The following is a 56,681-nucleotide window of genomic DNA, read 5'->3' on the forward strand; positions in this document are numbered from 1 at the left end:
CACTTAACTTTAGCGTCCAGCATGTCCAGGGTAGGAATGCCTTCGGTGATGCAGACGATCAGCTTGATGCCGCCGAAAGCGGCTTCCAGGATCGAATCCTTGCAGAAAGGAGCCGGAACGTAGATCACGCTGGCGGTAGCGCCAGTGGCAGCTACAGCGTCTTTCACGGTGTTGAACACTGGCAGGCCCAGGTGCTCGGTGCCGCCTTTGCCTGGAGTTACGCCGCCAACCATCTTGGTGCCGTATTCGATGGCTTGCTGGGTGTGGAAACTACCTTGCGAACCGGTAATACCCTGGCAGATAACTTTGGTGTCTTTATTGATCAGGACGCTCATTATTTGCCCTCCGCAGCTTTAACGACTTGTTGAGCAGCGTCGGTCAGGCTGGTAGCAGCGATGATGTTCAAACCGCTTTCTGCCAGTACTTTAGCGCCCAGCTCAGCGTTGTTGCCTTCAAGGCGAACAACAACCGGGATTTTCACGCCGACTTCTTTCACAGCGCCGATGATGCCTTCGGCAATCATGTCGCAACGAACGATGCCGCCGAAGATGTTGACCAATACTGCAGCGACGTTAGTGTCGGACAGGATGATCTTGAACGCTTCGGTAACGCGTTCTTTGGTAGCACCGCCGCCCACGTCGAGGAAGTTGGCTGGTTTGCCGCCATGCAGGTTGACGATGTCCATGGTACCCATGGCCAGGCCAGCACCGTTGACCATGCAACCGATGTTGCCTTCCAGCGCTACGTAGTTCAGTTCGAACTTGGCAGCGTGCGCTTCGCGCGGATCGTCTTGCGACGGATCGTGGAAAGTCTTCAGCTTAGGCTGACGGTACATGGCGTTGGCGTCGATGTTGATCTTGGCGTCGAGGCAATGCAGATCGCCGTCAGCCTTGATCACCAGCGGGTTCACTTCCAGCAGAGCCAGGTCGTGATCCTTGAACAGCTTGGCCAGACCTACGAAGATCTTGGCGAACTGAGCAACTTGCTTGCCTTCCAGACCCAGCTGGAATGCCAGCTCGCGACCCTGGAATGGCTGGGCGCCAACCAGTGGATCGATCGTGGCTTTCAGAATTTTTTCTGGAGTGTCGTGAGCGATTTTCTCGATGTCCACGCCACCTTCGGTGGAAGCCATGAACACGATGCGACGGCTCGAACGGTCAACGACAGCGCCCAGGTACAGCTCTTTAGCGATATCAGTGCACGATTCAACCAGGATCTTGGTGACTGGCTGGCCATTGGCGTCAGTCTGGTAAGTCACCAGGCGCTTGCCCAGCCACTGCTGTGCGAATGCCTTGGCGTCTTCTTTGCTGCGAACCAGCTTTACGCCGCCCGCTTTACCGCGACCACCAGCGTGGACCTGGGCTTTGACAACCCACTCGGTGCCGCCGATTTTGTCGCAAGCTTCTGCTGCTGCTTCCGGGGTGTCTACTGCGAAACCCTGGGATACTGGCAGGCCGTACTCAGCGAACAGCTGCTTACCCTGATACTCGTGAAGATTCATGCTTATTACCGTCTTCGTTAGGTACTGCGCATTCGGTGCTGCACTTGTTCAAGTGCCGCACCACCTGTGACTGCTGCTTGCGTAGCCTTTCCGGACAACCGGTGCAGCTACGCAAGACTGCGTCCAGCGGATATTCCGCGGTGAGTCTTGCATGCAAGGCTCACGACGGGCCATACCGCCGTGGTTTCTTATTGTCTTAACGCTTCTTGCGGTTGGCGATGTGGATGGCGCCGCCATTCACAGCCAGAGCAGCTTCGTGCAAGGCTTCAGACAGGGTCGGATGGGAGAAAACCATCATGCCCAGGTCTTCAGCGCTGGTGCCGAACTCCATGCCGATCGCGCCCTGCTGAACCAGTTCTGCAGCGCTCGGGCCAATCACGTGGACGCCCAATACGCGGTCAGTCTTGGCATCAGCAATGACTTTCACGAAACCGCCGGTGTCGTTGGCTGCCATGGCACGGCCACTGGCTGCGAACGGGAAGGTGCCAACGTTAACTTCAACGCCTTCAGCCTTCAATACCTGCTCGGTCTTGCCGACCCACGCGATTTCCGGGTGAGTATAAATAACAGACGGGATCAGGTCATAGTTGATTTGGGCTTTGTGGCCCTTGATGCGCTCAACCACCATGATGCCTTCTTCGGACGCCTTGTGCGCCAGCATCATGCCGCGAACCACGTCACCGATCGCGTAAACGCCCGGTACGCTGGTGGTGCACTGGTCGTCAACGAATACGAAACCGCGCTCGTCGATGTTCACACCGCTGTCGGCAGCCAACAGTTCGGTGGTCACTGGACGGCGACCAACGGCAACGATCAGCTTGTCGAAGGTGATGTTCTGTTCGCCGTTGGCATCGGTGTAGTTCACCACGACTTCGTCGCCGTTCACTTTGGAACCGGTAACGCGAGCGCCCAGCTTGATGTCCAGACCTTGTTTGGTCAGGGTCTTGAAGGCTTCTTTGGAAACGGCTTCGTCAGCGGCTGGCAGGAACTTTTCCAGCGCTTCCAGGACAACCACTTGCGAACCCAGACGCGACCAGACAGAACCCAGTTCCAGACCGATGACGCCAGCGCCGATTACGCCCAGACGCTTGGGAACGGATTGGAATTCCAGCGCGCCGGTCGAATCGACGATGACGTTCTGGTCAACCGGAGCCGGTGGAATGTCGATCGGACGCGAGCCCGAAGCCAGAATCACGTTCTCGGCTTCGATGATTTCAACGGTGCCGTCTGGCTTGGTCAGCTCGACTTTCTTGCCAGCCAGCAGCTTGCCGTGGCCTTGCAGGGAAGTGACGCCGTTCGCCTTGAACAGGGTGGCAACGCCAGAGGTCAGGCCTTTGACGATGTTGGCTTTACGGCCAACCATTGCCGCCACGTCCATGGTTACGCCAGCGTGATTGATGCCGTGGATCGCGAAGCCTTCTTTGGCTTCCTTGTACTTCCAGGAGCTGTCCAGCAGCGCCTTGGATGGAATGCAGCCGACGTTCAGGCAAGTACCGCCGAGGGCCAGTTTGCCTTCCTTGTCGGTGTATTTCTCGATGCAGGCAGTGGAGAGGCCCAGCTGCGCTGCTTTAATGGCAGCCACGTAGCCGCCAGGGCCCGCGCCAATCACTACCACGTCGAATTTCTGAGTCATAAAAAAGGTTCCCTTTTAGCAGCAAGCTTCAAGCCGCGAGCTGCAAGTTGAAGCCCATTCGCATGTTTTGCGCTTGAGGCTTGCAGCTTGCAGCTTGCAGCTGCTTTTTAGATATCCAGCAGCAAACGAGCCGGGTCTTCCAGCAGGTTCTTGATGGTAACCAGGAAGGTCACAGCTTCTTTGCCATCGATCAGACGGTGATCGTAGGACAGAGCGAGGTACATCATCGGACGGATCACGACCTGACCGTTGATCGCCATAGGACGCTGCAGAATGTTGTGCATGCCCAGGATGGCCGCTTGCGGCGGGTTGACGATCGGAGTCGACATCATCGAACCGAAGGTACCACCGTTGGTGATGGTGAACGTACCGCCGGTCATTTCGTCCATCGACAGTTTGCCGTCGCGAGCCTTCTTGCCGAAGGTGGCGATGCCGCCTTCGATTTCAGCCAGGCTCATCAGTTCGGCGTTACGCAGAACCGGTACAACCAGGCCGCGGTCGCTGGAAACAGCCACGCCGACGTCGGCATAACCGTGGTAAACGATGTCGGCACCGTCGATCGACGCGTTGACAGCCGGGAAGCGTTTCAGCGCTTCGGTGGCAGCCTTGACGAAGAACGACATGAAGCCCAGGCGCACACCGTTGTGGGACTTCTCGAACAGGTCTTTGTACTTCGAACGCAGGGCCATGACTTCAGTCATGTCGACTTCGTTGAAGGTGGTCAGCATCGCCATGTTCGACTGGGCTTCTACCAGGCGCTTGGCCACGGTAGCGCGAACGCGGGTCATCGGAACGCGCTTCTCGATGCGGTCGCCAGCGGCGAACACAGGAGCAGCGGCAGCCGGAGCAGCAGCCTTGGCAGGCGCGGCAGCCGGAGCAGCTTTCTTGGCAGCAACGGCTGCAACCACGTCTTCCTTGGTCACACGACCGCCTTTGCCAGTGCCGGCAACGGAAGCGATGTTGATGCCGTTTTCTTCAGCCAGCTTGCGAGCAGCCGGTGCAGCAACAGGATCGTCTTCGCCTTCGGCGGCTGGCGCAGCAGCTTGTGCAGCAGCCGGAGCCGCGGCAGCAGCTGGAGCGGCAGCAGCGCCGCCCGCTTCGATGGAGCCCAGCACTTCGTCGGACAGAACGGTGTCGCCTTCGTTCTTGACGATAGCGCCCAGCACGCCGTCAGCGGTAGCCAACACTTCCAGCACAACCTTGTCGGTTTCGATGTCGACGATCAGGTCGTCACGCTTTACAGCGTCGCCCGGTTTTTTGTGCCAGGTGGCAACGGTGCCATCGGCAACCGATTCCGGGAAAGTGGGGGCTTTGATTTCGATAGCCATTATCTGTGGGTCCTTAAATTCGGTTTCAGGTGCGCGAAGGCGTTAAACAGTAAAGGCGTCTTGCAGCAGTTTTTCCTGCTGCTCAGCGTGCATCGATGCATAACCACAAGCAGGTGCAGCAGAAGCATCACGGCCGGCGTACTCGAGAACGAGTGCCTTGTTGTGATTGCCCACGATGCGGCGCATGTGGTGCTGGCTGCAGTACCAGGCACCCTGGTTCATCGGCTCTTCCTGACACCAAACGATATGTTTGAGGTTGGTGTACGGAGCCAGGACTTCATTCAAGTCGTCCTCAGGGAACGGGTACAGCTGCTCGATACGCACGATGGCGATGTCATCACGACCTTCGGCACGGCGTTTTTCCAGCAGGTCGTAGTAGACCTTGCCGCTACACAGAACAATGCGCTCGACCTTTTTCGGGTCTTGAACATCGATTTCCGGGATCACGGTCTGGAACGAACCTTCGGCCAGATCTTCCAGGGTCGATATGGCCAGTTTGTGACGCAGCAGCGACTTCGGAGTCAGAACGATCAATGGCTTGCGCAGCGGGCGAATCACCTGACGACGCAGCAAGTGGTAGATCTGGGCCGGCGTGGTCGGTACGGCTACCTGAATGTTGTGCTCGGCGCACAGTTGCAGGTAACGCTCCAGACGCGCCGACGAGTGCTCCGGCCCCTGACCTTCATAACCGTGCGGCAGCAGCATGGTCAGACCGCAAAGACGGCCCCACTTGTGCTCGCCGCTGGTGATGAACTGGTCGATAACCACCTGGGCACCGTTGGCGAAGTCGCCGAACTGGGCTTCCCAGATCACCAGCGCCTCAGGCGTGGTGGTCGAGTAACCGTATTCGAACGCCAGCACGGCTTCTTCGGACAGGAACGAATCGTACAGGTCGAAACGTGGCTGGCCCTTGTACAGGTTTTGCAGCGGGACGTAGGTCCCCGCGTCTTTCTGGTTGTGCAAGACAGCGTGACGGTGCGAGAACGTGCCGCGACCGATGTCCTGACCCGTCATGCGAATCGGGTGACCTTCGAACGCCAGGGTCGCGTACGCCATGGTTTCGGCGTAACCCCAGTTGATCGGCAGGCCGCCGGCTTGCATCTTCTGACGGTCTTCGTAGATTTTCGAGACCTGGCGCTGAACCACGAAGCCTTCCGGGATTTCCAGCAGCTTGGCGGACAGTTCCTGCAAGGTTTTCAGATCGAAACGCGTGTCGTGACGCGCGGTCCAGGCGTGGCCCAGATACGGACGCCAGTCCACGAACAACTCTTTGTTCGGCTCTTTGACCAGGCTTTTTACAACATGCAGGCCGTTGTCCAGCGCGTTGCGGTATTCGTCGACTTTCGCCTGAACACGCTCTGCGTCGAGTACACCGCCCTGGGTCAGACGATCGGCGTACAGCTCACGGGTGGTGCGCTGCTTGGTGATCTGCTGATACATGATCGGCTGGGTGCCACTTGGCTCGTCGGCCTCGTTGTGGCCACGACGACGGTAGCAGACCAGGTCGATTACCACGTCACGCTTGAACTGCATGCGGTAGTCGATGGCCAACTGGGTCACGAACAATACGGCTTCCGGATCATCACCATTCACATGGAGGATCGGCGCCTGGATCATTTTCGCAACGTCGGTCGCGTACTCGGTGGAACGCGAGTCCAGCGGGTTGCTGATGGTGAAACCGACCTGGTTGTTGATCACGATGTGCACGGTGCCGCCGGTCTTGAAACCGCGGGTCTGCGACATCTGGAAGGTTTCCATCACCACGCCCTGACCGGCGAATGCCGCGTCACCGTGGATGGAGATCGGCAGTACCTTCTCGCCGGTAGGGTCGTTACGACGATCCTGACGGGCGCGAACCGAACCCTCGACCACTGGAGATACGATTTCCAGGTGGGACGGGTTGAAGGCCATCGCCAGGTGAACTTCACCGCCGGTGGTCATGACGTTGGACGAGAAGCCCTGGTGATACTTAACGTCACCGGAACCCAGCTCGACCTTCTTCTTGCCTTCGAACTCGTCGAACAGCTCGCGCGGGTTCTTGCCGAAGGTGTTGACCAGCACGTTCAGACGGCCACGGTGGGCCATGCCGATAACGATTTCCTTGGTGCCGTAGGAACCGGAACGCTGGATCAACTCGTCGAGCATCGGAATCAGGCTCTCGCCGCCTTCCAGGCCGAAACGCTTGGTACCCGGGTATTTGGTGCCCAGGTATTTTTCCAGGCCTTCGCCGGCGGTGACGCGCTCGAGCAGGTGGCTCTTGATGTCGGCGGAGTACGTCGGACGACCACGCACGCTTTCCAGACGCTGCTGGAACCACTGGCGCTGCTCGGAATCGGTGATATGCGTAAATTCAGCGCCGATGGTGCGGCAATATGTCTGCTGCAACGCTTCGTGAATTTCGCGTAGGCTCGCCTCCTCTTTGCCGATGAACAGGTCGCCGGCACGGAAGGTCGTATCAAGATCGGCATTGGTCAAGCCGTAATGATTGATCGACAGGTCTGCAGGTGCAGGACGCTGCCACAGCCCCAGCGGGTCAAGCTGGGCTGCCTGGTGGCCACGCATACGGTAGGCCTGGATCAATCGCAGCACTTCAACTTGCTTCTTCTCGTGCTCACTGCTCACGCTGCCGGCGGAAACCGGTTGGGCGCGGCGCTGGTTCTTTGCCAGCAAGACGAAATGATCGCGAATTGTGGAGTGCGAAACATCGGTGGCAGAGCTGCCGTCAATAGGCAGCTTCTGAAAGTAGGTGCGCCACTCTTCTGGCACAGCGTTAGGGTCGTGCAGGTAGAGCTCATAAAGCTCTTCCACATAGGCAGCGTTTCCACCTGAAAGGTAGGCGCTGTTCCACATGCGCTGCATCACGCTTTCTTGCATGCTTGGTCACCCTCGGTTAGGGGAACACCACCGGCGTCGACACCGAGCAAACTTGCAGAAGTCCGAATGCAGCGACCAAAACAAGCCACTTAGGATCACGCTGATAGTCCGGGTACCAGCCCGGATGCCCCTGCTTGTCTCATTTCTTCAAAATAAGAGCCGCAGCCTTGTAAGCTGCTGCCCAGGTTAAAACTACGGCGCCGGTTGAAGCCTGCGCCGTAGCATCTACGGGTACAGCGGTCTTGCAATTACAGCTGAATCACACGCCGCTTTGCAGCAGCATGTTACGCACGTGACCGATGGCCTTAGTCGGGTTCAGGCCTTTCGGACAGACGTTGACGCAGTTCATGATCCCGCGGCAGCGGAATACGCTGAACGGGTCATCCAGCGAAGCCAGACGCTCGGCAGTCTTGGTGTCGCGGCTGTCTGCCAGGAAGCGGTACGCTTGCAGCAGTGCAGCCGGGCCCAGGAACTTGTCCGGGTTCCACCAGAAGGACGGGCAAGAGGTCGAGCAGCAAGCGCACAGGATGCACTCGTACAGACCGTCAAGCTTTTCACGCTCTTCCGGGGTCTGCAGACGTTCGATGGCCGGAGCCGGCGTGTCGTTCTGCAGGTATGGCTTAACCTTCTCGTATTGCTTGTAGAAGATGCTCATATCGACGACCAGGTCACGGATAACCGGCAAACCTGGCAGCGGACGAACAATCAGCTTGTTACCTTTTACGACAGAAGACAGCGGCGTGACGCAGGCCAGGCCGTTTTTGCCGTTGATGTTCATGCCGTCGGAACCGCAAACACCTTCACGGCAAGAGCGACGATAGGAGAAACCTTCGTCCTGCTCTTTGATCAGGGCCAGCACGTCCAGCACCATCAGGTCTTTACCACCGGTGTCGACCTGGAATTCCTGCATGAACGGCGCAGCGTCCTGATCAGGGTTGTAGCGATAAACACTGACTTGCAACATGGCGGCCACCCTTAATAAGTCCGAATCTTAGGTTCAAAAGTCGGAACAGTTTTCGGCGAGAAGTTCACGGCACGCTTGGTCACGCGCTTGTCACCCGGGAAGTACAGGGTGTGGCACAGCCAGTTTTCGTCGTCGCGATCTTCGTAGTCTTCACGGGCGTGAGCGCCGCGGGACTCTTTGCGGATCTCTGCAGCGATGGCGGTGGCTTCGGCCACTTCCAGCAGGTTTTGCAGTTCCAGGGCTTCGATTCGAGCGGTGTTGAACGCCTGGCTCTTGTCGTTGATCTTGACGTTGGCGATACGGCCACGCAGGTCAGCCAGCTGGGCAATACCCTTCTGCATGTATTCACCGGTACGGAATACACCGAAGTAGTTCTGCATGCAGCTTTGCAGTTCTTTACGCAGAGTGGCGACGTCTTCGCCTTCTGTACGCGAGTTCAGGCCATCGAGACGAGCCAGGGCTGCGTCGATGTCGGACTGGCGAGGACGAGCGTAATCAACGCCTTCTTTCAGGGTCTGCTCCAGGAACAGACCGGCCGCACGGCCGAATACCACCAGGTCGAGCAGCGAGTTGCCACCCAGACGGTTGGCACCGTGAACCGATACGCAGGCCACTTCGCCCACTGCGAACAGACCAGGAATGATCTGGTCGACGCCGTCGGCGTCCTGGGTGATTGCCTGGCCATGAATGTTGGTGGCAACGCCGCCCATCATATAGTGGCAGGTTGGAACGACCGGAATCGGCGCCACGGCTGGATCGACGTGGGCGAAAGTCTTGGACAGTTCCATGATGCCTGGCAGACGACTGTGCAGAACTTCTTCACCGAGGTGATCGAGTTTCAGCATTACGTGGTCGCCATCCGGACCGCAACCGTTGCCGGCGATGATTTCTTTAACCATCGAACGGGCAACAACGTCACGACCTGCAAGGTCTTTGGCGTTCGGAGCATAACGCTCCATGAAACGCTCGCCGTGCTTGTTGATCAGGTAACCGCCTTCACCGCGGCAACCTTCAGTCACCAACACACCGGCGCCGGCGATTCCGGTCGGGTGGAACTGCCACATTTCAATGTCTTGTACCGGCACGCCAGCACGCAGAGCCATGCCGACGCCGTCACCGGTGTTGATCAGGGCATTGGTGGTGGACGAGTAGATACGACCTGCACCGCCAGTCGCCAATACGGTGGCGTTAGCGCGTACGTAGGAAGTTTCGCCGGTTTCGATGCAGATGACGATCATGCCGACAAAGGCACCGTCTTCGTTCTTCACCAGATCCACACCGTAGTATTCGTTGAGGAATACGGTGCCAGCCTTGAGGTTGGCCTGGTACAGGGTGTGCAGCAGTGCGTGACCAGTACGGTCGGCAGCGGCGCATGTACGTGCAGCCTGGCCACCTTTACCGAAGTCTTTCGACTGACCGCCGAACGGACGCTGATAGATGCGGCCCTGTTCGGTACGGGAGAACGGCAAACCCATGTGCTCGAGTTCGAAAACGGCTTCCGGGCCTACGGAACACATGTACTCGATAGCGTCCTGGTCACCGATGTAGTCGGAACCCTTGACGGTATCGTACATGTGCCAGCGCCAGTCATCGTTCGGATCTGCCGAGGCGATGGCGCAGGTGATGCCACCCTGGGCGGATACGGTGTGCGAACGAGTCGGGAAAACCTTGGTAACTACGGCAGTCTTGTGACCACCTTGTGCCAGTTGCAGCGCAGCGCGCATGCCAGCACCGCCGCCGCCAATGATGATGGCGTCGAACGAAAGCGTATTAACTGTAGTAGACATGAATCAGATACCCCAGAGAATCTGCACACCCCAGACGAAGTAAGCGAACATCGCAACGCCGCATACCGCCTGAAAAAGGAAACGTATTGCAGTTGCGGACTTGCCGAACGCCATTGGCGTCAGGTAGTCGGTCGCGATGGTCCACATGCCGACCCAGGCGTGAGCGCCGAGGGCAACGAGGGCCAGGAGACTGAAAATACGCATCCAGTTGCTTGCGAACAGTTCATGCCATTGGGCGTAGCCGATGCCAGGGTTGGCGACGACGTATCCGATCAGGAAAATGAAATAAGCCGCGAGAACGACCGCAGACACACGTTGTGCCATCCAGTCATAGAGGCCCGAACGGGACAGGTTCGTGACGTTAGTTACCATATCCAAACTCCTGCCAGAACGATTACCACCACGGAAACGGCGATAACGATTTTCGAGCCCAGTTTGCCGCCTTCAAGCGACTCGCCGATGCCCATGTCCATGATCAAATGGCGCACACCGGCAACCAGGTGATACAGCAAGGCGGACAGGATGCCCCAAATCACTAGCTTGGCTAGCGGACTGGTCAGACACGCTTTCACCTGACCGAAGCCTTCTTCCGAGTCGAGCGACTTGTCCAATGCATAAAGCATGATGGCCAGGCTGACAAAGAGGATGATTCCGGAGATTCGGTGAAGAATGGACGTGTAAGCAGTGACTGGGAGTTTGATGGTCCTTAGGTCTAGGTTTACAGGTCGTTGGCTATTCACGGCTTTTTTTCACACTGAAGAGCCCCTAACAATCAGGGCAAAGTTGTTGGGGAGTGCACTGGTCAGGTACCCACCACCCAGGGAGTGCGACCCCCAGTAAAGCAGGCCCAAAAGCCCCTGGCGGTCGGAGGCCGAGTATAGACAGTTAGGCTACTAATGACAACGCGTTCACCTTCCCCTAATAGCTCATTGCACAAGTTGGATAAAAGGCGTAAATGGCAGTCAATTTCGAGGAAAAAGTCCGGTTAAAGCCTTCTGGAGCAAGACTTTAGGCAAATTGACATTCGAATTTATCTCACTATAGTGGTGCGGGCCCTGCGTGGGGGGTCTGTCTGATGATTTCAAGCATAAATAGGAGGCCACATGGCTGACAAAAAAGCGCAGTTGATCATCGAGGGCGCAGCCCCCGTCGAGCTGCCCATTTTAACCGGCACCGTTGGTCCCGATGTAATCGACGTTCGGGGCCTGACGGCCACGGGCCGTTTCACCTTTGACCCTGGTTTCATGTCGACAGCTTCCTGCGAGTCGAAGATCACCTATATCGACGGCGACAACGGCATTCTGCTGCACCGCGGTTACCCGATCGAACAGCTCGCTGAAAAATCGGACTACCTGGAAACCTGCTATCTGCTGCTCAACGGCGAATTGCCGACCGCAGAACAGAAGGCCCAGTTCGTCAGCACCGTGAAGAACCACACCATGGTTCACGAGCAGCTGAAGACCTTCTTCAACGGCTTCCGTCGCGACGCTCACCCAATGGCCGTCATGTGCGGCGTAGTTGGCGCCCTCTCGGCCTTCTATCACGACTCCCTCGACATCAATAACCCGCAGCATCGCGAAATTTCCGCGATCCGCCTGGTTGCCAAGATGCCGACCCTGGCAGCGATGGTTTACAAGTACTCCATGGGCCAACCCATGATGTACCCGCGCAACGACCTGACGTACGCGGAAAACTTCCTGCACATGATGTTCAACACCCCGTGCGAGATCAAACCGATCAGCCCGGTACTCGCCAAGGCCATGGACCGGATCTTCATCCTCCATGCCGACCACGAGCAGAACGCATCGACTTCCACTGTACGCCTGGCCGGTTCTTCGGGTGCCAACCCGTTCGCCTGTATCGCCGCCGGCATCGCTGCACTGTGGGGCCCTGCCCACGGCGGCGCGAACGAAGCTGTTCTGACCATGCTCGATGAAATTGGCGATGTGTCGAACATCGACAAGTACATTGCCAAGGCCAAGGACAAGAACGATCCGTTCAAACTGATGGGCTTCGGTCACCGGGTTTACAAAAACCGCGACCCACGCGCTACCGTCATGAAGCAGACTTGCGACGAAGTGCTGAAGGAACTGGGTATCAAGCACGACAAGCAACTCGAACTGGCCATGCGCCTGGAAGAGATCGCGCTGACCGACCCGTACTTCATCGAACGCTCGCTGTACCCGAACGTCGACTTCTACTCGGGGATCATCCTCAAGGCGATCGGCATTCCAACCAGCATGTTCACCGTGATCTTCGCCCTGGCGCGGACCGTCGGCTGGATCTCCCACTGGAAAGAAATGCTCTCCAGCCCGTACAAGATTGGCCGTCCTCGCCAGCTGTACACCGGCTATGAGTCGCGTGACATTACCAAGCTGGAAGACCGCAAATAAGACCTGTCTTGCGATAACGTCTTAAGTTGTACCGGGAACGGCCTCTATTTATATAGAGGCCGTTTTTGTTTGTGCGGTCTCAGCGGCCTTGGGGCCGACTGGGTTTTTGGTTGTGTACATATCCGTTTCTGCGGTAACGGCTACTTATGGTTTCGCTCATACCGCGAGTCCCTTTTTCAAACGCCAAAAGGGAACCAAAAGGCTTCGCCCCGACGTACGGCGCCTCGCTGAGGCTCCGCGATCCCTCGCTACGGCGTCCATCAGGGGGCATCGCCTAAGGTCTGCCGAAGGGGCGAGAGATCAAGATCAACGTCAAAAGCCAAAGCCAAAGCCAAAGCCAAAGCCAAAAGGATCACTGCCTTTCGAAAACTTGCGTACATCCGCAAGAACAGGTCGGCTGTCAGGCTGCCTTCGCGGGCAAGCCTCGCTCCTACAAGGGGTTCGCTGTACACGCTTCGCTCTTCACCACTCATCAGGCCGAGCGTTAGCTCGCCTGCAGCTTGGCCGTCATCGCTGGCAGGCCAGCTCCCACAGGGTCAGGTGTTCACCTGCAAGTCATTGGTCGGCTGTCAGGCCGCCTTCGCGGGCAAGCCTCGCTCCTACAAGGGGTTCGGTGTAAACGCTTCGCTCTTCACCACTCATCAGGCCGAGCGTTAGCTCGCCTGCAGCTCTTGATCTTGAACTACCCGCCCCTTTCGGGAGGCTGAGTGGAGGTGTTCATCCGGGGAGTGGCGCGCAGCGCCGTTCGACGCAGTCGAACACGCTGCATGTAGGTCGTCGCGAAGCAGACCGGAGGGCAGTGTCCCCGGATGGATACCGGAGCGAAGGTACGCCGAGCCTTAGCGAGGGGCCGGACGCTTGGGGCGAGACTTTTTGGTTCCTTTTGTGGCGTTTGACAAAAGGGACTCGCCGTAAGGGCGAAACCATAAGTGGCCGTTACCGCAGGAATGGATATGTACACCCGAGAGAGACAGGCCGCCTTCGCGGGCAAGCCTCGCTCCTACACCAAATACCATCGCCAACAAAAAAAATGCCCCGATCTCTCGACCAGGGCATTTTTCGTTTAACGCAATTTACACAGACAAACCCGAAGACTTAGTGAGAAACCGCCCCACTCGCCCCCAAACCGGTCTGCGAACGAACAAACTGCGGGAAGAACAGCGCACGCTCATTAACGCCAGCCGCCGACTTGTCAGTGATCGAGAAGAACCAGATCCCGATAAACGCAATGGCCATCGAGAACAGCGCCGGGTACTCATACGGGAAGATAGCCTTCTCGTGATGCAGGATCTGCACCCAGATGGTTGGACCCAGCACCATCAAACCAACCGCACTCACCAGACCCAACCAGCCGCCGATCATTGCACCGCGAGTGGTCAGCTTCTTCCAGTACATGGAAAGCAACAGCACCGGGAAGTTACAGCTCGCTGCGATGGAGAACGCCAGGCCCACCATGAACGCGATGTTCTGGCTTTCGAACAGGATGCCCAAGCCGATCGCCAGCACTGCCAAAGCGATGGTGGTGATTTTCGAGACACGGATCTCGTCCTTCTCGTTGGCCTTGCCTTTCTTGATCACGCTGGCATACAGGTCGTGAGACACCGCCGAAGCACCGGCCAGGGTCAAACCGGCAACCACCGCCAGAATGGTCGCAAACGCTACCGCCGAGATAAAGCCGAGGAAAATACTGCCACCCACCGCGTTGGCCAAGTGCACCGCCGCCATGTTGTTGCCGCCCAACAGCGCGCCAGCAGCATCTTTAAAGGCCGGGTTGGTGCTGACCAGCAGGATCGCGCCGAAGCCGATGATGAAAGTCAGGATGTAGAAGTAGCCAATGAAGCCGGTTGCATACAGCACGCTCTTGCGAGCTTCTTTTGCGTCACTCACGGTGAAGAAGCGCATCAGGATGTGCGGCAGGCCAGCGGTACCGAACATCAATGCCAGGCCAAGGGAGAACGCCGAGACCGGGTCTTTCACCAGGCCGCCGGGGCTCATGATCGCTTCGCCTTTGGCGTGAACCTTGATCGCCTCGGAGAACAGTGTGCTGAAGTCAAAGTTGACGTGCTTCATCACCATCAGCGCCATGAACGAGGCACCGGACAGCAACAGCACAGCCTTGATGATCTGCACCCAAGTGGTCGCCAGCATGCCGCCGAACAGCACGTACATGCACATCAGGACGCCGACCAGGATCACTGCTACGTGGTAATCCAGTCCGAACAGCAACTGGATCAGCTTGCCGGCACCGACCATTTGCGCGATCAGGTAGAACGCCACCACCACCAGCGAACCGCAAGCGGACAGCGAGCGAATCTGGGTTTGCCCAAGGCGGTAGGACGCCACATCGGCAAAGGTGTACTTGCCCAGGTTACGCAGGCGCTCGGCGATCAGAAACAGAATGATCGGCCAACCCACCAGGAAGCCGATCGAGTAGATCAGGCCATCGTAGCCGGAAGTGAACACCAGGGCGGAAATACCCAGGAAGGACGCCGCCGACATGTAGTCACCGGCAATCGCCAGACCATTCTGGAAACCGGTGATCTTGCCGCCGGCCGCATAGTAGTCGGCCGCCGAGTTATTTTTCTTGGAGGCCCAGTAGGTGATATACAAAGTCGCGCCGACGAACGCCACGAACATCAGGATCGCGGGGACGTTCAGCGGTTGTTTCTGAACCGCGCCGGTCAGGGCTTCAGCCGCCCAGGCACCCGGTGCGAATGCTGCAACGCTCAATAGAGCCAATAGACGCCGGATCATTGCTGAGCCTCCTTGAGAATCAGATTGTTCAGGTCGTCGAATTCGCCATTGGCGCGTCGAACATAGATTGCTGTCAGGATAAAGGCCGAGAGAATCAGCCCGACACCAATCGGTATCCCCCAGGTAATCGAAGAATCGGGGCTGATTTTCGCTCCCAGAATATGCGGCCCGTAAGCAATCAAAAGGATGAATCCGGAGTAAAGCCCAAGCATGATCGCCGAAAGAATCCAGGCGAACCTTTCTCGCTTACTAACCAGCTCCTTGAAGCGCGGGCTGTTTTGAATCGAGAGGTAAATGCTGTCGTTCATTGTTTTTATCCTCGCAGCACAGATTAAAGTTGGAACGTTATCCACTCTATGCGGCTGCGGGGCAGGTTCCAGACGACCTTAGTATTAGAACGACATGACAGAATCGCCATTTTCTGGTGTGACGCAACTTTTGTAGGAGCCAGGCTTGCCGGCGAAGGCGTCCTCACGATCGCTTTCGCCGGCAAGCCTGGCTCCTACAAAAAAAACAAAAGGCCCGTTGGCAATATGCCAAGGGGCCTTGAGAGGTGCTGACTAGAGCCGTCAGCTCAAATCACTTGATCCAGTCTGCAACGCGTTCAGGGTGTTTTGCCACCCAATCTTTCGCCGCGGCGTCAGGCTTGGCGCCGTCTTGAATCGCCAACATGACTTCGCCGATTTCGTCTTTCGAGGCCCACTGGAAGTTCTTCAGGAACTTGGCAACTTCCGGCGCCTTGGTGGCCAGTTCTTTGCTGCCGATGTTGTTCACGGTTTCAGCCGCGCCATAAACGCCTTTCGGGTCGTCCAGGAAGCGCAGTTTCCACTTGGCGAACATCCAGTGCGGTACCCAACCGGTCACAGCGATGGATTCGTTTTTCTTCTCGGCACGGGTCAGCTCGGCAATCATGCCGGCGCCGGAACTGGCCTTGAGTTGATACCCGGTCAGATCGTAATCCTTGATCGCCTGCTCGGTTTTAAGCATCACGCCCGAACCGGCGTCGATGCCGACGATGCGTTTTTTGAAGGTGTCGTCAGTTTTCAGGTCATCGATGGTTTTAGCCTTGACGTACTCCGGCACGATCAAGCCGATTTTTGCATCCTTGAAGTTCGGACCGTAATCGACGACTTGATCCTTGTTCTTGGTCCAGTATTCGCCGTGAGTCACCGGCAGCCAGGCGGACAACATGGCGTCGAGTTTGCCGGTGGCCACACCCTGCCACATGATCCCGGTGGCGACGGCTTGCAGTTTCACGTCATAACCCAGCTTTTGCTTGATCACTTCGGCGGCCACATGCGTGGTCGCGACGCTGTCGGACCAACCGTCAACGTAACCGATGCTCAGGGTTTTGCTCTCGGCATTGGCCATTGTGGAGCCAATCGCGAGCACCAGAGCGGCACCTGCGCCTAAAAGTCGTCGCATCTTCATCGTTACTTCCCCGAAAGTGCTGCGCTCGACGGGTGCCGAGTCGCGTCAACGTATTGTTATGGTGCACAGCGCCCCCATCACGCCCACCGCAAACTCGTTCGAACATCAGCGTGATTTTCCATGGGAGCACTGATGCCTCGATAATCAACCTGACGACAACCGGAACCTGTGCTGTCAGCGACCTCAAGGCATCGAGAAACGACATCAGAACGCCATTAATCACGACCGCCTGGAGTGCGCCGACCAATCCGCCCGAACTTTGCATGTCAAAATCATGCAAGCCCCCTAGCGCGGGGCAAATGAAGGTAACATGCGCGGCTTTGCTCCCAGACGGCCTGACCATGCCCGCGACCTCCCGCTTTCCTTTTCTGGCTTATCTCTTCGCTTGCCTGCTGGGGCTGTTTGCCCTTGGCGGCTTTTGGTACGGCCTTGGCAAACCGGTGATTCTGCCGGACGTGGCCAGCGCGACGCACAAGCTGCAATGCGCCTCCTACACCCCGTTCGACAAGGACCAGTCGCCGTTCGACGTGCCGTTCAAGTTGCGCCCCGAGCGCATGGACGCCGACCTCGCGCTGCTGGCCAAAAGCTTCGAGTGCATCCGCACCTATTCCATGACCGGCCTCGAGGCGTTGCCCGACCTGGCGCGCAAGCATGGTCTGAAACTGATGATTGGCGCCTGGGTCAACAGCAACCCGGTGGACACCGAGAAAGAAGTCGACCTGCTGATCGCCTCGGCCAACGCCAACGCGGACGTGGTGACCTCGGTGATCGTCGGCAACGAAACCCTGCTGCGCAAGGAAGTCACGGGTGCGCAGCTGGCAAAGCTGATCAATAAAGTCAAAAGCCAGGTCAAGCAACCGGTGACTTACGCCGATGTCTGGGAGTTTTGGCTCAAGCACCCGGAAATCGCCCCGGCAGTGGATTTCCTGACCATCCATTTGCTGCCGTACTGGGAAGATGATCCCTCGAACATCGACGCCGCGCTGCAGCATGTGGCCGAAGTGCGTCAGGTGTTCGGCAACAAATTCGCGCCCAAGGAAGTGGTGATTGGCGAAACCGGCTGGCCGAGCGAAGGCCGTCAGCGCGAAACCGCCCTGCCGAGCCGGGTTAACGAAGCCAAGTTCATTCGCGGTTTTGTCATCATGGCCGAGCAGCAAGGCTGGCATTACAACCTGATCGAAGCTTTCGACCAGCCCTGGAAGCGCGCCAGCGAAGGTGCGGTCGGTGGTTACTGGGGACTGTTCGATGCCGATCGCCAGGACAAGGGCGTGCTGGCCGGTCCCGTGTCGAACGTGCCGTACTGGTCGCAGTGGCTGGCTGTTGGCGGCTTGATTTTTCTTGGCACGCTGATCCTTGGCGGGCGTGTACGCACCACCCGCGCTGCACTGGTGCTGCCGCTGCTCGGCGCACTGGCGGCGTGCTCGATTGGCGCCTGGGGTGATCTGGCGCGGGTCACGACGCGCTTTGCCAGTGAATGGTTGTGGGTGGCGTTGCTGACGGGGTTGAATCTGTTGGTGCTGGCGCATGCCGCATTGACGCTGAGCGCTCGTACCGGTTGGCGTGAGCGGGCGTTCAATGCACTGGAGCGTCGAGCAGGCTGGCTGGTCGCCGGAGCAGGTTTTGCGGCGGCGGTGATGATGCTTGAACTGGTGATCGACCCGCGTTATCGCAGCTTTCCAAGTGTCGCCTTCATACTGCCGGCGCTGGTTTACCTGTGCCGCCCAGTGAGCGCGGCGCGCCGTGAAATCGCCCTGCTGACCTTCATCATTGGCGCCGGCATTGCACCGCAGCTGTTCCGTGAAGGGTTGCAGAACCAGCAAGCCTGGGGTTGGGCGCTGGTGAGTGTTTTGATGGTGGCGATGTTGTGGCGCTGTTTGCGGGTTCGCAAGGCGTAATCTTCAGCGCAGCTGGTGGCCTCTTCGCGCGCAAGCCACGCTCCCACAGGTTCGGCGAATACAGATGTTGTGTACGACGAAGATCCTGCAGGAGCGAGGCTTGCCCGCGAAGACGGACTATCAGGCGCTACGGGAGGCCCGGACCAGCCGCAACCCGGCAATCACTACCGCAAAAACGGCCAAGGTCGTGTTGTACAACGCCAGCGCCGGAAACCCGAACACCAGCGCCAGCACTGCCAGCCACCACCCTGCCCGGCCCGGCACCACAAACCCGATGATCGCAGCGGCCAGTGCAGCAAAGCCCAACACCTTGAAGTGAATCATCAAGCCCAGGTTCGAACGAATCTGGCATTCCCAGCGGCTCGCCTCGTCCACGCAGATGCCAACCCACTGCACATCCTCCATAAAGCCATAACGCGCGCCATAACTGGCGGCCAGCCATAATGGCAGCAGAACGAGTAGCAGAATCACGGGCAGACGGCGGGACATGAAGCACTCCAATAAACGAAAACGGCGGCCAGCTTAATCCTCCGGCAGCGCTAAGCAAACGCGCGTAACAGATAATTAGTCACGAAATAGCTGCAAAGTGTATCGTCCAGCTACTATTGATCCGAAATTCGCCCAGATTGGTGCCGCAGCATGGCACTTTGGCGCAAACCCCGTGGTCATAGCCTGCGAACTTCATTCGGCACCTTCCTCTAAGGGATCTAGTCATGCTCCGTTCCTTGCGCTTCGCCGCCCTGTTTGGCGGCCTTATTTTGAGTGCGTCCGCACTGGCGGTCGATATCGACGCCGCCAGTTATGGCTACCCCTTGACCAACCCGTTCGAGGCGACCATTGCCACGACTCCGCCGGACCTTCGCCCGGAGTTACCGCTGGACGACGACATCGATCAGCAGACTCGCAGCGTGACTCTGCGCCCGGAGCGTGCATTCGAACTGCCAGACAATTTTTGGCCGGTCAAAAAGCTGACCTATCGTATTGCCACCCAGGACAAGGCTGCGCCGCTGATCTTCCTGATCGCCGGCACCGGTGCGCGTTATGACAGCAGCCTCAATGAATACCTGAAAAAGCTCTACTACAAGGCCGGTTATCACGTGGTGCAACTGTCGTCGCCCACCAGTTTCGACTTTATGAGCGCGGCCTCACGCTTTGCCACACCGGGTATCACCAAGGAAGACGCCGAAGACATGTACCGGGTGATGCAGGCCGTGCGGGCGCAAAACCCGCACGTCGCCGTCACCGATTACTACCTGACCGGTTACAGCCTGGGCGCGCTGGACGCGGCCTTCGTCGCGCACCTGGACGAAACCCGTCGCAGCTTCAACTTCAAGAAAGTCTTGCTGCTCAACCCGCCGGTCAACCTCTACACCTCGATCACCAACCTGGACAAGCTGGTCCAGACCGAGGTCAAGGGCATCAACAACAGCACCACGTTTTATGAACTGGTGCTGAACAAACTGACTCGCTACTTCCAGCAAAAAGGCTACATCGACCTCAACGATGCCCTGCTCTACGACTTCCAGCAGTCCAAGCAGCACCTGACCAACGAGCAGATGGCCATGCTGATCGGCACTTCGTTCCGCTTTTCGGCGGCCGACATTGCCTTCACCTCGGACCTGATCAACCGTCGCGGCCTGATCACCCCGCCGAAATACCCGATCACCGAAGGCACCAGCCTCACGCCGTTCCTCAAGCGTGCGCTGCAATGCGACTTCGACTGCTACATCACCGAGCAAGTGATCCCGATGTGGCGCGCCCGCACCGACGGCGGCAGCCTGCTGCAACTGATCGACCAGGTCAGCCTGTATGCCCTCAAGGATTACCTGCACGACAGCCCGAAAATCGCCGTCATGCACAACGCCGACGACGTGATCCTCGGCCCTGGCGACCTCGGTTTCCTGCGCAAGACCTTTGGCGACCGCTTGACCGTTTATCCACTGGGCGGCCATTGCGGCAACCTAAATTACCGCGTCAACAGCGACGCTATGCTGGAGTTCTTCCGTGGCTAAATACCTCCTGCTTATCGCTGCGTTACTCTGTGCAAGCGTCGCCAATGCCGACAACAGCAAAGCCAACGCACCTGTCGTGGTCGACAGTGACGGTTTCAAGGAACCGCTGAGCAAACTCAAGTTCAACCCGGGGCTGGATCAGCGCGAGTTCGAACGTTCCACGCTCAATGCGCTGAACGTCTACGATCCGCTGGAAGAGTGGAACCGCCGGGTTTATCACTTCAACTACCGCTTCGACCAATGGGTGTTCCTGCCGGTAGTCGACGGTTATCGCTACATCACCCCGAGTTTCCTGCGCACCGGCGTGAGCAACTTCTTCAATAACATCGGCGATGTGCCGAACCTGATGAACAGCCTGCTGCAGTTCAAGGGCAAGCGTTCGATGGAAACCACCGCACGCCTGTTGCTCAACACCACCATCGGCATCGCCGGCCTGTGGGACCCGGCCACGGCCATGGGCCTGCCGCGCCAGAGCGAAGACTTCGGCCAGACCCTGGGCTTCTACGGTGTACCGGGCGGCGCTTATTTCGTGTTGCCGATCCTCGGCCCGTCGAACATCCGCGACACCGGCGGCCTGGTGGTGGACTTCAGCGCCGAATCGGCGATCAACTTCCTGAACGTCTCGGAAGTCAGCTCCAACCATCCTGAGGTCTGGGCCCTGCGCGGCGTCGACAAGCGCTACCAGAACAGCTTCCGCTACGGCCAGCTGAACTCGCCGTTCGAGTACGAGAAGGTGCGCTACGTGTACACCGAGTCACGCAAGTTGCAGATCGCCGAGTAATTTCATCGGCAACAAAAAAGGCCATTCGATTCGCGTCGAATGGCCTTTTTTATGAGGTCTCTCAAACACCAAAAAACCAATGTGGGAGCGAGCCTGCTCGCGATGGGGCCAGCACAGTCAACATCTATGCTGACTGAAACACCGCTATCGCGAGCAGGCTCGCTCCCACACTTGGAAAGTGCCCAGCTTCTAGCCTTTCAGTGTTTTCCAGATTTTGCTGGCGACCATCACACCCGCCAGCACCACAGCTCCGGCCACAATCCCCGCCACCGCATTCAGCAACGTCGGCACGATAAACCCGGCACCGCCCGCCCCTGCACTGACGCTTTCAATCCAGTGATGAACCACCGGCACGCCATGGGTCAGAATCCCGCCGCCCACCAGGAACATTGCTGCCGTGCCAATCACCGACAGGCCTTTCATCATGTACGGCGCTGCGCGCAGAATCCCGCCGCCGATGCTTTTGGCCATCTGCCCGGGCTTCTGGGTCAGCCACAGGCCGAGATCATCAAGCTTGACGATACCCGCCACCAGGCCATAGACACCGATAGTCATGACGATGGCAATACCCGACAGCACGATAACCTGCTGAGTCAACGACGCATCTGCCACGGTGCCGAGGGTGATGGCGATGATTTCCGCCGACAGGATGAAGTCGGTGCGGATAGCGCCCTTGATCTTGTCTTTCTCGAACGCCACCAGATCAACGGCCGGATCGGCCACGGCTTCGACCAGCTCGGCATGTTCGGCCTGATCTTCAGCCTTGCTGTGCAGGAATTTGTGGGCGAGTTTCTCGAAACCTTCGAAACACAGGTAGGCGCCACCGACCATCAACAGTGGGGTGACCAGCCACGGGATGAACACGCTGATCGCCAGCGCCGACGGTACCAGGATCAGTTTGTTGAGAAACGAGCCCTTGGCCACGGCCCAAACGACCGGTATTTCCCGTTCGGCACGCACGCCGCTGACCTGCTGGGCATTGAGCGCCAGATCGTCGCCGAGCACGCCGGCGGTCTTCTTGGCGGCCATTTTGGTCATCAACGCCACATCGTCGAGAACGGCGGCGATGTCGTCGATCAGCATCAGCAAACTGCTTCCTGCCATAAATCAGGTTTCCTTCTTGAATGAATGCCGCGCAGCATAGCGCGACCGAGCGCCACACGGGGCATTCTTGAGCGCCGCGCGAGGCCGGTGATACCATGCGCAACCGCCAGAACAGGCAAGGAACCCCCTGGTTTATGAGCACTATCCGCGAGCGCAACAAAGAACTGATCCTGCGTGCCGCCAGTGAAGAATTTGCCGACAAGGGCTTCGCAGCGACCAAAACCAGTGATATCGCAGCCAAGGCGGGATTGCCCAAGCCCAACGTCTATTACTACTTCAAATCCAAGGAAAACCTCTACCGCGAGGTCCTGGAAAGCATCATCGAGCCGATTCTGCAGGCGTCGACGCCGTTCAACGCCGACGGTGTGCCCAGCGAAGTGCTGAGTGGCTACATTCGCTCGAAAATCCGCATCTCCCGCGACTTGCCTTTCGCCTCCAAGGTATTCGCCAGCGAAATCATGCACGGCGCCCCGCACCTCAGTGCCGACCTGGTCGAACAGCTCAACGGCCAGGCCAAGCACAACATCGACTGCATCCAGACCTGGATCGACCGCGGCCAGATCGCCCCGATCGACCCTAACCACCTGATGTTCAGCATCTGGGCCGCGACGCAGACCTATGCTGACTTTGACTGGCAGATCACGGCCATTACTGGCAAGGCCAAGCTGGATGAAGAGGACTATGAAGCGGCGGCGCAGACGATAATTCGGCTGGTGCTGAAGGGGTGTGAGCCGGATCAGTGAGACTGCGCTGCGGCTTATCGTCAGCAGGCTCACTCCTGCATTAGGAATGCATTCCCCTGTAGGAGTGAGCCTGCTCGCGATCGAGGCGATTCGGTCCCAACTCAAACCCAAATCGCATCCCACAACGGATAATCGCCCAGTTTCTCCACCAGTCCAGCCCGCAACGGGTTGGCCACGACATACCTCGCCAACTTCACCAAATCCTCCTCCCGCCGAAGTGCCCGATCATGGAATCCTCTCTGCCAGAGGCTAATATTTCGACCGGTACGCTGCTTCACCGCTTTGGTACTCATCGACTTGGTTTTTTGCATCAACTCGCTCAAAGAGCCCTGCTGTAATTCAATCAACCAATGAAAATGATCGGGCATGACTACCCACGCCAGTGAGTTCGCCAAGCCTAGATTCTGCGCATTTCGAAATTGATCGACGACCAGCCTGCCCAAGGCAAAATCCTTGAAAATCGGGATCCTGTGAAGTGTATTGCTGGTTAACAAATAAATCCGGCTGGCTTCGGCATAACGCCCGACTCGCAATCGGTGTGCAGCAGGTAAATCCGGCATTCCTTGCCTCCCATGATCAGGTCAGGAAAAGGCTAGTCCTGTGGATTAAGGAAGACGGGACAAACTTTTGGCTGGATGTGTCTGGTAGATAGCTATCGCGAGCAGGCTCACTCCTACAGGGGATTTGTGGTGTTCAGACATTTTGTGTCCAACCCCGATCCTTGTAGGAGTGAGCCTGCTCGCGATAGCGATTAATCAGTCACCCCAAATCAAGCAGTAACCCCCGCATCCGCCCTCAACCCCACCGCCTCAATCGCACTGATCGCGCACTGCTCGTCAACGTCCGACAGATCCCCGCTGACCCCCACCGCCCCCAGCACATTCCCGTCCTGATCCCGAATCAACACGCCGCCCGGTGCCGGCACGACGCTGCCTTGCCCCAGGCTGTTCAGCGCGGCGAAGAACGCCGGTCGTTGTTGGGCGTCCAGCGCCAGCAGGCGTGAGCCTTTGCCAAGGGCGATGGCGCCCCAGGCTTTGCCGATGGCGACTTGCGGGCGCAGCAGGCTGGCGCCGTCTTCGCGCTGCAAGGTAATCAAGTGCCCGCCGGCATCCAGCACCGCGACGGTCAGTGGAGCCGCGGAGATAGTACGCCCAGCGGTGATGGCCTGATCGATCAGGTTGACTGCAACTTTCAAGGTTAAAGCGCTCATGGTGCCGTCCTCATTTTGTTATAGGGAAAGCCAGTGGACTGCGCGCTTGCGTCGCAGTCCAATGCAACAAATAGAACACAATGAGTTATTATTTTGTATACAATAATTATCGAAAAGCGCCACATGCGACGAAAAGCCACAGCAGAACGGGCTTCCGACGAATGAAACAGTCGCTTGAGAAAATGGATTGACCTGCGCCGTCCACCGTGAATACACTCTGCGCAAAGCCACTTGTATACAATTACAAAACGTAAGAGGCACAAAACCATGAGCAAAATGAGAGCAATCGAAGCCGCCGTTCTGGTGATGCGCCGTGAAGGGGTTGATACCGCTTTTGGCATCCCGGGCGCCGCGATCAACCCGCTGTACTCCGCCTTGCAGAAGGTTGGTGGCATCGATCACGTCCTCGCGCGCCACGTTGAAGGTGCCTCGCACATGGCCGAGGGCTACACCCGCACCAAGGCCGGCAACATCGGCGTGTGCATCGGCACCTCCGGCCCGGCCGGCACCGACATGGTCACCGGGCTCTACAGCGCCTCGGCCGACTCGATCCCGATTCTTTGCATTACCGGCCAGGCCCCCCGCGCCCGTATGCACAAGGAAGACTTCCAGGCTGTCGACATCACCGCGATCGTCAAACCAGTGACCAAGTGGGCAACCACCGTCATGGAACCGGGCCAGGTGCCTTACGCGTTTCAGAAAGCCTTCTATGAAATGCGCTCCGGCCGTCCAGGCCCGGTGCTGATCGACTTGCCGTTCGACGTGCAGATGGCTGAAATCGAATTCGACATCGATGCCTACCAACCACTGCCGTTGGCCAAGCCAACCGCTAACCGTGTGCAAATCGAGAAGGCCCTGGCCATGCTCGATCAGGCCGAGCGTCCATTGCTGGTGGCCGGTGGCGGCATCATCAATGCCGATGCCAGCGAGTTGCTGGTGGAATTCGCCGAGCTGACCGGTATCCCGGTGATCCCGACCCTGATGGGCTGGGGCACCATCCCGGACGATCACCCGCTGATGGTCGGCATGGTCGGCTTGCAGACGTCGCACCGTTACGGCAACGCCACCCTGCTCAAGTCCGACGTGGTGTTGGGCGTCGGTAACCGTTGGGCCAACCGCCACACCGGTTCGATCGATGTGTACACCGAAGGCCGCAAGTTCATTCACGTCGACATCGAGCCGACGCAAATCGGCCGCGTGTTCAACCCGGACCTGGGCATCGTCTCCGACGCCGCGGCCGCGTTGACCGTGTTCATCGAAGTCGCTCGCGAATGGCAAGCCGCCGGCAAGCTGAAAAACCGCAGCGCCTGGCTGCAAGACTGCCAGCAGCGCAAAGCCAGCCTGCAGCGCAAGACTCACTTCGACAACGTGCCGGTCAAGCCGCAACGGGTTTACGAAGAGATGAACCAGGTGTTCGGCAAAGACACCTGTTACGTCAGCACCATCGGCCTGTCGCAGATTGCCGGCGCGCAGTTCCTGCACGTCTACAAGCCTCGTCACTGGATCAACTGCGGCCAGGCCGGCCCGTTGGGCTGGACCATTCCGGCAGCACTGGGCGTGGTCAAGGCCGATCCGACCCGCAAGGTCGTGGCGCTGTCGGGCGACTATGATTTCCAGTTCATGATCGAGGAATTGGCGGTGGGCGCGCAGTTCAAGCTGCCGTACATCCACGTTGTGGTCAACAATTCGTACCTGGGGTTGATTCGTCAGGCCCAGCGCGGTTTCGACATGGACTACTGCGTACAGCTGTCCTTCGATAACCTGAACGCCCCGGAACTCAATGGTTACGGTGTCGACCACGTCGCGGTGGCCGAGGGCCTCGGTTGCAAGGCGCTGCGGGTGTTCGAACCGGGTCAGATCCAGCCTGCCCTGCGCAAGGCTCAAGAGCTGATCGAAGAGTTCAAGGTGCCGGTGATCGTCGAGATTATTCTGGAGCGCGTGACCAACATTTCCATGGGCACCGAGATCAACGCCGTCAATGAATTCGAAGACCTGGCGCTGGTCGGCAACGATGCGCCAACGGCGATTTCGCTGCTCGATTAACTGCTGATCGTTCCCACTGTGGGAGCGCGCCTGTGTGGCGAGGGAGCTTGCTCCCGCTGGGTCGCGAAGCGGCCCCAAAAGCTTTGCGACTGCTTCGCAGCCGAGCGGGAGCAAGCTCCCTCGCCACACAGGCTCGCACCCACAGGGGACTGCACAAATTTACGGGAGACCACCATGCCGCGTTTCGCAGCCAACCTGTCCATGCTGTTCACTGAGCAGGATTTTCTTGCCCGTTTCGAAGCGGCCGCCAAGGCCGGCTTCAGTGGTGTCGAGTACCTGTTCCCCTACGACTTCAGCTCTGCCGAGATCAAGGCCAAGCTCGACGCCAACGGCCTGACCCAAGTGCTGTTCAACCTGCCGGCCGGTGACTGGGCAAAGGGCGAACGCGGTATCGCGTGCCTGCCAGACCGGGTTGAAGAGTTCCGCGCCGGTGTCGATCTGGCAATCGCTTACGCGAAAGTGTTGGGCAACACCCAGGTCAACTGCCTGGCGGGTATTCGTCCACAAGGTGTCGACGATGCCACCGTGGAAAAAACCTTCGTCGCCAACCTCAAGTACGCCGCCGACAAGCTGCAAGCGGCGGGCATCAAACTGGTGATGGAAGCGATCAACACCCGCGACATCCCGGGTTTCTACCTGAACAACACGGCGCAAGCCCTGTCGATTCGCGAACAGGTCGGCAGCGCCAATCTGTTCCTGCAATACGACATCTATCACATGCAAATCATGGAGGGCGACCTGGCCCGCACCATGGCTGCGCACCTGGGCGAGATCAACCACATCCAGTTGGCCGACAACCCGGGGCGCAACGAACCGGGCACCGGTGAAATCAACTACCGCTTCCTGTTCGAACACTTGGACCGCATCGGTTATCAGGGTTGGGTTGGTTGTGAATACAAACCGCTGACCACCACTGAAGCGGGCCTGGGCTGGCTGAAAACCCACAACGCGATCTGATACCGCGTCATCGTTCTTCGCGGGCAAGCCTCGTTCCTACAGGATCAGGTTGATACGCAACAGGGCGACAGACACGTACCCGTAGGAGCGAGGCTCGCCCGCGAAGGCGTCCTCGCCGACACCCAAGAATTTTGCGAACAGAGCAATAAAAACAAGAGGAATTTCTCATGGCTAAAATCGGATTTATCGGCACCGGCATCATGGGCCACCCAATGGCGTTGAACCTGCAGAAAGCCGGTCACAGCCTGTTCCTGTCGGCGCACCACGACGCCGCCCCGGCCGACCTGATTGCCGGTGGCGCCGTCGCCCTGGCGAACCCGAAAGAAGTCGCCCAGGAAGCTGAAGTCATCATCATCATGGTGCCGGATACCCCGCAGGTCGACGACGTGCTGTTCCGCGCCGATGGCGTTGCGGCCGGCGTGGGCAAAGGCAAAATCGTTATCGATATGAGCTCGATTTCGCCGACGGCTACCAAGGCCTTCGCGGCCAAGGTCAACGAAAAAGGCGCTCAATACCTCGATGCGCCAGTGTCCGGCGGTGAAGTCGGCGCCAAGGCCGCGACCCTGAGCATCATGGTCGGCGGTGATGCCGATGCCTTCGAACGCGCGCTGCCGCTGTTCCAGGCCATGGGCAAGAACATCACCCTGGTCGGTGGTAACGGCGACGGTCAGACCGCGAAAGTGGCGAACCAGATCATCGTCGCGCTGAACATTCAGGCCGTGGCCGAAGCACTGCTGTTCGCCGCGAAAAACGATGCCGATCCCGCCAAGGTCCGTGAAGCGCTGATGGGTGGTTTCGCCTCCTCGAAGATCCTCGAAGTGCACGGCGAGCGCATGATCAAAGGCACCTTCGACCCGGGCTTCCGCATCAGCCTGCACCAGAAGGACCTGAACCTGGCTCTGCAAGGTGCCAAAGAGCTGAACATCAACCTGCCGAACACCGCCAACGCCCAGCAAGTGTTCAGCACCTGCGCAGCCATCGGCGGCAGCAACTGGGACCACTCGGCGCTGATCAAGGGCCTGGAACACATGGCGAACTTCTCGATTCGCGATAAGTAAGCCCTGCCCAAAACCCTGTGGGAGCGAGCCTGCTCGCGAAAGCGGTTTCACATTCAACATCTATGTTGGCTGACACACCGCATTCGCTAGCAGGCTAGCCCCCACAGGGATCTGAGTTGCACCTTCAAATAACAAGAATTCCGGGAGCCCGCCATGTCGGTCGATCCGCAACAATTCCTGCGCGAGCTGTTCGCCACAGCCATCGACGCCGCCCATCCGCAGCAAGTCCTCGAAGCCCATTTGCCCACAGATCGCAGCGGTCGGGTGATTGTCATTGGCGCCGGCAAAGCCGCGGCCGCCATGGCGCAGGTGGTCGAGCGTTGCTGGCAGGGTGAAGTCAGCGGTCTGGTGGTCACCCGTTACGGCCACGGCGCCCCATGCGAAAAAATCGAAGTCGTCGAAGCGGCTCACCCGGTGCCGGACGCAGCCGGTCAAGCGGTCGCCAAGCGCGTGTTTGAACTGGTCAGTAACCTGAGCGAAGACGACCGCGTGATCTTTCTGCTCTCGGGCGGCGGTTCTGCCCTGCTGGCCTTGCCGGCCGCCGGCATCACCCTCGCCGACAAGCAGTCGATCAACAAAGCGCTGCTCAAATCCGGCGCGACCATCGGCGAGATGAATTGCGTGCGCAAGCACCTCTCGGCGATCAAGGGCGGCCGCCTCGGCAAGGCCTGCTGGCCGGCCACTGTTTATACCTACGCGATTTCCGATGTGCCGGGCGACCTCGCCACCGTCATCGCGTCCGGCCCCACCGTGGCCGACCCGAGCACTTCGGCCGAAGCCCTGGCGATCCTCAAACGCTACGGCATCGACGTCCCTGCCTCGGTCAGAACCTGGCTGCAGAGCCCGGAATCGGAGACGGTCAAGCCCGGCGATCCGAGCCTGGCGCGCAGTCACTTCCAGTTGATCGCCCGCCCCCAGCAATCGCTTGAAGCGGCGGCCGTGAAAGCGCGCCAGGCCGGTTTCAGCCCGCTAATCCTCGGCGACCTGGAAGGCGAATCCCGCGAAGTGGCCAAGGTTCACGCTGGCATCGCCCGGCAAGTGGTCTTGCATGGCCAACCATTGGCGGCGCCCTGCGTGATTTTGTCGGGCGGCGAAACCACCGTCACCGTGCGCGGCAATGGCCGTGGCGGGCGCAACGCCGAATTCCTGCTGAGCCTGACCGACAGCCTCAAAGGCCTGCCCGGTGTCTACGCCCTGGCCGGTGACACCGACGGCATCGACGGTTCCGAAGACAACGCCGGCGCGATCATGACCCCGGACAGCTACGCCCGCGCCGCCGCCCTCGGCCTGAGCGCCAGCGACGAGTTGGACAACAACAATGGCTACGGCTATTTCGAGGCGCTGGACGCATTGATCGTCACCGAGCCGACCCGCACCAACGTCAACGACTTCCGCGCCATCCTGATCCTCGAGAGCCCTAACAATGACGCCTGATAAAAAGGTCAAAATCCTCGCCACCCTTGGCCCAGCCACCGACGGGATCGATGACATCCGTGAGCTGGTGCAGGCCGGGGTCAACATCTTTCGCCTGAACTTCAGCCACGGCGATCACGCTGACCACGCGCAGCGCTATCAGTGGATTCGTGAAGTCGAGCGCCAGCTCAATTACCCCTTGGGCATTCTGATGGACCTGCAAGGCCCGAAGCTGCGGGTCGGCAAATTCGCCGAGGGCAAGGTGCAACTGCATCGCGGCCAGGCCCTGCGCCTGGACCTCGACCCGACGCCGGGCGATCAGCGCCGGGTCAACCTGCCGCATCCGGAAATCATCGCCGCACTCGAGCCCGGCATGGACCTGCTGCTGGACGACGGCAAGCTGCGTCTGCGCGTGGTCACCAAGTACGCCGACGCCATTGACACCACGGTGCTCAACGGCGGCGAACTCTCGGACCGCAAAGGCGTGAATGTGCCCCAAGCGGTGCTGGAACTGAGCCCGCTGACCGCCAAGGATCGCCGCGACTTGAGCTTCGGTCTGGAGCTGGGTGTGGACTGGGTTGCGCTGTCGTTCGTGCAGCGTCCTGAAGACATCCGCGAAGCCCGCGAACTGATCGGCGACAAGGCGTTCTTGATGGCCAAGATCGAGAAGCCATCGGCGGTGACTCAGCTGCGGGAAATCGCCGAGTTGAGCGATGCGATCATGGTCGCTCGCGGTGACCTGGGCGTGGAAGTGCCGGCGGAAAGCGTGCCGCAGATTCAGAAAAACATCATCAGCCTCTGCCGCGAACTCGGCAAACCGGTGGTGGTGGCGACGCAGATGCTTGAATCGATGCGCTTCTCCCCCGCCCCGACCCGCGCCGAAGTCACGGATGTGGCCAACGCCGTGGCTGAAGGGGCCGATGCGGTGATGCTGTCGGCGGAAACCGCCTCGGGCGAGTACCCGCTGGAAGCCGTGCAAATGATGAGCAAGATCATTCGCCAAGTGGAAAACGGCCCGGATTATCAGGCGCAACTGGACGTGAGCCGGCCGAAGGCCGAGGCGACGGTTTCCGATGCGATCAGCTGTGCGATTCGTCGCATCAGTAACGTGCTGCCGGTGGCGGTGCTGGTGAACTACAGCGAGTCCGGGACGTCGAGCCTGCGTGCGGCGCGGGAACGGCCGACGGTGCCGATCCTGAACCTGACGCCGAACCTGCAAACGGCGCGCCGCTTGACGGTGGCGTGGGGGGTGCACTCGGTGGTCAATGACAGGCTGCGGCAAGTGGATGAAGTGTGTTCGACGGCGCTGGAGATCGCGCAGGCCCAAGGCATGGCGCAACGCGGGGATACCTTGTTGATCACGGCGGGTGTGCCGTTTGGGCAACCGGGGTCGACTAACTCGTTGCGTATCGAGACCTTGATTTAGCGTCCTTACCGGCCTTTTCGCGGGCAAGCCTCGCTCCTACAGGATTTGCGTGATCCCGATATTTGGCACGATGCAAACCCTGTAGGAGCGAGGCTTGCCCGCGAAGAACGATTACTCGCTCCTCCTGACTCACAAAAAAATGCCTGCCAACCACTTCAACACCCACTGCCCCGATTGGGCGACTGCCCTGCTCAATGGCTTCAGCCAGATCTTCCTCCAGCGCCATCCGCTGTTTGGTCTGCTGTGCCTGTTGGCGATTCTTTTCACCGCACCTACCCTGCTCGGCGGTGCGCTGCTGGGCGGCGTCGCCGGGTTGCTCACCGCGCAACGACGCGGTTACGCCAAGGCCGATCGTCAGGCCGGGCTGTTCAGTTACAACGGTGTCTTGCTCGGTCTTTTGCTGAGCCTGTATTTCCCTTGGTCAGCACTGTTGCCGCCGCTGATCATTGCTGCGGGCGGACTGAGTGCGATGCTGACTCAGCAATGGCTCAAACGCGTCCGGGTCAGCCATTACCTGCCTGCCTATACGGCGCCCTTCGTTGGGTTGGGCTGGGTGCTTCTGTGCTTCGCCACTCCCTCGACAAAAGCGCATCTGATCGAAATCAACACGCTGAACATGCTCGCCGCACCGCTCAAAGGCTTCGGCCAGGTGATGTTCCTCGGTCATCCGCTGGCCGGGGCCATGATTGCCGTGGGTTTGCTGATCGCTGATCGTCGCGCCTTTTGCTGGGCGTTGTTGGCGTCTGTCGCGGGCATGGGCTGGAGCCTGCTGCATCACGACGCTTACAGCGCATTGATCGGCCTCGGTGGCTATAACGCCGTCCTCACCGCCCTCGCCTTGAGCTCGCTGCGCCAGCAGCCGTGGTTGCCGCTGGCCGGCATCGCATCAGCGTTGTTGCTGACGCCGGTGTTTTCCGCCATCGGCCTGCCGACGCTGACCGCGCCGTTCATCCTCGCCTGCTGGCTGGTCCGCACGGTTGTTCAACTGCTCGGCATCACCGCTGTCACCCGTGCGCCTTGCGCTATTGAGGAGAATCAACCTAGGCTTCGCTGATCATTGGTTCAGGCGGTATCCATGGACAGCAGCAAAAACTGGCGTGAAGAGCTTTACGTCATGGTTTTCCAAAGCGACACCAAGGCGGGGCGGCGCTTCGACGGCATCCTGCTGTTGATTATCCTCGCCAGCATCGTGATCGTGATGCTCGACAGCATCGACACGGTCCACAAGAACTACGCCGACGTGCTGGCGTACATCGAGTGGGGCTTCACCGTCATCTTCGCCATCGAATATGGCTTGCGCCTGTATTGCTCACCCAAGCCGTTGCGCTACGCGTTCAGCTTTTATGGGCTGGTGGATCTGCTGGCGATCGTGCCCGGCATCCTGGCGCTGTATTACGCCGATGCGCAGTACCTGCTGATCATCCGGATCATCCGGATGCTGCGGATTTTCCGCGTGCTCAAGCTCAGCCCCTACCTCAAGCAAGCCAACTATTTGATGTCGGCGCTGCGCGGCAGCAAACAGAAGATCGTGGTGTTTCTGGTCAGCGTCTGCACGCTGGTGACGGTATTCGGCACGTTGATGTACGTGATCGAAGGCCCGGAACACGGCTTCACCAGCATTCCCAAAGGCATCTACTGGGCGATCGTCACGCTGACCACGGTGGGCTTCGGCGACATCGTGCCCAAGACGCCACTGGGCCAGGTGATTTCGTCGCTGGTAATGATCACCGGTTACTCGATCATCGCCGTGCCGACCGGTATTTTCACCGCCGAACTGGCCAATGCCATGCGTGGTGAACAGCTGCAACACGACTGCCCGGTGTGCAAGAAAACCAGTCACGAACACGGTGCGGCATTCTGCTCACGGTGCGGCAACGCTCTGTTTAAGAAACGGGAATAAGCAAAGAGCTTTTTAATCTTTAAGGGTCTATGCGAGCCCGGCTATAGTCGCTGGCAAATTGCCTCACTTTTAAATCAGAACAAGGACTGCGCAGTGAAAAAACTCTTTGGCGCCTCACTTCTGGCCGCTGGCCTGGCATTGACCAGCGTGGCTCAGGCCGCACCGACCCTGCTCAACGTTTCCTACGACGTGATGCGCGATTTCTACAAGGACTACAACACTGCGTTCCAGAAACACTGGCAAGCCGAGCACAACGAGAACATCACCCTGCAGATGTCCTTCGGCGGCTCCAGCAAACAGGCGCGTTCGGTGATCGATGGCCTGCCGGCTGACGTCATCACCATGAACATGGCCACCGACATCAACGCCCTGGCGGACAACGGCAAACTGATCCCGGACAACTGGGTCACCCGCCTGCCGAACAACAGCGCACCGTTCACCTCGGCCACCGTGTTCATCGTCCGCAAAGGCAACCCGAAAGCCCTGAAAGACTGGCCCGACCTGCTCAAGGACGGCGTGCAAGTGATCGTACCGAACCCGAAGACCTCGGGTAACGGTCGCTACACCTACCTGTCTGCCTGGGGGTATGTGCTGAAAAACGGCGGTGACGAGAACAAGGCCAAGGATTTCGTCGGCAAGCTGTTCAAGCAAGCGCCGGTGCTCGATACCGGTGGCCGTGCCGCGACGACCACGTTCATGACCAACCAGCTCGGTGACGTGCTGGTGACCTTCGAAAACGAAGCGGAAATGATCGCCCGTGAGTTTGGTCGTGACCAGTTTGAAGTGATCTACCCAAGCGTCTCCGCTGAAGCCGAGCCGCCGGTGTCGGTGGTCGACAAAACCGTCGACAAAAAAGGCACCCGCGCCGCGGCCGAGGAATACCTGAAGTACCTGTGGTCGCCGGAAGGCCAGGAAATTGCGGCGGCCAACTACCTGCGTCCGCGTGACCCGGCGGTGCTGGCCAAGTACACCGATCGCTTCCCGAAAGTGGACTTCCTGTCGGTGGAGAAGACCTTTGGTGACTGGCGCACCGTACAGAAGACCCACTTCAATGATGGCGGGGTCTTTGATCAGATCTACAGCGGCCAGTAATTCCTGAGCCCAACGAGAAAGGCGACCTGAGAAGGTCGCCTTTCTCGTGGTCGAACACAAAAACCCAAGTTCACTGAAGATCCCCTGTAGGAGTGAGCCTGCTCGCGATAGCGAAGTGTCATTCAACATTGATATCAATTGACATTCCGCTATCGCGAGCAGGCTCACTCCTACAGGGTTTTTGCCCTGCCTTCACATCGGTGGGGTAACGCCATCCTTGCCCGCCGAGATCGATTGCGCAGTCAGTGTCCCGTCTGCACTTTGGGTGACGAATGTCACGATCTTCACCCCCACCTTCAGCAAACTCCTGTCCCCCGGCATCAAATTCACGATCGGCACATCCTCCGGCACCAGGATCTTCTGCTGCCCGCCCTTGTAGTTGACGGTCAACATCCGGCCATTGCTGACCACCAGATCGCCCACGCTGCCATTGGTCATGCTGCTGCCCTTGACCAGATCGAACGGCCGATGCCCGTCGCCGCTGCCCGCCAGTTCCGGTGGAAAGACGTGGACTTCCAGCGCCTTCAAGGTGCCATCGTCTTGCGGAATGGCCGCCGATCCAACGTAGCTGCCGGGTTTGATGTCTTCGATATTGGCCAGGGTAACGGCGCGGACTTTGGTGTCGTTGGTCAGGTTGATAACCACGTTTTCGCCAGTGTTGACGTGGACTTTCAAGACGTCGGGGCTGACCCCGGTGATCTCGCCGCGCACGCCAATGCGCAGGCCCGGCGCGTCGGCGGCCTGGGCCAGACCTGCCGTGACCAGGCCGACCAAGGTAACCACTGAAGCACCGCGTACAAGGTGACGAAACATCGCATTCATGGAAGTGCCTTCCGGTTATGAATCGTGAAGGAGAACATAAGCACGCTATCGAACAGGATGTAAGTGAATGTATCATCGGAGCTCGATATTTTGACGCAAGGTTTATCGATGGACAGCACTCCTGTCCGTCACTCATTCCGCAAAGGAATGATTGCTATCACTCCAATCCCTCTTCTGCCGAATCCGATACCTCTTTAGCCTGCGCGCATTCCCTTCTGTTCAGCGAGACACGTTATGAACCCAGCGACCCAGGTGCCCCACGGCACCGCGACAATGACCAAAGGCATGGTGCTGCTGTTCGCCTTCTGCTGCGGCGCGATTGTGGCCAACATCTACTACGCCCAGCCGATCATCGGCCTGATCGCGCCGGACATCGGTCTGACCAGCACCATGGCCAGCCTGATTGTTTCGCTGACCCAGATTGGTTACGCACTTGGCTTGTTCTTCCTGGTGCCGCTGGGCGATCTGCTGGAAAACCGTCGACTGATGATCATCACCACCGTGGTGGCGATTGCCAGCCTGTTGGGCGCGGCGTTTACCGATCAGCCGAACGTGTTTTTGCTGATCTCGTTGCTGGTGGGTTTCAGTTCGGTGTCGGTGCAGATCCTGATTCCGCTGGCGGCGCACCTCGCGCCGGAAGAGTCACGCGGTCGGGTCGTCGGCGGGATCATGGGCGGTTTGCTGCTGGGGATTCTGTTGGCGCGGCCGGTGTCCAGCGTCGTGGCGGACCACTTCGGCTGGCGCGCGATGTTTGTGATCGCGGCGGCGTTGATGGCGGCGATCAGCATCGTGCTGGCGTTGACCATTCCCAAGCGTCAGCCGGATCACAGCGCCTCTTATGGCCAGTTGCTCGGTTCGCTATGGACGCTGCTGCGCCAGCAACCGGTGTTGCGTCAGCGCGCGTTCTACCAGGGTTGCATGTTCGCCACGTTCAGCCTGTTCTGGACCGCCGTGCCGCTGGAGCTGGCGCGCAATCACGGCCTGTCGCAAACCCAGATCGCGATCTTCGCCCTGGTCGGTGCCATCGGTGCGATCGCCGCGCCGATTGCCGGTCGACTGGCCGATGCCGGCCACACCCGCATCGCCTCCTTGCTGGCCCTGCTGTTCGCCAGCCTGAGCTTCCTGCCAGCGTTCATCCATCCGGTCTACAGCGTCATCGGTCTCGCGGTCACGGGCGTGGTCCTCGACTTCTGCGTGCAGATGAACATGGTTCTCGGCCAACGCGCGGTCTACGCCCTCGACGCCAAAAGCCGCAGCCGCTTGAATGCGTTGTACATGACCAGCATCTTCATCGGCGGCGCGTTCGGTTCATCGGTGGCCAGCGCAGTGTATGAGCATGGCGGCTGGCTGTGGATCGTGATCGTGGGCAGCGCGTTTCCGCTGGTAGCGTTGTTGCGGTTTTTGAGTGTTTCGCCGAAGGCTGCGTTGGCGGCTGCATAAGGTCAAAAAGCATCGCGGGCAAGCCACGCGCCCACAGGAATCTGGCTTGCTCGTGACTGATGTGCGACTGATGTTCCGCGCTTCAAATCTTGTTCACCGATGTCGGCACCGGAAGATCCAGCCCCTGTGCTTCCATTTGTTGCAGAAGTATCTGCACGATTTCGACAGCTGGGTTGTATGCCTCCTCGAACGTATCCGCGGCAGTCACAGCACCCGGGATATCCGGTGTTTGAATACCCACTCGATCCTCATTCCCCCAAGCACGAATCCTATAACTTCACCTGAGCGCATTTCGCCCCTGCGGTCAGGATGGATCTCACCTGATTCGTTACCGCCAAGGCCAACCCGGATTACACTCAGCGTCCAAAGCCTGAAGCGATGCTGGATGCGATTCGCGGCTGACCCGTTCAACGGCCGCCCGCCCCGGCGGCCTGTGCTTTCAAGGAGTGTGCAATGACTCGACGTACCTTTCTCATTACCGGTGCCAGCAAAGGCATCGGTCGGGCAGTGGCCGAACATCTGGACCGTGCGGGGCATCGGGTGGTCGGGATTGCCCGGACCCCGGACCTGTCGTTCCCCGGCATTCTGTTTCCGTTGGATTTGAGCGACAGGGCGCTGACCCAGGAAGTGCTGGCGGATCTGTCCAGGACGTATGAATTTGATGGGCTGGTCAACAACGTCGGCCTGGTCCGCCCCCAAGTGTTGGGCGAAATCGACCTCGACACCTTTGATGACGTGATGCGGGTCAACCTGCATTCGGCGTTGCAGGCCACTCAGGCGTTGCTGCCAAATATGCGCGCCAAGGGCTGGGGTCGAGTGGTCAATATTTCCAGTCTGACTGTACTCGGCATCACCCAGCGCACGGCCTACGCGGCGGCCAAGGCAGCGTTGATCAGCTTCACCCGCTCCTGGGCGCTGGAACTGGCGCAAACCGGCGTGACCGTAAATGCCGTGGCGCCGGGGCCGACCGAGACCGAGCTATTTCGCGCCAACAACCCGCCGGGCAGCGAAGGTGAAGCTCGGTATCTGGCGGGTGTGCCGATGGGACGACTGGGGCAGCCACAAGAGATCGCGGCGGCCATTGCGTTTTTGTTGTCCGAGCAAAGCGGGTTTATCACCGGGCAGACTTTGTTTGTCGACGGCGGCTCCTCCATAGGTAAAGCCGCGTTCTGACTCGCCCCACTGGGGTCTCGACAGTGTTTAGAATCGCAAAAAGGACTTGAGATGGACCGCCTCGGCGCAATGGAAACCTTCGTCTACGTGGTGGAAACCGGCTCGTTTTCCGCCGCCGCCCGGCGCCTGAATATCGGCCAGCCCGCCGTGTCGAAAACCATTGCGCAACTGGAGTCGCGTCTCGCGGTTCGACTGCTGTTGCGCTCGACTCGCGGCCTGACGCCCACCGAAGCCGGGCTGGCCTTTTTCGAACGCGCCAAGCGCGCCATCGAAGAAGCCAATGAGGCCGACAACGCAGCACGCGGCGCCGCCAGCGGTCTGACCGGCAACCTGCGGATCTGTGCTGCCGTGACCTTCGGCCGACTGCACATCGTTCCGCACCTCGGACCGTTTCTCGATCAGAACCCGGACCTGAACATCGACCTGATGCTCGATGACCGCAACGTCAATCTGGTCGAGGAAGGCATCGACATCGCCCTGCGCATGGGCACCCTGAGCGACTCCGGCCTCACCGCTCGTAAAATTGCCGAATGCCGGCGCGTCGTGCTGGGCACCCCCGCCTATTTCGAAAAACACGGTGAGCCCACTTGCCCGACCGACCTGAGCAACCACCAGGCAATCGCCTACACCTTGGGTGGCGGTGGCAACTGGCAGTTCTGCAACGGAACAGATGAGCAGTCGGTCATCATCAGCGGGCGAATCCGCGTCAACGCCGCCGAAGGCCTGCGTGCAGCCGTGCTCGCCCATCAAGGGCTGACCCTGGCGTCGGAATGGATGTTTGCGCCGGAACTGGCCAACGGTGCGGTCAGGGAAGTGATGAAGGAGTGGGCCCTGCCGAATCAGGACCTGTGGGCGGTATTTCCCACCGGCAGAATGGCCAGCGCGAAGGCTCGGGCGTTTGTGGAGTTTGTGCAGGGGTTGATGGCCAAGGAGACCTGAATCACCGGGGATCCTTGCAACCCCAGACAGCAAAACGGCGATCCGAAGATCGCCGTTTCTGTTTATTCCCCGAATTGCCGCCCCAACCCACCCGGCACACCATGGATATTGGTCTCTTCCCATGGCCCGTCCGGGCTGATCGACCGGCTCCAGCCGTTGTTCCAGCGGTAGTAGGTGCGCTGGCGGTAGAAGGTGTTGGGCTGGTCATCAAGCACGTACACGCCAAGCTTGGCATCCCAATGGCTGTTGCCACCCGGTGGCGGCGCGAAGCTGGCGGAGGTGCGTGGCAAAGGTTTGGCGGGCTTGGCCGGAATGCTCGGCTTGCTCGGTGTCGGTGTGGGGGACGGCGTCGGACGCGGCTGCGACGGCGGGATCGGAGGCAGCCGTTCAGGCGGCTGCGGTTGGACCACACAAGCGCTTAACCCCAAAACCATACTGAGCAGGGTGATACGAGCGATGGTGGTCATAGTGGCGTTTCCTGTCATTTATCCGGGCTGTCGATGGTCAGTTTTTGCGCTGCGGTGGTGCTGCTGGCCAGGGGCTGGCTGCGACCGATCCATTCGCCGGCAGTCGGTTGGCCGGCGCGGGAGACGCGCGCAACCAGTTGGACTTCAGGGAAGTTCGACAGTTTCAACTGCGGCATCATTGCGTCGGCATCGCCCAGTTCGACGGTGGCCGGCAGATCGGCCACGGTCAGGCGTTTGGCGGCCAACGGGGCCGGTGGACCTGAGGTAGCGCGGGCGAAGATGAACACGCTGTCGCCGGGCTGGACCTTGGCTTTGAGCTCAGGTGCCAGATCGACGGTGACCTTAAGCTTCGCTGCCGCTTTGGCCACTGGTGCCTGGGCGACTTTGCCGCCGCTGGCTTCGAGTTTCTCGGTGGCTCGCGTGATCCCGCCTTGCAGCGCGGCACGGGAACTGTCCTCCGGCGGCAGTTGCGCCAACAGGCGATTCCAGTAGTCGATGGCGTCCTGATACCGCTGGCTTTCAAACGCCGCGATGCCCAGCAGGCCAAGGCTGGTGACTTCTTTCGGATCGGCTTTCAGTGCTTCGTCAGTCAACGCCTGAATCTTGTCCGACCACTTTTTGCCATCGGCGAAGTACTGGGCCTGGGCCCATTGGCCGAGCAGTTCCGGCTGACGACCGGCCAGGTTCACCGTGCGCTCGAAGATCTTCGCCGCGTCTCCCGGACGGTCCTGAGCCATGTAGGTGCGACCGAGGAAGTACAAGCCTTCAGCCGAATCCGGCTGTGCCGCGACCGCGCGCTCCAGACGCTGGGTCATCTCTTCCATCGACTGCGGCGCCTGGGCGAATTCGCGAGTCAGTTCAACCTTGTCGCTGGCACCGTAATGCAGGTACAAGCCAAGCCCCAGGACCGGCACCAGAATCGCCGCCAGCAAGGGCAACGGTTTGCCCAGGCGCGCCACGCGCGGTGCCTCGACGCCTTCGGTGTCGGCGAGCAACTCACGGGCAGCTTCGGCGCGACCGGTTTCCAGTTGCGCCGCGTTGAGCACGCCCTCCTCCTGCTCGGTTTGCAACTCAGCCACGCGCTCCTGATACAGCGCAACGTTCAGGGCAGTACGATCCTCTTCAAGCTGTGCACGACGGCCACGCAAAACGGGGATCAGCAGAAAACTCAGGGCAACCAGAAGCAGCAGACCTGCAGCGAGCCAGAAATCAATCATTCTTGGTTTTATCCAACAGGTGGTCGAGGCGCTCACGCTCCTCGGCAGAGAGCTCATCCTTGGTGTCAGCGCGCTGCACGCGACGACGGCGGACGATCACGGCGATGATCACAAAACCGCCCAGCAACAGGCCGGCGGGGCCGAACCAGAGCAGAGCTGTCTTGGCGTTCAGAGCGGGTTTGTAGCGGACGAAATCACCGTAGCGATCAACCATGAAGTCGATGATCTGCTGATTGTCCTTGCCCTCGCCCAACATGCGGAAAATCTCTTTGCGCAGGTCGGCGGCGATCGGTGCGTTGGAATCGGCGATGTCCTGGTTCTGGCACTTGGGGCAACGCAGCTCTTTGGTCAGCTCGCGAAAACGCTCGCGATCGCCTTCTTTGGCGAACTCGTAGGTGTCGATGGCGGCGTGGGCAACACCGGCCATGCTCAAACCCAATACAAGGGCGGCTATCCAGCGCTTCATGGCTTGGCCTCATCGACCAGCGCCTGATACCGGGCCGCCAGTTTTTCGCGCCAGACCTGTTCGTCGATCACCCCGACGAACTTGTCGCGGATGATGCCTTTGGCGTCGATGAAAAAGGTTTCCGGGGCGCCGTAGACACCGAGGTTCAGGCCCAGCGAGCCGTCCGCGTCACTGATCCCCAACTGGTACGGATTGTGGAATTCCACCAGCCACTTCTTAGCGTCGGCGTTGACGTCCTTGTAGTTGATGCCATAAATCGTTACGCCCTGCTGGGCCAGCTTGTTCAATACCGGATGCTCGACCTTGCAGGCGATGCACCAGGTGGCCCAGACGTTGACCAGCGCCGGTTTACCGAGAATGTCGGCCTTGGTCAGGGTCTTGTCGCCTTCCACGGTCGGCAGGGAAAACGCCGGGAACGGCTTGCCGATCATCGCCGAAGGCAACTCGGCCGGGTCTAGGTACAACCCGCGATACAGGAAAACAGCCACCACCAGAAAAATCGCCAGTGGCAACAGCATTAACCAACGTCTCATGCAGTGGCTCCCGACATACCGAGTGCTTCCCGCACGCGGCTTTTTACCTTGACCCGATAACGGCGATCCAGCGCCGCCAGCAACCCGCCGAAACCTGTCAGCAGCCCGCCGAACCAGATCCAGCGCACGAACGGCTTGACGTGCACGCGCACGGCCCAGGCGCCATCGCCCAGCGGTTCGCCGAGTGCGACGTAAATGTCACGGGTGAAACCGGCGTCGATCCCGGCTTCGGTCATCACCGAGTTCTGCACGGTGTACAGGCGTTTTTCCGGGTGTAACACGCTGACTTCCTTGCCGCCCTTGATCACCCGGACGGTGCCCTTGTCGGAGGTGAAGTTCGGGCCTTCGTAGTGCTTGGCGCCTTCGAACACGAAGTGATAACCGGCCAGGTCCATGGACTCGCCCGGCGCCAGGCGCAAATCGCGTTCGGCACTGTTCTGGCTCGACAGCACGACGCCAAGGGCGCACACGGCGATGCCCAAGTGCGCGATCTGCATGCCCCAGTAGCTGCGGGTCAGGGTCGGCAGGCCTTTGATCAGGCCTTTGTGGCGGGTCTTGTCGAGGATGTCGCGCACACCGGCCAACAGCACCCAGGCCGCGAGCATGAACGTGGCGAGCACCGCCCAGTTGAAATCGCCATAAGCGACGCCGGCCACCACGGCTAACGCGGCACTGCCAAGCAACACCGGGGTCAGCATGCTCATCAGCCATTTGACCGGGGTGTCTTTCCAGCGCACCAGCATGCCGACGGCCATCACCATCATCAGCAACGCCATCAACGGAATGAACAGCGCGTTGAAGTATGGCGGGCCGACGGACAGCTTGGCGCCGGTCATCGCATCAAGGATCAGCGGATACAAGGTGCCCAGCAGAATCATCGACGCCGCCACCACCAGCACCAGGTTGTTGCCCAGCAGCAGGGTTTCCCGGGACCACAGGTTGAAGCCGACGTGGCTTTTCACCACCGGGGCGCGCAGGGCGAACAGCGTCAGCGAACCGCCGACCACGAACAGCAGGAAAATCAGGATGAACACACCGCGCTCCGGGTCGGAGGCAAAGGCGTGAACCGAGGTCAGCACGCCGGAACGTACCAGGAACGTACCGAGCAAGCTCAACGAGAACGCGGCAATGGCAAGCAACACGGTCCAGCTTTTGAACACGCCCCGTTTTTCCGTGACCGCCAACGAATGAATCAGCGCCGTACCGACCAGCCAAGGCATGAACGAGGCGTTTTCCACCGGGTCCCAGAACCACCAGCCGCCCCAGCCGAGTTCGTAGTAGGCCCACCACGAACCCAGGGTGATGCCGATCCCGAGGAAAGCCCAGGCAACGATGGTCCATGGACGCGACCAGCGCGCCCACGCCGCATCAAGACGACCGCCCATCAACGCCGCGATAGCAAAGGCGAAGGCCACGGAGAAACCGACGTAACCCATGTACAGCATCGGTGGGTGAACGATCAGGCCGATGTCTTGCAGCAACGGATTGAGGTCGGCGCCATCGCTGGGCACTTGCGGCAGGATGCGCTTGAACGGGTTGGACGTGAGGATCAGGAACAGCAGGAAACCGGTGCTGATCATGCCCATCACCGCCAGCACCCGGGCCAGCATCACTTGCGGCAACTGCCGGGAGAATACCGACACCGCAAAGGTCCAGCCGCCGAGGATCAAGGCCCAGAGCAGCAGCGAACCTTCGTGAGCGCCCCACACCGCGCTGAATTTGTAGTACCACGGCAAGGCGCTGTTGGAGTTGCTGGCCACGTAGGCGACGGAAAAGTCATCAGCCATGAACGCGTAGGTCAGGCAACCGAAGGCGAACAGCAAAAAGGCGAACTGGCCCCAGGCCGCTGGTTGCGCGAGGCTCATCCACAAACGGTCACCGCGCCAGGCGCCGAGCAACGGCACGATGGCCTGGACCAGCGCGAAACACAGCGCCAGGATCATGGCCAGGTGGCCGAGTTCAGGGATAAACAGTGCGGATGTCATCGATCAACCCTCCTTCACGGGCGTTGGAGCAGATTGACCGCTGTCTTTCAAAGCCTTGGTCACTTCCGGCGGCATGTACTTTTCATCGTGCTTGGCCAGCACTTCGTCGGCCACCACCACGCCGTCGGCGTTCAGTTTGCCCAGCGCCACGATGCCTTGCCCTTCACGGAACAGGTCCGGGAGGATGCCGCGGTAGCTGATGGTCACGGACTTGTTGAAGTCGGTGACGATGAATTTCACGTCCAGCGAATCGCCGGAACGTTGCAGCGAGCCCTTCTCGACCATACCACCGGCGCGGATGCGCGTGTCTTGCGGGGCTTCGCCGTTGGCGATCTGGGTCGGGGTGTAAAACAGATTGATGTTCTGCTGCAGGGCGCTCAGGGCCAGGCCGACGGCAGCGCCGACACCCACCAGGATCGCGAGAATGATGATAAGACGCTTTTTGCGCAGCGGATTCACTTGCCGTTCTCCCGGCGCAAACGACGCGCCTCTTGTTGCAGATACCGCTTGCGGGCCAGGATCGGCGCCGCCACGTTGAGGATCAGCACCGCCAGGCAGATGCCATAGGCTGACCAGACATACAGGGCATGATGGCCCATGGCGAGGAAGTCGCCGAATGAAGCAAAACTCATCGAACGGCCTCCAGACTGTTCTGCACTTCAGCTTTCACCCAACTGGCCCGGGCTTCGCGCTTGAGCACTTCAAGGCGCATGCGCAGCAACAGCACCGCGCCGAAGAAACAGTAGAAACCCAGCACCGTCAGCAACAATGGCAGCCACATCTCGGCGGGCATCGCCGGTTTTTCGGTGAGGGTGAAGGTCGCACCCTGGTGCAGGGTGTTCCACCACTCCACCGAGTATTTGATGATCGGGATGTTGATCACGCCGACAATCGCCAGCACCGCGCAGGCCTTGGCCGCACTGTCACGATTGCTGATCGCGTTGCCCAGTGCAATGAGACCGAAGTACAGGAACAGCAGAATAAGCATGGACGTAAGTCGCGCATCCCAGACCCACCACGAGCCCCACGTCGGCTTGCCCCAGATCGCGCCGGTGACCAGCGCCACGGCGGTCATCCAGGCACCGATGGGCGCCGCGCATTGCAGGGCGACATCGGCCAGTTTCATTTTCCAGACCAGCCCGACGATGCCGCACACCGCCAGCATGACGTAGACGGACTGCGCCAGCATGGCGGCCGGAACGTGGATATAAATGATGCGAAAGCTGTTGCCTTGCTGGTAGTCAGGCGGCGCGAAGGCCAGGCCCCAAACGACACCGACGCCGATCAGCAGCACTGCGGCAATGCTCAGCCACGGCAGCAATTTGCCACTGATGCCGTAAAACCATTTGGGCGAGCCGAGCTTATGAAACCAGGTCCAGTTCATTACTGTTTCCATCACGGTTGCTCTTCGCTATGAAGAGCCAAAGGGTCTTTACTGATCAAAAAATGACCAGACCTCATTATTCGCCGACGCTGATCTTCAGGCCAGCAGCTATTGCAAACGGTGTCAGGGTTATCGCCAGGGCGGTCAGGCTACCAAGCCACAAGAGATAACCGGTCGCCGGCATGCCCTGCAGGGCCGCCTGCAAGGCGCCACTGCCGAGAATCAACACCGGGATGTACAGCGGCAGAATCAGCAGCGCCAGCAACAGGCCGCCTCGCTTCAATCCCACCGTCAGGGCTGCGCCCACCGCACCGAGCAAGCTCAGCACCGGTGTACCCAGCAATAAAGAAAGCAGCAACACCGGCAGACAGGCGGTTGGCAAACCGAGCATCAATGCCAGCAGTGGAGCGAGCAAAACCAGTGCCAGGCCAGAGAAGGCCCAGTGTGCCAGTACCTTGGCCAAAACCAGAAGAGGCAGGGGGTGCGACGAAAGGACCCACTGTTCCAGCGATCCGTCCTCGAAATCACTGCGGAAGAGCCCGTCCAGCGAGAGCAGGACCGATAAAAGTGCCGCGACCCACACCAGTCCCGGAGACAAGGTTTGCAACAATTGAGACTCGGGACCGACCGCCAACGGGAACAGCGAAACGACGATCGCGAAAAAAACCAGCGGATTGGCCAGCTCAGCCGGACGGCGGAACAGCAGACGGGACTCACGGGCGACCAGCAGGCCGAAAACACTCATACGGCCCACTTCCCCAGGTCGATATCGCGATAGCTGGCCGGCATCCGGCTCAGCGTGTGGTGAGTGGTCAGCACCACCATGCCGCCGCGCTCGCAGTGGGCGGCCAGGTGTTCTTCGAGTTGCGCCACGCCTTGTTTATCGAGCGCGGTGAACGGCTCGTCGAGGATCCACAGCGGCGGACTGTCGAGGTACAGGCGCGCCAATGCCACACGGCGTTTCTGCCCGGCGGACAACGTATGGCAGGGAACATCCTCGAAACCGCGCAATCCGACATCGGCCAGCGCTTGCCAGATCGCCTCGTGGGGAGCCGGTTGATGCAGGGCGCAGAGCCAGATCAGGTTCTCCTCCGGCGTCAACAAGTCCTTGATCCCGGCGGCATGACCGATCCACAGCAGGTTGCGCGCCAGTTCAAGGCGCTGATCGTTCAGCGGCTTACCGTTGAGCAGCACTTGACCGGCGGTCGGCTGCATCAGGCCGGATAACAGACGCAAGAGGCTGGTCTTGCCGCTGCCGTTGGGGCCACTGATTTGCACCATTTCGCCACTGGCCAGTCTCAATTCGAGATTTTCGAAGAGCAGCCGAAGGTCTCGCTCACAAGCAAGGGCAACGGTTTGCAGGACAGGACTGGTCAAGAGATCACGGGCCTTTTGCGGTTCAAGTCGGCGGCGGAGCGGCCGCTAAAGAGATGCAGCATAGATGCATTGGCGGCCTGTTCTAGAGAGCTGCGTCAAACAAATGCAATGTTTTCGCCACTCCCCGAAGGACGGGCGGCATTATACATGCCATACCCTACTCTAAAGAGTGCATTTTCCTCAGGTTGTGACCGCGTATGACAGGCGAAATGAACATCCTCCCGGTACCGCAGACCACGCCCGCGACTTCGCGGCCGCTGGTAGTGAGCGGCGATCTGCTCAAGCTGCTGTCGCCGATGGAGGGCCTGATCACCCCCGGCCAGACCGCCAAGGCTGAAGTGCTGTCGCTCAAGCAGGCGGATCAGACCTTTCAACTGTTGCTTAAAGTCACCCTCGACAGCGGCCGCCAGACCACGGTCCAGGCCACCAGCACCCAGCCGCTGCCCCAAGGCACCAGTCTGGCGATCACCCAACCTTCAGCGAGCAATCTGGCGATCACGGTGCAACAGGCCATTGCTTCCAGCGTCGCCACCCTCACTCGCATCGACACCGCGCAATTGCCGGTCGGGACGTTGTTGCAGGGCAAAGTACTGACCTCGCAAGTGCTGCCGCAGGTGCCGGGCCAGCCGACGGTGTTTCGTTCGATGGTGAGCCTGCTCAACACCGCGTTGAGCGGCAGCACGCTGAGCATCGACAGTCCGACGCCGCTGCGCATCGGCACGCTGTTGAGTGCCTTGGTGCAGGACACGCAAACGCTGAAGTTCGTGCCGTTGAGCAACCGTCAGGAGCAACTGGCGATCACCCAGCAATTGGTCAGTCAGCAGAGCCGCCAAGGCTCGCTGGATGGTTTGATCAAGCTGCTGCAAAACCTGCCTCCGTCGGATCAGACCTCAAGCGACCTGCGGGCCGCGGTGGAAAAACTGCTGGCCGGTTTACCGGACGTTCAGCAACTGAGTACGTCAAAAGGCCTCGCTCAGGCGCTGGCCAATAGCGGGCTATTCCTCGAAGCGAAATTGCTGACCGGGCAAAATCCGACACTGGCGCCCGACATGAAAGGCGATCTGCTCAAGCTGATTGCGCAATTGACGCCGGGGCTGCCGGCCAACACCAATCTCAATGCGATCATTGCCGCCAACACGCTGGTCCAGTCCATGCCGAGTTTCGTGCGCAGCGCCCTCGGCATGCTCGGCCAGGTCAGCGCCAAGCCGTTGCCGACCGGTTTCCCGCTGCCCGAACGGCTGCTGCAAAGCCAGGACGGTGAAAACGATCTGGAGCATTTGCTGCGTCTGGCTGCGGCGGCGGTTTCGCGCCTGCAAAGCCATCAGTTGTCGAGTCTTGAGCAGACCGGCGTCTCTGACGATGGCCGCCTGCTCAGCACCTGGCAGCTGGAAATCCCGATGCGCAATTTGCAGGACATCGTGCCGCTGCAGGTCAAGTTCCAGCGCGAAGAAGCGCCGGAGAAAGAACAACCCCATGAACGCCGGGACGAACGCGAACCGAAGCAGCAACTGTGGCGTGTGGACCTGGCGTTCGACATGGAACCGTTGGGCCCATTGCAGATTCAAGCGCAGCTGATCAAGGGCAGCCTGTCCAGCCAGCTCTGGGCTGAACGGCCGTACACCGCCAGCCTGATCGAAAGCAATCTGGCTGCACTGCGCCAGCGCTTGCTGGACTCCGGGCTGAACGTCGGCGATCTGGATTGCCACCTCGGTACACCGCCACAAGGCCCACAAACCCGCCTCGAACAACGCTGGGTCGACGAAACCGCATGAGAAACCCCAACACCCCACGCCAGGCCATCGCCCTCAAATACGACGGCACCCACGCCCCTACCCTCACGGCCAAAGGCGACGAAGCACTGGCCGAAGCCATTCTGAAGCTTGCCCGGGATTACGAAGTGCCCATCTACGAAAACGCCGAGCTGGTGAAGCTGCTGGCGCGGATGGAACTGGGGGAAAGTATTCCGGAAGAGTTGTACCGCACGATTGCCGAGATTATTGCGTTTGCGTGGAATTTGAAGGGTAAGTTTCCGGCGGGGCATGATCCGGAGGCGACCATGGTTGAGAAGGACATCACTGATCGCGGTGACGACTACTGATCGTTCCCACGCTCTAAGTGGGAATGCAGCCCGTGACGCTCTGCGTCACATTCAACAGCGGAACGCGGAGCGTCCCCAGAGATCGTTCCCACGCGGGGAACGATCTCTGGCAGGCGTCAGTTCTTGTGAAGCTTGCGCATCAACTCCGCCTCAGCCTGGGTCAACCCGCAGGACTGAGTCAGTTCATCAACGGTAGCCCCCATGCCGACCAGGCGCGCCGCCTGGGCAAACGACAGGCTCGACGGATCGCGCTGTTCCAGCTGCGCCAGTTTGTCCGGCAAGGGACTGACGACGGCGCGCAGTTCGTGCAGGTCTTCACCCATGCGCACGTTGCCGCTTTGATAGTCGTCGACGCGTTTGGCCAGGTCCTTGATGCGCTGATCGCGCAGCGCATCACCCTGGGCCTGTTGCGCGGCAATTTGCCGTTGAGCGCGAATGTACGCCAGAAACATTGCCAGCGTGCCTGCCCAGAAAAGGAACAGGACAATGACCGCTACCTCAAGAATCAATCAGATGTTCTCCAGGTCCGACCATTCTTCTTCGCTCATCATCTTGTCCAGTTCGACCAGGATCAGCAGTTCATTGTTCTTGTTGCACACGCCTTGAATGAACTTGGCGGACTCTTCGTTACCGACGTTTGGCGCGGTTTCGATTTCCGACTGACGCAGGTAAACCACTTCGGCCACGCTATCGACCATGATCCCGACCACTTGCTTGTCGGCTTCGATGATGACGATACGGGTGTTGTCGCTGATCTCGGCATTCATCAGGCCGAAGCGCTGACGGGTGTCGATCACGGTGACCACGTTGCCGCGCAGGTTGATAATGCCCAGCACGTAGCTCGGGGCACCCGGGACCGGGGCGATTTCGGTGTAACGCAGGACTTCCTGAACGCGCATCACGTTGATGCCGTAGGTTTCATTGTCCAGTTTGAAGGTTACCCATTGCAGGATCGGATCTTCGGAACCTTTTGCATTCGTCGCTTGACTACTCATACCCTGACCCCTCGAAAAACCGCTTCTAGCGGTGTGTGTTCTGTGTGGCGGCATTCAACAATGCCGTCGCATACTTGTTATGTCGGCAGCTATGTCGGTTTGTGTAGCGGCTTGCTGCCGCCCATGTGCTTTGCCCCACCGCTGGCGATCAACTCGGCCAGGGCGGAAACGTCCAGCAGCGCACACATGTGCTCAATCACCGTGCCGGCGAGCCATGGCCGCTGACCTCGATGACTTCTCCATTTGATTTCGTTCGGGTCCAGGCGCAACGAGCGGCTGACCTGATGCACCGCCAGCCCCCACTCGTAGCCCTGAACCGAAATAACGTATTGCAGGCCCTGGCGGAAATCATCGCGGTAGCGGTCGGGCATGACCCAGCGCGCGGTGTCCAGGACTTTCAGGTTGCCGGCCTGACTCGGCAGGATCCCGAGGAACCATTCGGGCTGGCCAAACAGCGGCGTCAGCTCGTGACCGGCCAGCGAATAAATCGAGCCCAGGCACACCAGCGGCACCGCCAGGGTCAACCCGGCGACATCGAACAGCAGGCATTCGAACGGCTCGGCGGCCCACGCCGGGCGACCGTCGGTTTCCACCGGTGGCGGCGTGTTGCTCGGCGGCAGATGGACTTCGACCAGCGGCGGCACCAGGGTTTGCAGCAACGGTGCGAGGGTCGAGACCGGCGCCAGGATCGGTGCCGGCGCATCTTCGATCACCACCGGGACTTTTGCGACCGCAGCGACCACTGGCGCGACGACAGGCGCAGCTGCCACAACGGATTTCTGCGCATCACGCGCCTGCTCTTCAAGCACGGCTGCCTGGAACTCGTCCAGCGCAGCCTCAACCTCTACCGCTTCAACGACCTCGATGACTTCAGCCACCGCTTCCACTTCCAGCGGCAACTCTTCAGTCGCTTCCATCAGCAGGCTGTCCAGATAAGACTGGAGCGCCTGTTGCGGACGCGAGGTGATTTTCACCGGCCGATTCATCTCAGGCCACCTGCGGGACAAGTTGTGCCGCCAGCAAATGCTTGAGCAAGGCGCGATAAGCGAGAACCCCACGGCTCTTGCCGTCGAATTGCGAAGGCGTCAGCCCGGCCCGGCTCGCATCCCGCAGGCGCGTGTCGATCGGGATGTAGCCTTGCCAGATTTCTTCCGGGTATTTGTCGCGCAGCACGCGAAGGGTCCCGAGGGACGCCTGGGTGCGGCGGTCGAACAAGGTTGGAATGATGGAGAACGGCAAGGCCACTTTGCGTGAGCGGTTGATCATCGCCAGCGTATTGACCATGCGCTCCAGACCTTTGACGGCCAAGTGCTCGGTCTGCACCGGAATCACTAATTGCTGGCTCGCCGCCAAGGCATTGACCATCAGTACGCCGAGCAACGGCGGGCTGTCGATCACGGCGTAATCGAAGTCCTGCCACAGTTGCGCCAGGCTCTTGGCAATCACCAGGCCCAAACCACTCTGGCCCGGCGACTGACGTTCAAGCGTGGCCAGAGCGGTGCTCGACGGCAACAACGAAATGCGTTCGTCGCTGGTCGGCAACAGCAACTGCCCGGGCAAGCCTTGCGGCACGCTGCCCTTGTGCAGGAACAGGTCGTAGCTGCTGTGCTCCAGGCTGTCGGGATCGTAGCCGAAGTAGCTGGTCATCGAGCCGTGCGGATCGAGATCGACCACGACCACGCGCTTGCCCGCCTCGGCCAGCAAGCCGGCTAAAGCGATAGAGGAAGTGGTTTTACCAACACCACCCTTTTGATTGGCAACGGCCCAGACTCTCATTCGGATTGTTCCTCCCGGTCGATATGCTCGACCGAGAAATAGCTCAACGTGTTAATGCAGGTGACGGAGAATTGACGGCGCTCTCTCGTACCGGCGACTTGACCGGGGTCGGTGCAGTTTGTGTGCCAGCACGCTTCAACGCGGCATCCGGTTGCGCATGGGCGGTCCCGGTGCCGGTGAGGCTGCGACGTACATCAAGATTTCGCGACACGACCAGCACCACGCGACGGTTACGCGCCCTGCCCTCAGCGGTGGCGTTGTTGGCCACCGGCTGGAACTCGCCGTAACCCACCGACGCCAGGCGGCCAGGGTTTACGCCCTGCATCGCCAGCATGCGCACGATGCTCGCCGAACGGGCCGAAGACAGCTCCCAGTTGGTCGGGTATTGCGCAGTGCGGATCGGCTGATCGTCGGTGAAGCCTTCGACGTGGATCGGGTTGTCGAACGGCTTGAGGATTGCGGCCACCTTGTCGATGATGTTGAACGCCATGTCACTGGGCATCGCATCGCCGCTGCCGAACAACAGGCTGGAATTGAGTTCGATCTCGACCCACAACTCGTTGCCGCGCACGGTCATCTGATTGGACTTGATCAAGTCGCCGAATGCCGCGCTGATGTCATCGGCGATGCTTTTCAATGGATCACTGGCACCGGCCACGCCGGCATCGACCTGCTCGCTGTCCTTGACCAGGGGCTTGGCCGGGGTCACGGTCTTCGGCCGCTCTTCACCGATCGGGATCGGCTTGAGGGCGCGATCGCTGTCGGTAAACACCCCGATCAGCGCCTCGGAAATGACTTTGTACTTGCCCTCGTTGATCGACGAGATCGAGTACATGACCACGAAGAATGCGAACAGCAACGTGATGAAGTCGGCGTAGGAAACGAGCCAGCGTTCGTGATTGACGTGTTCTTCAGGTTGCCGACGACGAGCCATAGTCCGTTACTCCCATCAATCCATGAAGCCCTGAAGCTTCAACTCAATAGAGCGAGGGTTTTCACCTTCGGCGATCGACAGGATTCCTTCCAGCAACATTTCGCGATAACGCGACTGGCGCAAGGCAACGGACTTGAGCTTGGCGGCAATCGGCAGCAACACCAGGTTGGCACTGGCCACACCGTAGATGGTGGCGACGAAGGCGACGGCGATGCCGCTGCCCAGTTGCGTCGGATCGGCCAGGTTGCCCATGACATGGATCAGGCCCATCACCGCACCGATGATGCCGATGGTCGGCGCGTAGCCGCCCATGCTTTCAAAGACTTTGGCCGCTTCGATGTCGCGGGCTTCCTGGGTGTAGAAATCCACTTCCAGAATGCTGCGAATCGCTTCCGGCTCGGCGCCGTCGACCAGCAGTTGCAGACCTTTGCGCGAGTAGCTGTCAGGTTCGGCATCGGCCACCCCTTCCAGACCGAGCAGGCCTTCCTTGCGCGCGGTCAGGCTCCAGTTGACGACGCGGTCGACGCCACCGGCCAGGTCAACGCGAGGCGGAAACAGAATCCAGCCAATGATTTGCATGGCACGCTTGAAGGCGCTCATCGGTGATTGCAGCAATGCCGCGCCGATAGTCCCACCGAGTACGATCAGCGCCGCCGGGCCGTTGGCCAATGCGCCGAGATGACCGCCTTCAAGGTAGTTGCCGCCAATGATGGCGACAAACGCCAAGATGATCCCGATAAGGCTTAGAACATCCATCAGATACACGCCTCGACCAAGTGCCTGCCAATATCGTCCAGACCGTAGATCGCGTCGGCGAGGTCAGCTTTGACGATGGCCATCGGCATGCCGTAGATCACGCAGCTGGCTTCATCCTGAGCCCAGATCGCGCTGCCGCCCTGCTTGAGCAGGCGCGCGCCTTCACGACCGTCGGCACCCATGCCGGTCAGTACGACCGCCAGAACTTTGTCGCCGTAGGACTTGGCTGCCGAACCGAAGGTGATGTCCACGCACGGTTTGTAGTTCAGACGCTCGTCGCCCGGCAGGATTTTCACCGCGCCACGGCCGTCGATCATCATTTGCTTGCCGCCCGGCGCCAGCAGCGCCAGGCCCGGACGCAGAATGTCGCCATCCTCCGCTTCCTTGACGCTGATGCGGCAGAGCTTGTCCAGACGTTCGGCGAAGGCCTTGGTGAAGGCGGCCGGCATGTGCTGGATCAACACGATCGGGGCCGGGAAGTTGGCCGGCAACTGGGTCAACACCCGTTGCAGGGCAACCGGACCGCCCGTGGACGTACCGATAGCCACTAGTTTGTAGGCTTTGCGTTTTGGTGCGGGCGACGACTGTCCGGACGATGCCGGGGCCGATGCCGGGGCGTAGCTACGCGCCGGAATCGGTGCCGGAGCCGGACGCGCAGGCGTGCTGCTGCCGTAACTGCTGACGCTCGAAGGCGCAGGCGTCGGGGCTGGCGCGGCGGCCGGGGCCGGTGCGCTGTAGGTGCTGGCACGACGGTTACTGCGCGAGATGCTGAGAATTTTCTCGCACAGCAGTTGCTTGACCTTCTCCGGGTTACGGGAGATGTCTTCGAAATTCTTCGGCAGGAAATCCACCGCGCCGGCGTCCAGCGCGTCGAGGGTTACCCGAGCGCCTTCGTGGGTCAGCGAGGAGAACATCAACACCGGGGTTGGGCAACGCTGCATGATGTGCCGCACTGCCGTGATGCCATCCATCATCGGCATCTCGTAGTCCATGGTGATCACGTCTGGCTTGAGGGCCAGCGCCTGATCGATCGCCTCTTTTCCGTTGGTCGCCGTACCGACGACCTGGATATTCGGATCCGCTGAAAGAATTTCCGAGACGCGGCGGCGGAAAAACCCCGAATCGTCCACCACCAGGACTTTGACTGCCATAAACACTCCGTTAGGACGGAGCGAGGCTTAGTCGCCCCGCTCCACCAGAATCAAATACGCCGTGCGGCGTAACGCTTGAGCATGCTCGGAACATCGAGAATCAGCGCGATGCGACCGTCACCGGTAATGGTGGCGCCCGACATGCCCGGGGTTCCCTGGAGCATTTTGCCCAATGGCTTGATGACCACTTCTTCCTGGCCCACCAGCTGGTCGACGACGAAGCCGATCCGCTGAGTACCCACCGAAAGGATCACCACGTGGCCTTCGCGCTGCTCTTCGTGAGCGGCGGAGCTGACCAGCCAGCGCTTGAGGTAGAACAATGGCAGTGCCTTGTCCCGCACGATCACCACTTCCTGGCCGTCCACCACGTTGGTGCGCGACAGGTCGAGGTGGAAGATTTCGTTGACGTTCACCAGCGGGAACGCGAACGCCTGGTTGCCGAGCATGACCATCAGCGTCGGCATGATCGCCAGGGTCAACGGGACCTTGATGACGATCTTCGAGCCTTTGCCCTTGGTCGAATAAATATTGATGGTGCCGTTGAGCTGGGCGATTTTGGTTTTCACCACGTCCATGCCCACGCCGCGTCCGGAGACATCGGAAATTTCGGTCTTGGTCGAAAAACCCGGCGCAAAGATCAGGTTGAAGCAGTCAGACTCGCTGAGGCGATCCGCGGCATCCTTGTCCATCAACCCTTTCTTCACGGCAATGCCGCGCAGAACATCGGCGTCCATGCCCTTGCCGTCATCGGAGATGGACAGCAGGATGTGGTCGCCTTCCTGTTCTGCGGACAGGATCACCTTGCCGCTGCGAGGTTTGCCCATCGCTTCGCGCTCGGCCGGCTCTTCAATGCCGTGGTCGACCGAGTTGCGCACCAAGTGGACCAGCGGGTCGGCCAGGGCCTCGACGAGGTTCTTGTCGAGGTCGGTTTCTTCGCCGACCAGCTCCAGGTTGATCTCTTTCTTGAGCTGGCGAGCCAGGTCGCGAACGAGGCGCGGGAAGCGCCCGAAAACTTTCTTGATCGGTTGCATCCGGGTCTTCATGACCGCGGTCTGCAGGTCGGCCGTGACCACGTCGAGGTTCGACACAGCCTTGGACATGGCTTCGTCGCCGCTGTTGAGGCCCAGACGGACCAAGCGGTTACGCACCAATACCAGTTCGCCGACCATGTTCATGATTTCGTCGAGACGCGCGGTATCAACCCGCACGGTGGTCTCGGCTTCACTGGCCGGTTTTTCCGGTGGCGGCGCGGACGGTGCGCGGGCTGGAGCCGGTGCAGCGGCAGCCGCCGGTTTCGGCGCTTCAGCTTTCGGCTCGGGCGCCTTGGCAACCGGTTTCGGTGCAGCAGCCTTGGCGGCTGGAGCAGCCACCGCAGCACCTGTGCCGACTTCAGTGAATTTGCCTTTGCCATGCAATTCGTCGAGCAGCGATTCGAACTCGTGATCGGAGATCAGATCACCACCGGCCGCTTTCGCGGTTGGCGCAGCCGAAGCGGGTACGGCGGCAATGGCCGACTCCAGCGCGTCCACCGCAAAGTTGCCCTTGCCGTGCAACTGGTCGAGCAGTGCTTCGAATTCGTCGTCGGTAATATCAGAGCTGTCGCCGGCCGCTTTCGGAGCAGCCGGTGCAGTGGACGGTACCACCGCGTCGACGGCGAACTGGCCTTTGCCATGCAGTTGATCGAGCAACGACTCGAACTCGGCATCGGTGATTTCGTCGCCGGCCGCCGAATCGGCAGCCGCCACTGGAGCAACCGCCGGCGCTTCGGCTTGAGCCTTGACGGCGTTCAGCGAGTCCAGCAATTGCTCGAATTCGTTATCAGTGATGTCGCCCGACTCTTCAGCAGCAGGTGCTTCGACCACTTCAGCAACCGGTGCAGACTCATCAGCCGTTTGCGGCTCGGCCAGACGGGCCAGTGCCGCGAGCAATTCAGGCGTGGCAGCCGTAATCGGGCTGCGTTCGCGGACCTCGGTGAACATGCTGTTCACCGCATCCAGCGCTTCGAGAACCACGTCCATCAGTTCCGAGTCGACGCGACGTTCACCCTTGCGCAGGATGTCGAACACGTTCTCGGCGATGTGACAGCACTCCACCAGCTCGTTGAGCTGGAGGAAGCCGGCGCCCCCTTTTACAGTGTGAAAACCGCGAAAAATTGCATTGAGCAAGTCCGCATCATCCGGTCGGCTTTCAAGCTCGACCAGCTGTTCGGACAGTTGCTCTAGAATCTCGCCGGCCTCAACCAGGAAATCCTGAAGGATCTCTTCATCGGCGCCGAAGCTCATTAAGGGGGTGCTCCTGAGGTCTAAAAACCTAAAAAACCTAAAATGCTAAAACTCTAAAATCCTAGGCTGGATAACAAATCGTCCACATCGTCCTGACCGGACACAACGTCTTCTCTTTTATCGGCATGAATCTGCGGACCTTCACCCTGAGAGAGATGTTTTTGCGGATCTTTTTCAGCGAGCATCGCTTCACGGTCATGTTCGATACCCGCAAAGCGGTCTACCTGACTGGCCATGAGCACAAGCTTGAGCAGGTTGCTTTCAACTTCGGTGACCAATTGGGTCACGCGTTTGATCACCTGACCGGTGAGGTCCTGGTAATCCTGGGCCAGCAATATGTCGTTGAGGTTGCTCGACACCGTGCGATTGTCTTCGCTGCTGCGTGTCAGGAAACCGTCGACTCGCCGGGCCAGTTCGCGAAACTCTTCAGCCCCGACTTCGCGACGCATGAAGCGCCCCCAGTCGGTGCTCAATGCCTGAGCTTCAGCGCTCAGGCCATTGACCAGCGGCGTGGCGTTTTCCACCAGGTCCATGGTGCGGTTGGCCGCAGCTTCGGTCAGCTTGACCACATACCCCAGTCGCTCGGT

55 protein-coding genes and 1 pseudogene (2 of these 56 cut by a window edge) are annotated in these 56,681 nt (G+C 59.7%); 18 read left to right on the forward strand and 38 right to left on the reverse strand.

Annotated features, from left to right (window positions below):
* From sucD to sdhC, 9 genes are all read right to left on the reverse strand, one after another.
* On the reverse strand, positions 1-335 hold the 5' end (the start) of the coding sequence (sucD, locus tag FBY01_RS03205) for a succinate--CoA ligase subunit alpha (RefSeq protein ID WP_008148605.1). The gene continues 547 nt to the left of window position 1, outside the view; only the first 335 of its 882 coding nucleotides appear in the window; the start codon lies at positions 333-335; the stop codon falls past the left edge of the window.
* Positions 335-1,501 (reverse strand): ADP-forming succinate--CoA ligase subunit beta, encoded by a 1,167-nt coding sequence (sucC, locus tag FBY01_RS03210; protein WP_008148602.1) that lies wholly within the window; start codon positions 1,499-1,501, stop codon positions 335-337. Before sucC ends, sucD begins: the two co-directional genes overlap by 1 nt.
* A 196-nt stretch (positions 1,502-1,697) precedes the next feature.
* Positions 1,698-3,134: a dihydrolipoyl dehydrogenase gene (gene lpdA, locus FBY01_RS03215; protein ID WP_010456846.1), complete on the reverse strand. Its 1,437-nt coding sequence runs from the start codon at positions 3,132-3,134 to the stop codon at positions 1,698-1,700.
* A 107-nt stretch (positions 3,135-3,241) separates the two neighbouring features.
* Positions 3,242-4,462, reverse strand: coding sequence for a 2-oxoglutarate dehydrogenase complex dihydrolipoyllysine-residue succinyltransferase (gene odhB, locus FBY01_RS03220; RefSeq protein WP_010456848.1), 1,221 nt, complete (start codon positions 4,460-4,462; stop codon positions 3,242-3,244).
* Between the two features lie 42 nt (positions 4,463-4,504).
* Entirely contained in the window at positions 4,505-7,336 is a 2,832-nt protein-coding gene (locus FBY01_RS03225; RefSeq protein WP_102595535.1) for a 2-oxoglutarate dehydrogenase E1 component, read from the reverse strand.
* Positions 7,337-7,595: 259 nt separating this feature from the next.
* Positions 7,596-8,300 carry a succinate dehydrogenase iron-sulfur subunit gene (locus FBY01_RS03230; protein ID WP_010456852.1) on the reverse strand — a complete coding sequence of 235 codons (705 nt, stop codon included), beginning with the start codon at positions 8,298-8,300 and terminating at the stop codon, positions 7,596-7,598.
* 11 nt (positions 8,301-8,311) lie between these two features.
* Positions 8,312-10,087 (reverse strand): succinate dehydrogenase flavoprotein subunit, encoded by a 1,776-nt coding sequence (sdhA, locus tag FBY01_RS03235; RefSeq protein ID WP_008032662.1) that lies wholly within the window; start codon positions 10,085-10,087, stop codon positions 8,312-8,314.
* 3 nt (positions 10,088-10,090) lie between these two features.
* Positions 10,091-10,459 carry a succinate dehydrogenase, hydrophobic membrane anchor protein gene (sdhD, locus tag FBY01_RS03240; RefSeq protein WP_007945134.1) on the reverse strand — a complete coding sequence of 123 codons (369 nt, stop codon included), beginning with the start codon at positions 10,457-10,459 and terminating at the stop codon, positions 10,091-10,093.
* Positions 10,453-10,827, reverse strand: coding sequence for a succinate dehydrogenase, cytochrome b556 subunit (gene sdhC / locus FBY01_RS03245; RefSeq protein WP_010456855.1), 375 nt, complete (start codon positions 10,825-10,827; stop codon positions 10,453-10,455). Before sdhC ends, sdhD begins: the two co-directional genes overlap by 7 nt.
* A gap of 363 nt (positions 10,828-11,190) precedes the next feature.
* On the opposite strand from sdhC, the gene gltA reads away from it, so the two are divergent.
* Complete coding sequence (gene gltA, locus FBY01_RS03250) at positions 11,191-12,480, forward strand: citrate synthase (RefSeq protein ID WP_010456856.1); 1,290 nt, start codon at positions 11,191-11,193, stop codon at positions 12,478-12,480.
* Positions 12,481-12,740: 260 nt separating this feature from the next.
* Here the strand turns inward: gltA and FBY01_RS03255 are convergent, their stop codons facing one another.
* The 4 genes from FBY01_RS03255 to FBY01_RS03275 form a co-directional block, all read right to left on the reverse strand.
* Positions 12,741-12,932 carry a hypothetical protein gene (locus FBY01_RS03255; RefSeq protein WP_145305802.1) on the reverse strand — a complete coding sequence of 64 codons (192 nt, stop codon included), beginning with the start codon at positions 12,930-12,932 and terminating at the stop codon, positions 12,741-12,743.
* A gap of 643 nt (positions 12,933-13,575) precedes the next feature.
* Complete coding sequence (locus tag FBY01_RS03265) at positions 13,576-15,234, reverse strand: cation acetate symporter (RefSeq protein WP_145305799.1); 1,659 nt, start codon at positions 15,232-15,234, stop codon at positions 13,576-13,578.
* A complete protein-coding gene (locus tag FBY01_RS03270) occupies positions 15,231-15,542 on the reverse strand; it encodes a DUF485 domain-containing protein (protein WP_010456859.1) in 312 nt (103 codons plus the stop codon). Before FBY01_RS03270 ends, FBY01_RS03265 begins: the two co-directional genes overlap by 4 nt.
* Before the next feature lie 271 nt (positions 15,543-15,813).
* Positions 15,814-16,665 carry a glycine betaine ABC transporter substrate-binding protein gene (locus FBY01_RS03275; protein WP_010456861.1) on the reverse strand — a complete coding sequence of 284 codons (852 nt, stop codon included), beginning with the start codon at positions 16,663-16,665 and terminating at the stop codon, positions 15,814-15,816.
* Positions 16,666-16,964: 299 nt separating this feature from the next.
* Here FBY01_RS03275 and FBY01_RS03285 point away from each other — a divergent pair, with 299 nt between their 5' ends.
* The gene (locus FBY01_RS03285; RefSeq protein WP_145305797.1) at positions 16,965-18,560 is read left to right on the forward strand and encodes a glycosyl hydrolase family 17 protein; all 1,596 of its coding nucleotides are present in this window, start codon (positions 16,965-16,967) and stop codon (positions 18,558-18,560) included.
* A gap of 120 nt (positions 18,561-18,680) precedes the next feature.
* Here FBY01_RS03285 and FBY01_RS03290 read toward each other — a convergent pair whose 3' ends face one another.
* Positions 18,681-19,049 carry a hypothetical protein gene (locus tag FBY01_RS03290; protein WP_145305795.1) on the reverse strand — a complete coding sequence of 123 codons (369 nt, stop codon included), beginning with the start codon at positions 19,047-19,049 and terminating at the stop codon, positions 18,681-18,683.
* A 224-nt stretch (positions 19,050-19,273) separates the two neighbouring features.
* On the opposite strand from FBY01_RS03290, the gene FBY01_RS03295 reads away from it, so the two are divergent.
* Entirely contained in the window at positions 19,274-20,572 is a 1,299-nt protein-coding gene (locus FBY01_RS03295; protein ID WP_077748649.1) for a serine/threonine protein kinase, read from the forward strand.
* Positions 20,565-21,353, forward strand: coding sequence for a VacJ family lipoprotein (locus tag FBY01_RS03300; protein ID WP_145305793.1), 789 nt, complete (start codon positions 20,565-20,567; stop codon positions 21,351-21,353). The genes FBY01_RS03295 and FBY01_RS03300 overlap by 8 nt, the downstream gene beginning before the upstream one ends.
* Before the next feature lie 189 nt (positions 21,354-21,542).
* Here the strand turns inward: FBY01_RS03300 and FBY01_RS03305 are convergent, their stop codons facing one another.
* Positions 21,543-22,457, reverse strand: a complete 915-nt coding sequence (locus tag FBY01_RS03305) for a DUF808 domain-containing protein (RefSeq protein WP_010456870.1) — start codon at positions 22,455-22,457, stop codon at positions 21,543-21,545.
* Positions 22,458-22,591: 134 nt separating this feature from the next.
* Here FBY01_RS03305 and FBY01_RS03310 point away from each other — a divergent pair, with 134 nt between their 5' ends.
* A complete protein-coding gene (locus FBY01_RS03310) occupies positions 22,592-23,200 on the forward strand; it encodes a TetR/AcrR family transcriptional regulator (protein ID WP_083376004.1) in 609 nt (202 codons plus the stop codon).
* Positions 23,201-23,301: 101 nt separating this feature from the next.
* Here the strand turns inward: FBY01_RS03310 and FBY01_RS03315 are convergent, their stop codons facing one another.
* Both FBY01_RS03315 and FBY01_RS03320 read right to left on the reverse strand, forming a co-directional pair.
* Positions 23,302-23,760, reverse strand: a complete 459-nt coding sequence (locus FBY01_RS03315; RefSeq protein ID WP_145305791.1) for a transposase — start codon at positions 23,758-23,760, stop codon at positions 23,302-23,304.
* 209 nt (positions 23,761-23,969) lie between these two features.
* Positions 23,970-24,410, reverse strand: a complete 441-nt coding sequence (locus FBY01_RS03320) for a heme-binding protein (protein ID WP_145305790.1) — start codon at positions 24,408-24,410, stop codon at positions 23,970-23,972.
* A gap of 267 nt (positions 24,411-24,677) precedes the next feature.
* On the opposite strand from FBY01_RS03320, the gene gcl reads away from it, so the two are divergent.
* The 8 genes from gcl (at position 24,678) to FBY01_RS03360 (ending at position 34,299) form a co-directional block, all read left to right on the forward strand.
* Entirely contained in the window at positions 24,678-26,453 is a 1,776-nt protein-coding gene (gene gcl, locus FBY01_RS03325; RefSeq protein ID WP_010456878.1) for a glyoxylate carboligase, read from the forward strand.
* Between the two features lie 174 nt (positions 26,454-26,627).
* Entirely contained in the window at positions 26,628-27,410 is a 783-nt protein-coding gene (gene hyi, locus FBY01_RS03330) for a hydroxypyruvate isomerase (protein ID WP_010456880.1), read from the forward strand.
* A 167-nt stretch (positions 27,411-27,577) separates the two neighbouring features.
* Entirely contained in the window at positions 27,578-28,468 is an 891-nt protein-coding gene (locus tag FBY01_RS03335) for a 2-hydroxy-3-oxopropionate reductase (RefSeq protein ID WP_145305788.1), read from the forward strand.
* 153 nt (positions 28,469-28,621) lie between these two features.
* The gene (locus FBY01_RS03340; RefSeq protein ID WP_102593828.1) at positions 28,622-29,902 is read left to right on the forward strand and encodes a glycerate kinase; all 1,281 of its coding nucleotides are present in this window, start codon (positions 28,622-28,624) and stop codon (positions 29,900-29,902) included.
* Complete coding sequence (pyk, locus tag FBY01_RS03345; RefSeq protein WP_010456886.1) at positions 29,892-31,307, forward strand: pyruvate kinase; 1,416 nt, start codon at positions 29,892-29,894, stop codon at positions 31,305-31,307. The genes FBY01_RS03340 and pyk overlap by 11 nt, the downstream gene beginning before the upstream one ends.
* Positions 31,308-31,446: 139 nt before the next feature.
* Positions 31,447-32,361, forward strand: a complete 915-nt coding sequence (locus tag FBY01_RS03350) for an urea transporter (protein WP_042933036.1) — start codon at positions 31,447-31,449, stop codon at positions 32,359-32,361.
* 21 nt (positions 32,362-32,382) lie between these two features.
* A complete protein-coding gene (locus FBY01_RS03355; protein ID WP_010456890.1) occupies positions 32,383-33,207 on the forward strand; it encodes an ion transporter in 825 nt (274 codons plus the stop codon).
* Positions 33,208-33,300: 93 nt separating this feature from the next.
* Complete coding sequence (locus tag FBY01_RS03360; protein ID WP_010456892.1) at positions 33,301-34,299, forward strand: sulfate ABC transporter substrate-binding protein; 999 nt, start codon at positions 33,301-33,303, stop codon at positions 34,297-34,299.
* 192 nt (positions 34,300-34,491) lie between these two features.
* Here FBY01_RS03360 and FBY01_RS03370 read toward each other — a convergent pair whose 3' ends face one another.
* A complete protein-coding gene (locus FBY01_RS03370) occupies positions 34,492-35,121 on the reverse strand; it encodes a DUF5666 domain-containing protein (RefSeq protein WP_172791438.1) in 630 nt (209 codons plus the stop codon).
* Positions 35,122-35,355: 234 nt separating this feature from the next.
* On the opposite strand from FBY01_RS03370, the gene FBY01_RS03375 reads away from it, so the two are divergent.
* Entirely contained in the window at positions 35,356-36,561 is a 1,206-nt protein-coding gene (locus tag FBY01_RS03375; RefSeq protein ID WP_145305786.1) for an MFS transporter, read from the forward strand.
* A gap of 97 nt (positions 36,562-36,658) precedes the next feature.
* Here FBY01_RS03375 and FBY01_RS03380 read toward each other — a convergent pair.
* Positions 36,659-36,829: pseudogene (locus tag FBY01_RS03380) on the reverse strand (type II toxin-antitoxin system HicB family antitoxin); the annotation flags it as partial.
* Positions 36,830-37,014: 185 nt separating this feature from the next.
* Here FBY01_RS03380 and FBY01_RS03390 point away from each other — a divergent pair.
* Together FBY01_RS03390 and FBY01_RS03395 are read left to right on the forward strand one after the other, a co-directional pair.
* On the forward strand, positions 37,015-37,734 hold the full coding sequence (locus FBY01_RS03390; RefSeq protein WP_010456900.1) for an SDR family oxidoreductase: 720 nt from the start codon (positions 37,015-37,017) through the stop codon (positions 37,732-37,734).
* Between the two features lie 51 nt (positions 37,735-37,785).
* Positions 37,786-38,673 (forward strand): LysR family transcriptional regulator, encoded by an 888-nt coding sequence (locus FBY01_RS03395; RefSeq protein ID WP_083375999.1) that lies wholly within the window; start codon positions 37,786-37,788, stop codon positions 38,671-38,673.
* Positions 38,674-38,735: 62 nt separating this feature from the next.
* Here the strand turns inward: FBY01_RS03395 and FBY01_RS03400 are convergent, their stop codons facing one another.
* From FBY01_RS03400 to ccmA, 10 genes are all read right to left on the reverse strand, one after another.
* A complete protein-coding gene (locus FBY01_RS03400) occupies positions 38,736-39,140 on the reverse strand; it encodes a hypothetical protein (protein ID WP_010456904.1) in 405 nt (134 codons plus the stop codon).
* Positions 39,141-39,154: 14 nt separating this feature from the next.
* On the reverse strand, positions 39,155-40,357 hold the full coding sequence (gene ccmI, locus FBY01_RS03405) for a c-type cytochrome biogenesis protein CcmI (protein ID WP_010456906.1): 1,203 nt from the start codon (positions 40,355-40,357) through the stop codon (positions 39,155-39,157).
* A complete protein-coding gene (locus FBY01_RS03410) occupies positions 40,350-40,823 on the reverse strand; it encodes a cytochrome c-type biogenesis protein (protein ID WP_010456908.1) in 474 nt (157 codons plus the stop codon). Before FBY01_RS03410 ends, ccmI begins: the two co-directional genes overlap by 8 nt.
* On the reverse strand, positions 40,820-41,356 hold the full coding sequence (locus FBY01_RS03415; protein WP_083375996.1) for a DsbE family thiol:disulfide interchange protein: 537 nt from the start codon (positions 41,354-41,356) through the stop codon (positions 40,820-40,822). Before FBY01_RS03415 ends, FBY01_RS03410 begins: the two co-directional genes overlap by 4 nt.
* Positions 41,353-43,341 carry a heme lyase CcmF/NrfE family subunit gene (locus tag FBY01_RS03420; RefSeq protein WP_145305782.1) on the reverse strand — a complete coding sequence of 663 codons (1,989 nt, stop codon included), beginning with the start codon at positions 43,339-43,341 and terminating at the stop codon, positions 41,353-41,355. Before FBY01_RS03420 ends, FBY01_RS03415 begins: the two co-directional genes overlap by 4 nt.
* A gap of 3 nt (positions 43,342-43,344) precedes the next feature.
* A complete protein-coding gene (gene ccmE / locus FBY01_RS03425) occupies positions 43,345-43,800 on the reverse strand; it encodes a cytochrome c maturation protein CcmE (RefSeq protein WP_010456913.1) in 456 nt (151 codons plus the stop codon).
* On the reverse strand, positions 43,797-43,973 hold the full coding sequence (gene ccmD / locus FBY01_RS03430) for a heme exporter protein CcmD (RefSeq protein ID WP_010456915.1): 177 nt from the start codon (positions 43,971-43,973) through the stop codon (positions 43,797-43,799). The genes ccmE and ccmD overlap by 4 nt, the downstream gene beginning before the upstream one ends.
* Complete coding sequence (locus FBY01_RS03435; protein ID WP_010456917.1) at positions 43,970-44,725, reverse strand: heme ABC transporter permease; 756 nt, start codon at positions 44,723-44,725, stop codon at positions 43,970-43,972. The genes ccmD and FBY01_RS03435 overlap by 4 nt, the downstream gene beginning before the upstream one ends.
* A gap of 76 nt (positions 44,726-44,801) precedes the next feature.
* Complete coding sequence (gene ccmB, locus FBY01_RS03440) at positions 44,802-45,470, reverse strand: heme exporter protein CcmB (protein WP_010456919.1); 669 nt, start codon at positions 45,468-45,470, stop codon at positions 44,802-44,804.
* Positions 45,467-46,102: a cytochrome c biogenesis heme-transporting ATPase CcmA gene (gene ccmA / locus FBY01_RS03445; protein WP_010456921.1), complete on the reverse strand. Its 636-nt coding sequence runs from the start codon at positions 46,100-46,102 to the stop codon at positions 45,467-45,469. The genes ccmB and ccmA overlap by 4 nt, the downstream gene beginning before the upstream one ends.
* Before the next feature lie 197 nt (positions 46,103-46,299).
* Here ccmA and FBY01_RS03450 point away from each other — a divergent pair, with 197 nt between their 5' ends.
* Positions 46,300-47,874, forward strand: a complete 1,575-nt coding sequence (locus tag FBY01_RS03450; RefSeq protein WP_145305780.1) for a flagellar hook-length control protein FliK — start codon at positions 46,300-46,302, stop codon at positions 47,872-47,874.
* Positions 47,871-48,200 carry an EscU/YscU/HrcU family type III secretion system export apparatus switch protein gene (locus tag FBY01_RS03455; RefSeq protein WP_010456924.1) on the forward strand — a complete coding sequence of 110 codons (330 nt, stop codon included), beginning with the start codon at positions 47,871-47,873 and terminating at the stop codon, positions 48,198-48,200. The genes FBY01_RS03450 and FBY01_RS03455 overlap by 4 nt, the downstream gene beginning before the upstream one ends.
* 116 nt (positions 48,201-48,316) lie before the next feature.
* On the opposite strand, the gene FBY01_RS03465 is transcribed toward FBY01_RS03455, so the two are convergent.
* The 9 genes from FBY01_RS03465 to FBY01_RS03505 form a co-directional block, all read right to left on the reverse strand.
* Positions 48,317-48,709 carry a DUF2802 domain-containing protein gene (locus FBY01_RS03465; protein ID WP_010456926.1) on the reverse strand — a complete coding sequence of 131 codons (393 nt, stop codon included), beginning with the start codon at positions 48,707-48,709 and terminating at the stop codon, positions 48,317-48,319.
* On the reverse strand, positions 48,710-49,195 hold the full coding sequence (locus FBY01_RS03470; RefSeq protein ID WP_010456928.1) for a chemotaxis protein CheW: 486 nt from the start codon (positions 49,193-49,195) through the stop codon (positions 48,710-48,712).
* Between the two features lie 89 nt (positions 49,196-49,284).
* The gene (locus FBY01_RS03475) at positions 49,285-50,181 is read right to left on the reverse strand and encodes a CheW domain-containing protein (RefSeq protein ID WP_145305777.1); all 897 of its coding nucleotides are present in this window, start codon (positions 50,179-50,181) and stop codon (positions 49,285-49,287) included.
* 1 nt (position 50,182) lies between these two features.
* Entirely contained in the window at positions 50,183-50,971 is a 789-nt protein-coding gene (locus FBY01_RS03480; protein ID WP_010456932.1) for a ParA family protein, read from the reverse strand.
* A gap of 43 nt (positions 50,972-51,014) precedes the next feature.
* Positions 51,015-51,905: a flagellar motor protein MotD gene (gene motD, locus FBY01_RS03485; protein WP_010456934.1), complete on the reverse strand. Its 891-nt coding sequence runs from the start codon at positions 51,903-51,905 to the stop codon at positions 51,015-51,017.
* A gap of 15 nt (positions 51,906-51,920) precedes the next feature.
* Positions 51,921-52,661 (reverse strand): flagellar motor protein, encoded by a 741-nt coding sequence (locus tag FBY01_RS03490; protein ID WP_010456935.1) that lies wholly within the window; start codon positions 52,659-52,661, stop codon positions 51,921-51,923.
* A complete protein-coding gene (locus FBY01_RS03495) occupies positions 52,661-53,812 on the reverse strand; it encodes a chemotaxis response regulator protein-glutamate methylesterase (protein ID WP_145305775.1) in 1,152 nt (383 codons plus the stop codon). Before FBY01_RS03495 ends, FBY01_RS03490 begins: the two co-directional genes overlap by 1 nt.
* 50 nt (positions 53,813-53,862) lie before the next feature.
* Positions 53,863-56,094: a chemotaxis protein CheA gene (locus tag FBY01_RS03500; protein ID WP_145305773.1), complete on the reverse strand. Its 2,232-nt coding sequence runs from the start codon at positions 56,092-56,094 to the stop codon at positions 53,863-53,865.
* A gap of 53 nt (positions 56,095-56,147) precedes the next feature.
* Positions 56,148-56,681 carry the 3' portion of a protein phosphatase CheZ gene (locus tag FBY01_RS03505; RefSeq protein ID WP_102593837.1) on the reverse strand. The gene runs 255 nt beyond the window's last position, so only the last 534 of its 789 coding nucleotides appear in the window; its start codon lies off the right edge, out of view — the gene reads right to left on this strand; the stop codon is at positions 56,148-56,150.

It is taken from the genome of Pseudomonas sp. SJZ077, from assembly GCF_007993905.1.
Classification (GTDB): domain Bacteria; phylum Pseudomonadota; class Gammaproteobacteria; order Pseudomonadales; family Pseudomonadaceae; genus Aquipseudomonas; species Aquipseudomonas mandelii.

Excerpts from the sequence above, each read along its gene's own strand:
- sucC (WP_008148602.1), bottom strand. The coding sequence starts at position 1,501 with ATGAATCTTCACGAGTATCAGGGTAAGCAGCTGTTCGCTGAGTACGGC.
- lpdA (WP_010456846.1), bottom strand. The coding sequence starts at position 3,134 with ATGACTCAGAAATTCGACGTGGTAGTGATTGGCGCGGGCCCTGGCGGC.
- odhB (WP_010456848.1), bottom strand. The coding sequence starts at position 4,462 with ATGGCTATCGAAATCAAAGCCCCCACTTTCCCGGAATCGGTTGCCGAT.
- FBY01_RS03225 (WP_102595535.1), bottom strand. The coding sequence starts at position 7,336 with ATGCAAGAAAGCGTGATGCAGCGCATGTGGAACAGCGCCTACCTTTCA.
- FBY01_RS03230 (WP_010456852.1), bottom strand. The coding sequence starts at position 8,300 with ATGTTGCAAGTCAGTGTTTATCGCTACAACCCTGATCAGGACGCTGCG.
- sdhA (WP_008032662.1), bottom strand. The coding sequence starts at position 10,087 with ATGTCTACTACAGTTAATACGCTTTCGTTCGACGCCATCATCATTGGC.
- sdhD (WP_007945134.1), bottom strand. The coding sequence starts at position 10,459 with ATGGTAACTAACGTCACGAACCTGTCCCGTTCGGGCCTCTATGACTGG.
- gltA (WP_010456856.1), top strand. The coding sequence starts at position 11,191 with ATGGCTGACAAAAAAGCGCAGTTGATCATCGAGGGCGCAGCCCCCGTC.
- FBY01_RS03265 (WP_145305799.1), bottom strand. The coding sequence starts at position 15,234 with ATGATCCGGCGTCTATTGGCTCTATTGAGCGTTGCAGCATTCGCACCG.
- FBY01_RS03270 (WP_010456859.1), bottom strand. The coding sequence starts at position 15,542 with ATGAACGACAGCATTTACCTCTCGATTCAAAACAGCCCGCGCTTCAAG.
- FBY01_RS03275 (WP_010456861.1), bottom strand. The coding sequence starts at position 16,665 with ATGAAGATGCGACGACTTTTAGGCGCAGGTGCCGCTCTGGTGCTCGCG.
- FBY01_RS03285 (WP_145305797.1), top strand. The coding sequence starts at position 16,965 with ATGAAGGTAACATGCGCGGCTTTGCTCCCAGACGGCCTGACCATGCCC.
- FBY01_RS03290 (WP_145305795.1), bottom strand. The coding sequence starts at position 19,049 with ATGTCCCGCCGTCTGCCCGTGATTCTGCTACTCGTTCTGCTGCCATTA.
- FBY01_RS03295 (WP_077748649.1), top strand. The coding sequence starts at position 19,274 with ATGCTCCGTTCCTTGCGCTTCGCCGCCCTGTTTGGCGGCCTTATTTTG.
- FBY01_RS03305 (WP_010456870.1), bottom strand. The coding sequence starts at position 22,457 with ATGGCAGGAAGCAGTTTGCTGATGCTGATCGACGACATCGCCGCCGTT.
- FBY01_RS03310 (WP_083376004.1), top strand. The coding sequence starts at position 22,592 with ATGAGCACTATCCGCGAGCGCAACAAAGAACTGATCCTGCGTGCCGCC.
- FBY01_RS03315 (WP_145305791.1), bottom strand. The coding sequence starts at position 23,760 with ATGCCGGATTTACCTGCTGCACACCGATTGCGAGTCGGGCGTTATGCC.
- FBY01_RS03320 (WP_145305790.1), bottom strand. The coding sequence starts at position 24,410 with ATGAGCGCTTTAACCTTGAAAGTTGCAGTCAACCTGATCGATCAGGCC.
- gcl (WP_010456878.1), top strand. The coding sequence starts at position 24,678 with ATGAGCAAAATGAGAGCAATCGAAGCCGCCGTTCTGGTGATGCGCCGT.
- hyi (WP_010456880.1), top strand. The coding sequence starts at position 26,628 with ATGCCGCGTTTCGCAGCCAACCTGTCCATGCTGTTCACTGAGCAGGAT.
- FBY01_RS03335 (WP_145305788.1), top strand. The coding sequence starts at position 27,578 with ATGGCTAAAATCGGATTTATCGGCACCGGCATCATGGGCCACCCAATG.
- FBY01_RS03340 (WP_102593828.1), top strand. The coding sequence starts at position 28,622 with ATGTCGGTCGATCCGCAACAATTCCTGCGCGAGCTGTTCGCCACAGCC.
- pyk (WP_010456886.1), top strand. The coding sequence starts at position 29,892 with ATGACGCCTGATAAAAAGGTCAAAATCCTCGCCACCCTTGGCCCAGCC.
- FBY01_RS03350 (WP_042933036.1), top strand. The coding sequence starts at position 31,447 with ATGCCTGCCAACCACTTCAACACCCACTGCCCCGATTGGGCGACTGCC.
- FBY01_RS03355 (WP_010456890.1), top strand. The coding sequence starts at position 32,383 with ATGGACAGCAGCAAAAACTGGCGTGAAGAGCTTTACGTCATGGTTTTC.
- FBY01_RS03370 (WP_172791438.1), bottom strand. The coding sequence starts at position 35,121 with ATGAATGCGATGTTTCGTCACCTTGTACGCGGTGCTTCAGTGGTTACC.
- FBY01_RS03375 (WP_145305786.1), top strand. The coding sequence starts at position 35,356 with ATGAACCCAGCGACCCAGGTGCCCCACGGCACCGCGACAATGACCAAA.
- FBY01_RS03390 (WP_010456900.1), top strand. The coding sequence starts at position 37,015 with ATGACTCGACGTACCTTTCTCATTACCGGTGCCAGCAAAGGCATCGGT.
- FBY01_RS03395 (WP_083375999.1), top strand. The coding sequence starts at position 37,786 with ATGGACCGCCTCGGCGCAATGGAAACCTTCGTCTACGTGGTGGAAACC.
- FBY01_RS03400 (WP_010456904.1), bottom strand. The coding sequence starts at position 39,140 with ATGACCACCATCGCTCGTATCACCCTGCTCAGTATGGTTTTGGGGTTA.
- ccmI (WP_010456906.1), bottom strand. The coding sequence starts at position 40,357 with ATGATTGATTTCTGGCTCGCTGCAGGTCTGCTGCTTCTGGTTGCCCTG.
- FBY01_RS03410 (WP_010456908.1), bottom strand. The coding sequence starts at position 40,823 with ATGAAGCGCTGGATAGCCGCCCTTGTATTGGGTTTGAGCATGGCCGGT.
- FBY01_RS03415 (WP_083375996.1), bottom strand. The coding sequence starts at position 41,356 with ATGAGACGTTGGTTAATGCTGTTGCCACTGGCGATTTTTCTGGTGGTG.
- FBY01_RS03420 (WP_145305782.1), bottom strand. The coding sequence starts at position 43,341 with ATGACATCCGCACTGTTTATCCCTGAACTCGGCCACCTGGCCATGATC.
- ccmD (WP_010456915.1), bottom strand. The coding sequence starts at position 43,973 with ATGAGTTTTGCTTCATTCGGCGACTTCCTCGCCATGGGCCATCATGCC.
- FBY01_RS03435 (WP_010456917.1), bottom strand. The coding sequence starts at position 44,725 with ATGAACTGGACCTGGTTTCATAAGCTCGGCTCGCCCAAATGGTTTTAC.
- ccmB (WP_010456919.1), bottom strand. The coding sequence starts at position 45,470 with ATGAGTGTTTTCGGCCTGCTGGTCGCCCGTGAGTCCCGTCTGCTGTTC.
- FBY01_RS03450 (WP_145305780.1), top strand. The coding sequence starts at position 46,300 with ATGACAGGCGAAATGAACATCCTCCCGGTACCGCAGACCACGCCCGCG.
- FBY01_RS03455 (WP_010456924.1), top strand. The coding sequence starts at position 47,871 with ATGAGAAACCCCAACACCCCACGCCAGGCCATCGCCCTCAAATACGAC.
- FBY01_RS03470 (WP_010456928.1), bottom strand. The coding sequence starts at position 49,195 with ATGAGTAGTCAAGCGACGAATGCAAAAGGTTCCGAAGATCCGATCCTG.
- FBY01_RS03475 (WP_145305777.1), bottom strand. The coding sequence starts at position 50,181 with ATGAATCGGCCGGTGAAAATCACCTCGCGTCCGCAACAGGCGCTCCAG.
- FBY01_RS03480 (WP_010456932.1), bottom strand. The coding sequence starts at position 50,971 with ATGAGAGTCTGGGCCGTTGCCAATCAAAAGGGTGGTGTTGGTAAAACC.
- motD (WP_010456934.1), bottom strand. The coding sequence starts at position 51,905 with ATGGCTCGTCGTCGGCAACCTGAAGAACACGTCAATCACGAACGCTGG.
- FBY01_RS03490 (WP_010456935.1), bottom strand. The coding sequence starts at position 52,661 with ATGGATGTTCTAAGCCTTATCGGGATCATCTTGGCGTTTGTCGCCATC.
- FBY01_RS03495 (WP_145305775.1), bottom strand. The coding sequence starts at position 53,812 with ATGGCAGTCAAAGTCCTGGTGGTGGACGATTCGGGGTTTTTCCGCCGC.
- FBY01_RS03500 (WP_145305773.1), bottom strand. The coding sequence starts at position 56,094 with ATGAGCTTCGGCGCCGATGAAGAGATCCTTCAGGATTTCCTGGTTGAG.